Source organism: Geodermatophilus normandii, from assembly GCF_003182485.1.
Lineage (GTDB): Bacteria > Actinomycetota > Actinomycetes > Mycobacteriales > Geodermatophilaceae > Geodermatophilus > Geodermatophilus normandii.
The window spans coordinates 1,014,381-1,071,353 of sequence record NZ_QGTX01000001.1; the positions used below are offsets into that span (position 1 = coordinate 1,014,381).

Annotated in this window: 52 protein-coding genes and 1 pseudogene (2 of these 53 running past the window's edge); 30 read left to right on the top strand and 23 right to left on the bottom strand. The window is 76.3% G+C overall.

The genetic code is table 11. The features are described 5' to 3' along the window. The 3 genes in view from JD79_RS05100 to JD79_RS05110 are tightly spaced (at most 47 nt apart) and all read right to left on the bottom strand, a layout consistent with a single transcriptional unit that may run on beyond the window. On the bottom strand, positions 1-370 hold the start of the coding sequence (locus JD79_RS05100) for a MaoC family dehydratase (RefSeq protein ID WP_245899726.1). Its footprint begins 479 nt before the window's first position; the window shows 370 of its 849 coding nt (coding positions 1-370); it begins with the start codon at positions 368-370; the stop codon falls past the left edge of the window. 2 nt (positions 371-372) lie between these two features. Further along, positions 373-1,719, bottom strand: a complete 1,347-nt coding sequence (locus JD79_RS05105; RefSeq protein WP_110004642.1) for a 3-oxoacyl-ACP reductase — start codon at positions 1,717-1,719, stop codon at positions 373-375. A 47-nt stretch (positions 1,720-1,766) separates the two neighbouring features. Continuing rightward, positions 1,767-3,056, bottom strand: coding sequence for an acetyl-CoA C-acetyltransferase (locus tag JD79_RS05110; RefSeq protein ID WP_170149122.1), 1,290 nt, complete (start codon positions 3,054-3,056; stop codon positions 1,767-1,769). Between the two features lie 90 nt (positions 3,057-3,146). Here JD79_RS05110 and JD79_RS05115 point away from each other — a divergent pair, with 90 nt between their 5' ends. From JD79_RS05115 to JD79_RS05130, 4 genes are all read left to right on the top strand, one after another. Next, positions 3,147-3,815: a TetR/AcrR family transcriptional regulator gene (locus JD79_RS05115; RefSeq protein ID WP_110004644.1), complete on the top strand. Its 669-nt coding sequence runs from the start codon at positions 3,147-3,149 to the stop codon at positions 3,813-3,815. Next, positions 3,812-5,902 carry an acyl-CoA dehydrogenase family protein gene (locus JD79_RS05120; protein WP_110004645.1) on the top strand — a complete coding sequence of 697 codons (2,091 nt, stop codon included), beginning with the start codon at positions 3,812-3,814 and terminating at the stop codon, positions 5,900-5,902. The genes JD79_RS05115 and JD79_RS05120 overlap by 4 nt, the downstream gene beginning before the upstream one ends. 64 nt (positions 5,903-5,966) lie before the next feature. Continuing rightward, entirely contained in the window at positions 5,967-6,695 is a 729-nt protein-coding gene (locus tag JD79_RS05125) for a trimeric intracellular cation channel family protein (protein WP_110004646.1), read from the top strand. Positions 6,696-6,722: 27 nt separating this feature from the next. Continuing rightward, complete coding sequence (locus tag JD79_RS05130; protein ID WP_110004647.1) at positions 6,723-7,946, top strand: saccharopine dehydrogenase family protein; 1,224 nt, start codon at positions 6,723-6,725, stop codon at positions 7,944-7,946. Between the two features lie 111 nt (positions 7,947-8,057). Here the strand turns inward: JD79_RS05130 and JD79_RS05135 are convergent, their stop codons facing one another. Continuing rightward, a complete protein-coding gene (locus tag JD79_RS05135) occupies positions 8,058-10,799 on the bottom strand; it encodes a SpoIIE family protein phosphatase (RefSeq protein WP_245899729.1) in 2,742 nt (913 codons plus the stop codon). 155 nt (positions 10,800-10,954) lie between these two features. Between JD79_RS05135 and JD79_RS05140 the strand changes: the two genes are divergently transcribed. From JD79_RS05140 to JD79_RS05155, 4 genes and pseudogenes are all read left to right on the top strand, one after another. Next, positions 10,955-12,061 (top strand): EAL domain-containing protein, encoded by a 1,107-nt coding sequence (locus JD79_RS05140; protein WP_245899731.1) that lies wholly within the window; start codon positions 10,955-10,957, stop codon positions 12,059-12,061. Positions 12,062-12,139: 78 nt separating this feature from the next. Next, positions 12,140-12,283: pseudogene (locus JD79_RS23475) on the top strand (DUF1059 domain-containing protein); the annotation flags it as partial. A 117-nt stretch (positions 12,284-12,400) separates the two neighbouring features. Beyond that, positions 12,401-12,832, top strand: coding sequence for an HU family DNA-binding protein (locus tag JD79_RS05150; RefSeq protein WP_281270277.1), 432 nt, complete (start codon positions 12,401-12,403; stop codon positions 12,830-12,832). A gap of 146 nt (positions 12,833-12,978) precedes the next feature. Continuing rightward, positions 12,979-14,235, top strand: a complete 1,257-nt coding sequence (locus tag JD79_RS05155; protein WP_110007448.1) for a serine hydrolase domain-containing protein — start codon at positions 12,979-12,981, stop codon at positions 14,233-14,235. 52 nt (positions 14,236-14,287) lie between these two features. Here the strand turns inward: JD79_RS05155 and JD79_RS05160 are convergent, their stop codons facing one another. After that, positions 14,288-14,749: a MaoC family dehydratase gene (locus JD79_RS05160; RefSeq protein ID WP_110004651.1), complete on the bottom strand. Its 462-nt coding sequence runs from the start codon at positions 14,747-14,749 to the stop codon at positions 14,288-14,290. A gap of 26 nt (positions 14,750-14,775) precedes the next feature. Here JD79_RS05160 and folP point away from each other — a divergent pair, with 26 nt between their 5' ends. The 3 genes from folP (at position 14,776) to JD79_RS05175 (ending at position 17,908) form a co-directional block, all read left to right on the top strand. After that, the gene (folP, locus tag JD79_RS05165; protein ID WP_245899733.1) at positions 14,776-15,693 is read left to right on the top strand and encodes a dihydropteroate synthase; all 918 of its coding nucleotides are present in this window, start codon (positions 14,776-14,778) and stop codon (positions 15,691-15,693) included. Between the two features lie 116 nt (positions 15,694-15,809). Continuing rightward, entirely contained in the window at positions 15,810-16,232 is a 423-nt protein-coding gene (locus tag JD79_RS05170; protein WP_110004653.1) for a PaaI family thioesterase, read from the top strand. A gap of 77 nt (positions 16,233-16,309) precedes the next feature. Then, positions 16,310-17,908: an AMP-binding protein gene (locus JD79_RS05175; RefSeq protein ID WP_110004654.1), complete on the top strand. Its 1,599-nt coding sequence runs from the start codon at positions 16,310-16,312 to the stop codon at positions 17,906-17,908. 51 nt (positions 17,909-17,959) lie between these two features. Here the strand turns inward: JD79_RS05175 and JD79_RS05180 are convergent, their stop codons facing one another. Together JD79_RS05180 and JD79_RS05185 are read right to left on the bottom strand one after the other, a co-directional pair. Further along, positions 17,960-18,670: a hypothetical protein gene (locus JD79_RS05180; RefSeq protein ID WP_110004655.1), complete on the bottom strand. Its 711-nt coding sequence runs from the start codon at positions 18,668-18,670 to the stop codon at positions 17,960-17,962. Between the two features lie 74 nt (positions 18,671-18,744). Next, complete coding sequence (locus tag JD79_RS05185) at positions 18,745-19,740, bottom strand: AraC family transcriptional regulator (protein ID WP_110004656.1); 996 nt, start codon at positions 19,738-19,740, stop codon at positions 18,745-18,747. A 155-nt stretch (positions 19,741-19,895) separates the two neighbouring features. Between JD79_RS05185 and JD79_RS05190 the strand changes: the two genes are divergently transcribed. Further along, entirely contained in the window at positions 19,896-20,597 is a 702-nt protein-coding gene (locus JD79_RS05190) for an NAD(P)-dependent oxidoreductase (protein ID WP_110004657.1), read from the top strand. A 9-nt stretch (positions 20,598-20,606) separates the two neighbouring features. After that, positions 20,607-21,599 carry an NAD(P)H-quinone oxidoreductase gene (locus JD79_RS05195; RefSeq protein WP_110004658.1) on the top strand — a complete coding sequence of 331 codons (993 nt, stop codon included), beginning with the start codon at positions 20,607-20,609 and terminating at the stop codon, positions 21,597-21,599. Here the strand turns inward: JD79_RS05195 and JD79_RS05200 are convergent. Continuing rightward, positions 21,596-22,825, bottom strand: a complete 1,230-nt coding sequence (locus tag JD79_RS05200) for a cysteine desulfurase-like protein (RefSeq protein ID WP_110004659.1) — start codon at positions 22,823-22,825, stop codon at positions 21,596-21,598. The two genes, JD79_RS05195 and JD79_RS05200, sit on opposite strands and share 4 nt — an antisense overlap. A gap of 78 nt (positions 22,826-22,903) precedes the next feature. Here JD79_RS05200 and JD79_RS05205 point away from each other — a divergent pair, with 78 nt between their 5' ends. Continuing rightward, positions 22,904-23,449 carry a bacterial proteasome activator family protein gene (locus JD79_RS05205; protein WP_110004660.1) on the top strand — a complete coding sequence of 182 codons (546 nt, stop codon included), beginning with the start codon at positions 22,904-22,906 and terminating at the stop codon, positions 23,447-23,449. A 108-nt stretch (positions 23,450-23,557) separates the two neighbouring features. On the opposite strand, the gene JD79_RS05210 is transcribed toward JD79_RS05205, so the two are convergent. The 4 genes from JD79_RS05210 to serS form a co-directional block, all read right to left on the bottom strand. Beyond that, a complete protein-coding gene (locus JD79_RS05210) occupies positions 23,558-25,198 on the bottom strand; it encodes a methyl-accepting chemotaxis protein (RefSeq protein WP_110004661.1) in 1,641 nt (546 codons plus the stop codon). Positions 25,199-25,297: 99 nt separating this feature from the next. Further along, positions 25,298-26,101 (bottom strand): HAD family hydrolase, encoded by an 804-nt coding sequence (locus JD79_RS05215; RefSeq protein WP_110004662.1) that lies wholly within the window; start codon positions 26,099-26,101, stop codon positions 25,298-25,300. After that, positions 26,094-26,996 carry an HAD family hydrolase gene (locus JD79_RS05220; protein ID WP_110004663.1) on the bottom strand — a complete coding sequence of 301 codons (903 nt, stop codon included), beginning with the start codon at positions 26,994-26,996 and terminating at the stop codon, positions 26,094-26,096. Before JD79_RS05220 ends, JD79_RS05215 begins: the two co-directional genes overlap by 8 nt. Continuing rightward, entirely contained in the window at positions 26,993-28,294 is a 1,302-nt protein-coding gene (gene serS, locus JD79_RS05225; protein ID WP_110004664.1) for a serine--tRNA ligase, read from the bottom strand. Before serS ends, JD79_RS05220 begins: the two co-directional genes overlap by 4 nt. A gap of 62 nt (positions 28,295-28,356) precedes the next feature. Between serS and JD79_RS05230 the strand changes: the two genes are divergently transcribed. The 3 genes from JD79_RS05230 to JD79_RS05240 are packed head-to-tail and all read left to right on the top strand — an operon-like array spanning position 28,357 to position 30,504. Then, positions 28,357-29,790 carry a GuaB1 family IMP dehydrogenase-related protein gene (locus JD79_RS05230; RefSeq protein ID WP_110004665.1) on the top strand — a complete coding sequence of 478 codons (1,434 nt, stop codon included), beginning with the start codon at positions 28,357-28,359 and terminating at the stop codon, positions 29,788-29,790. Next, positions 29,787-30,134, top strand: a complete 348-nt coding sequence (locus JD79_RS05235) for a metallopeptidase family protein (RefSeq protein ID WP_110004666.1) — start codon at positions 29,787-29,789, stop codon at positions 30,132-30,134. Before JD79_RS05230 ends, JD79_RS05235 begins: the two co-directional genes overlap by 4 nt. Before the next feature lie 34 nt (positions 30,135-30,168). Beyond that, on the top strand, positions 30,169-30,504 hold the full coding sequence (locus JD79_RS05240; RefSeq protein WP_245899734.1) for a GroES family chaperonin: 336 nt from the start codon (positions 30,169-30,171) through the stop codon (positions 30,502-30,504). A 150-nt stretch (positions 30,505-30,654) separates the two neighbouring features. Here the strand turns inward: JD79_RS05240 and JD79_RS05245 are convergent, their stop codons facing one another. Next, a complete protein-coding gene (locus JD79_RS05245) occupies positions 30,655-31,134 on the bottom strand; it encodes a MarR family winged helix-turn-helix transcriptional regulator (protein WP_110004667.1) in 480 nt (159 codons plus the stop codon). A 31-nt stretch (positions 31,135-31,165) separates the two neighbouring features. Between JD79_RS05245 and JD79_RS05250 the strand changes: the two genes are divergently transcribed. Beyond that, on the top strand, positions 31,166-33,280 hold the full coding sequence (locus JD79_RS05250) for an MMPL family transporter (protein WP_110004668.1): 2,115 nt from the start codon (positions 31,166-31,168) through the stop codon (positions 33,278-33,280). Here JD79_RS05250 and pheA read toward each other — a convergent pair. Then, on the bottom strand, positions 33,271-34,110 hold the full coding sequence (gene pheA, locus JD79_RS05255; RefSeq protein WP_245899736.1) for a prephenate dehydratase: 840 nt from the start codon (positions 34,108-34,110) through the stop codon (positions 33,271-33,273). The genes JD79_RS05250 and pheA overlap by 10 nt on opposite strands. A gap of 201 nt (positions 34,111-34,311) precedes the next feature. Here pheA and JD79_RS05260 point away from each other — a divergent pair, with 201 nt between their 5' ends. The 3 genes from JD79_RS05260 to JD79_RS23480 all read left to right on the top strand — a co-directional run bounded on the left by JD79_RS05260 (position 34,312) and on the right by JD79_RS23480 (position 38,746). Then, positions 34,312-36,006 carry a GGDEF domain-containing protein gene (locus JD79_RS05260; RefSeq protein ID WP_110004669.1) on the top strand — a complete coding sequence of 565 codons (1,695 nt, stop codon included), beginning with the start codon at positions 34,312-34,314 and terminating at the stop codon, positions 36,004-36,006. Between the two features lie 113 nt (positions 36,007-36,119). Next, complete coding sequence (locus JD79_RS05265) at positions 36,120-38,423, top strand: diguanylate cyclase domain-containing protein (protein ID WP_245899738.1); 2,304 nt, start codon at positions 36,120-36,122, stop codon at positions 38,421-38,423. Next, positions 38,390-38,746 carry an AIR carboxylase family protein gene (locus tag JD79_RS23480; protein WP_245899740.1) on the top strand — a complete coding sequence of 119 codons (357 nt, stop codon included), beginning with the start codon at positions 38,390-38,392 and terminating at the stop codon, positions 38,744-38,746. The genes JD79_RS05265 and JD79_RS23480 overlap by 34 nt, the downstream gene beginning before the upstream one ends. 121 nt (positions 38,747-38,867) lie before the next feature. On the opposite strand, the gene JD79_RS05270 is transcribed toward JD79_RS23480, so the two are convergent. Then, positions 38,868-40,013, bottom strand: coding sequence for an MFS transporter (locus tag JD79_RS05270; protein ID WP_170149124.1), 1,146 nt, complete (start codon positions 40,011-40,013; stop codon positions 38,868-38,870). Positions 40,014-40,293: 280 nt separating this feature from the next. On the opposite strand from JD79_RS05270, the gene JD79_RS05275 reads away from it, so the two are divergent. Both JD79_RS05275 and JD79_RS05280 read left to right on the top strand, forming a co-directional pair. Then, positions 40,294-40,893 carry a TMEM165/GDT1 family protein gene (locus JD79_RS05275; protein ID WP_245899742.1) on the top strand — a complete coding sequence of 200 codons (600 nt, stop codon included), beginning with the start codon at positions 40,294-40,296 and terminating at the stop codon, positions 40,891-40,893. Between the two features lie 61 nt (positions 40,894-40,954). Continuing rightward, a complete protein-coding gene (locus JD79_RS05280; protein WP_110004671.1) occupies positions 40,955-42,412 on the top strand; it encodes a sensor domain-containing diguanylate cyclase in 1,458 nt (485 codons plus the stop codon). Here the strand turns inward: JD79_RS05280 and JD79_RS05285 are convergent. Beyond that, positions 42,375-42,932: a TetR/AcrR family transcriptional regulator gene (locus JD79_RS05285; RefSeq protein WP_170149125.1), complete on the bottom strand. Its 558-nt coding sequence runs from the start codon at positions 42,930-42,932 to the stop codon at positions 42,375-42,377. The genes JD79_RS05280 and JD79_RS05285 overlap by 38 nt on opposite strands. Positions 42,933-42,998: 66 nt before the next feature. On the opposite strand from JD79_RS05285, the gene JD79_RS05290 reads away from it, so the two are divergent. The 3 genes from JD79_RS05290 to JD79_RS05300 are packed head-to-tail and all read left to right on the top strand — an operon-like array spanning position 42,999 to position 45,205. Then, positions 42,999-43,385, top strand: coding sequence for a DUF4188 domain-containing protein (locus JD79_RS05290; RefSeq protein WP_110007451.1), 387 nt, complete (start codon positions 42,999-43,001; stop codon positions 43,383-43,385). A 42-nt stretch (positions 43,386-43,427) separates the two neighbouring features. Further along, the gene (locus tag JD79_RS05295) at positions 43,428-44,396 is read left to right on the top strand and encodes an ABC transporter ATP-binding protein (protein ID WP_110004673.1); all 969 of its coding nucleotides are present in this window, start codon (positions 43,428-43,430) and stop codon (positions 44,394-44,396) included. Next, positions 44,393-45,205: an ABC transporter permease gene (locus JD79_RS05300; RefSeq protein ID WP_110004674.1), complete on the top strand. Its 813-nt coding sequence runs from the start codon at positions 44,393-44,395 to the stop codon at positions 45,203-45,205. The genes JD79_RS05295 and JD79_RS05300 overlap by 4 nt, the downstream gene beginning before the upstream one ends. Positions 45,206-45,228: 23 nt before the next feature. On the opposite strand, the gene JD79_RS05305 is transcribed toward JD79_RS05300, so the two are convergent. After that, on the bottom strand, positions 45,229-45,708 hold the full coding sequence (locus tag JD79_RS05305) for a VOC family protein (RefSeq protein ID WP_110004675.1): 480 nt from the start codon (positions 45,706-45,708) through the stop codon (positions 45,229-45,231). Positions 45,709-45,735: 27 nt separating this feature from the next. Between JD79_RS05305 and JD79_RS05310 the strand changes: the two genes are divergently transcribed. Then, positions 45,736-46,608: a helix-turn-helix domain-containing protein gene (locus JD79_RS05310; protein ID WP_110004676.1), complete on the top strand. Its 873-nt coding sequence runs from the start codon at positions 45,736-45,738 to the stop codon at positions 46,606-46,608. On the opposite strand, the gene JD79_RS05315 is transcribed toward JD79_RS05310, so the two are convergent. Next, on the bottom strand, positions 46,605-47,492 hold the full coding sequence (locus JD79_RS05315; RefSeq protein WP_110004677.1) for a haloalkane dehalogenase: 888 nt from the start codon (positions 47,490-47,492) through the stop codon (positions 46,605-46,607). The genes JD79_RS05310 and JD79_RS05315 overlap by 4 nt on opposite strands. Before the next feature lie 107 nt (positions 47,493-47,599). Between JD79_RS05315 and JD79_RS05320 the strand changes: the two genes are divergently transcribed. Continuing rightward, positions 47,600-48,352, top strand: coding sequence for a MerR family transcriptional regulator (locus JD79_RS05320; protein WP_110004678.1), 753 nt, complete (start codon positions 47,600-47,602; stop codon positions 48,350-48,352). Positions 48,353-48,442: 90 nt separating this feature from the next. Here the strand turns inward: JD79_RS05320 and JD79_RS05325 are convergent, their stop codons facing one another. From JD79_RS05325 to JD79_RS05335, 4 genes are all read right to left on the bottom strand, one after another. Continuing rightward, complete coding sequence (locus JD79_RS05325) at positions 48,443-49,237, bottom strand: class I SAM-dependent methyltransferase (protein ID WP_110004679.1); 795 nt, start codon at positions 49,235-49,237, stop codon at positions 48,443-48,445. Between the two features lie 68 nt (positions 49,238-49,305). After that, positions 49,306-49,494, bottom strand: coding sequence for a hypothetical protein (locus JD79_RS23485; RefSeq protein ID WP_245899744.1), 189 nt, complete (start codon positions 49,492-49,494; stop codon positions 49,306-49,308). Next, positions 49,428-51,635, bottom strand: coding sequence for a glycoside hydrolase family 65 protein (locus JD79_RS05330; RefSeq protein WP_245899746.1), 2,208 nt, complete (start codon positions 51,633-51,635; stop codon positions 49,428-49,430). The genes JD79_RS23485 and JD79_RS05330 overlap by 67 nt, the downstream gene beginning before the upstream one ends. 61 nt (positions 51,636-51,696) lie before the next feature. Then, positions 51,697-53,241: a glycerol-3-phosphate dehydrogenase/oxidase gene (locus JD79_RS05335; protein ID WP_110004680.1), complete on the bottom strand. Its 1,545-nt coding sequence runs from the start codon at positions 53,239-53,241 to the stop codon at positions 51,697-51,699. Positions 53,242-53,279: 38 nt separating this feature from the next. Here JD79_RS05335 and JD79_RS05340 point away from each other — a divergent pair, with 38 nt between their 5' ends. Then, positions 53,280-54,977: an FAD-binding oxidoreductase gene (locus JD79_RS05340; protein ID WP_110004681.1), complete on the top strand. Its 1,698-nt coding sequence runs from the start codon at positions 53,280-53,282 to the stop codon at positions 54,975-54,977. Positions 54,978-55,172: 195 nt separating this feature from the next. On the opposite strand, the gene JD79_RS05345 is transcribed toward JD79_RS05340, so the two are convergent. Beyond that, the gene (locus JD79_RS05345; protein ID WP_110004682.1) at positions 55,173-56,621 is read right to left on the bottom strand and encodes an FAD-binding oxidoreductase; all 1,449 of its coding nucleotides are present in this window, start codon (positions 56,619-56,621) and stop codon (positions 55,173-55,175) included. A 130-nt stretch (positions 56,622-56,751) separates the two neighbouring features. Here JD79_RS05345 and JD79_RS05350 point away from each other — a divergent pair, with 130 nt between their 5' ends. Continuing rightward, positions 56,752-56,973 carry the beginning of an ATP-binding protein gene (locus tag JD79_RS05350; protein ID WP_170149126.1) on the top strand. Its footprint extends 3,207 nt past the window's final position, so the window shows 222 of its 3,429 coding nt (coding positions 1-222); it begins with the start codon at positions 56,752-56,754; its stop codon lies beyond the right edge, outside the window.

Below are 56,973 nucleotides of genomic sequence, written 5' to 3' on the forward strand. Positions count from 1 at the left end.
CGCCCCGCGGGTGGGCGGCGAACCGCTCGGCCCACACCTCCAGGTCGAGCGCCTCGCCCGGCCCGATCGGCCGCAGCGCGTCGATCCGGTTGCGCACGTGCACCAGCCCCGGCAGCGCCAGCGGGAAGGCGCGGTCGGCCATCAGCGCGACCTGCAGCGGGAAGCCGAGCAGGTGCGGGAACGTCACCGGCAGCGCGTTCCCCAGCGGGAACCGGCAGACGCGGGCGTAGGCGGCCACCTCGGCGAGGTCCACGGTCACGCCGCGGCGGGCCAGCCGGGTGTCGGGCAGGCTCCCGCCGCGGCCCCGGGCGGTGAGCGCGGCCCTCGCGAACAGCGGCGCCATCGACGGCGCCGCGTCCAGCACGGTCACCGTCAGGCGCCCAGCATCGACTGGCCGCACACCCGCACGACCTGGCCGTTCACCCCGGCGGCCGTGGGCTGCGACAGCCAGGCGATCGTCTCGGCGACGTCGACCGGCAGGCCGCCCTGCTGCAGCGAGTTGATGCGGGCGCCGACCTCGCGGGTGCCGAAGGGCATCCTCGCCGTCATCTCGGTGACGATGAACCCCGGCGCGACGGCGTTGACGGTCGCGCCGCGGCCGGCGAACTCCGGCGCCCACGCCCGCACCATGCCGATGACGCCGGCCTTCGAGGCCGCGTAGTTCGTCTGCCCGCGGTTGCCGGCGATGCCCGACTGGGAGCTCACGCAGACCACCCGCGCGCCGGGCCGCAGCACGCCGTCGGCGTCGAGCAGCGCCCGGGTGAGGTCGAGCTGGGCCTGCAGGTTGACCGCCATGACCGAGTTCCAGCGGGCGGCGTCCATGTTGACGAGCAGCTTGTCCCGGGTGATCCCGGCGTTGTGGACGACGACGTCGACCCCGCCGTGCCGCTCGCGCAGGTGGGTGACCAGCCGCCCCGCGGCGTCGGAGGCGGTGATGTCGAGCTGCACCGCGGTCCCGCCGACCTCGTTGGCGACCCGGGCGAGCGCCTCACCGGCCGCCGGGACGTCGACGGCGACGACGTGCGCGCCGTCGCGGGCCATCACCCGGGCGATCGCGGCACCGATGCCGCGCGCCGCTCCGGTGACGACGGCGACCTTCCCGGCCAGCGGGCGCAGCGCGTCCTCCTCGGCCGGGACCTCGGCGGCGCCCAGGGTGAGCACCTGGCCGTCGACGTAGGCCGAGCGCCCGGACAGGAAGAACCGCAGCGGGCTCGCGACCGAGGCCTCGGCACCCTCGGGGACGTACACGAGGTTCGCCGTCGAACCGGCGCGCAGTTCCTTGGCCAGTGAGCGCACCAGGCCCTCGAGCGCCTGCCGCGCCGCGGCCTGCGCCGGGGAGCCGGCGTCGGCGGGTGGGTCGGCGAGCACGAGCACGCGGCCGGTGGGGCGCAACCGCGTGACGGCCGGCGCCAGCAGGTCGTGCGCGACGGCGAGCTGCCCGGGGCCGGTCACGCCGGTGGCGTCGAGGACCACGGCGGCGGGGTGCTCGCCGTCGTCGCTGCCGTCGGGCGCCAGCACGGCGACGCCGGCGTCGCGGAGGACGGCGGTCAGCGTCTCCCGCAGCCGTCCCTCCCCCGCCGAGCCGACGAGGGCCGGGCCGGGCAGCAGCGGCTGCCCGGGCTCGTACCGGCGCAGCACGGCCGGGCGGGGCAGGCCGAGCTGCTCGGCGAGGGCCGACCCGACGCCGGAGTTGGCGAAGGTCGTGTACCAGTCGCTCACGGACGCACTCCTCTTCGGGGGCCTTCGTCGGGATGAAGGCCGCTGGGTCAGGACTCGAGGATCGCGACGACGCCCTGGCCGCCGGCCGCGCAGACGGAGATCAGCCCGCGCTTGCCGGGGCCGGCCTCGTGCAGCTGCTTGGCCAGCGAGGCGACGATGCGGCCGCCGGTCGCGGCGAACGGGTGCCCGGCCGCCAGCGAGGAGCCGTTGACGTTGAGCCTGTCCCGGTCGATGGCGCCGAGCGGGGCGTCGAGGCCGAGGCGCTCCTTGCAGAACGCCGGGTCCTCCCAGGCCCTGAGCGTGGCGAGGACCGTGGAGGCGAAGGCCTCGTGGATCTCGTAGAAGTCGAAGTCCTGCAGGCTCAGGCCGTTGCGGGCGAGCACCACCGGCATCGCGTAGGCCGGCGCCATGAGCAGGCCCTCGCCCCCGTGGACGTGGTCGACGGCGGCGGTCTGCGCGTCGACGAGGTGGGCGAGCACGGGCAGGCCGTGCTCGGCGGCCCACTCGTCGGAGGACAGGAGCACGGCCGAGGCGCCGTCGGACAGCGGCGTCGAGTTGCCGGCGGTCATCGTGGCGCCGGGGTGGTCCGTGCCGAAGACCGGCTTGAGCCGCGCCAGCTTCTCCACGGTCGTGTCCGGCCGCAGGTTCTGGTCGCGGGTCAGACCCAGGTAAGGCGTGACGAGGTCGTCGAGGAAGCCGCGGTCGTAGGCGGCGGCCAGGTTGCGGTGCGAGCGGACGGTGAGCTCGTCCTGCTCCTCCCGGCCGATCCCCCACTCCCGGGCGGTGATCGCCTGGTGCTCGCCCATGGCCAGACCGGTGCGCGGCTCGGCGTTGCGCGGGATCTCCGGCACCAGCTGGCCGGGGCGCAGGCCGCGCAGCGCCGCCAGCCGCTGGCCGAGCGTCTTCGCGGAGTTCAGCCGGATGAGCACGCGGCGCAGGTCCTCGTGGACGGCGAGCGGCGCGTCGGAGGTGGTGTCGACGCCGCCGGCGATGCCGGACTCGACCTGCCCGAGGGCGATCTTGTTGGCGACCAGGACGGCGGCCTCGAGGCCGGTGCCGCAGGCCTGCTGGACGTCGTAGGCCGGCGTCGCGGCCGACAGCCTGGACCCGAGCACCGACTCGCGGGTGAGGTTGAAGTCCCGGGAGTGCTTGAGGACGGCGCCGGCGACGACCTCGCCCACCTGCTGCCCCTGCAGGCCGAAGCGGGCGACCAGGCCGTCGAGCGTCGCGGTGAGCATGTCCTGGTTGGACGCCTGCGCGTAGGCGGAGCCCGACCGGGCGAACGGGATGCGGTTGCCGCCGAGGACGGCGGCCCGGCGGGGCTGGGGCGAGCTCATCGGTGGACCTCCGGGGTCACGGGACGCCATCGGCGCTACGAGGGCCGCACGTGGTGGCCGGTACCGACGGTACACGGTACTGTCGGTTACATGAAAGGCGAGACGGCGTCCCGGCGGCGCGACCGCCGGGACTCGAGGTGGGACGAGCACCGCCGTGCGCGCCGCGAGCAGCTGGTCGACGCCACCGTCGCCGCCGTCGGCAAGCACGGCGCGGGCGTGGGCATGGACGAGATCGCCGCGGAGGCGGGGACGAGCAAGACCGTCGTCTACCGCCACTTCGCCGACCGCAGCGAGCTCTACGTCGCCGTCTGCAACCGCGTGGCGGCCCAGCTCACCGAGAAGCTGCGCGCGGCGATGACCAGCACCGGCCACCCGCGCGGGATGGTCGCGGCCGCGGTCGAGACCTACCTGGCCTTCCTCGAGGCCGACCCCGAGCTCTACCGCTTCGTCGTCGCCCACCCGCTGCTGGACCGGCCGGTGGACGCCGACCCGGTCAGCACGCTGTCCGACCTGGTCGGCGCCGAGGCCGCGGCGCTCGTGGCCGTCGCCCTGCGGCAGGCCGGCCGCGACGACGCCGCCGCCGCGCCCTGGGGCCACGGCCTGGTCGGCCTGGTCCGCGCCGCCGCCGACTGGTGGCTGCGCGCCGAGCGTCCGATGCCCCGGGCCGACCTCGCCGCCCACCTCACCGAACTCGCCTGGGCCGGGCTGCGCGGCCTGGTCCCCGACGACACCGTCCACCCTCCCGAGGAGAACGAGTGACCTCCACCCTGCCCCGCACCGTGGACCCGGCCTGCCTGCAGGAGGTCCTCGACGGACGGTGGGCGCACGTGCGCCGCGACGCCCGGGAGCAGCTCGGCGACCCGGAGTACGCGCCGGTCTACGGCGAGTCGGTGCAGGAGGCGCGCGAGCGGGTCACCCGGCTGGCCGGGGAGCTGGCCGCCACCGGCCGCGTCGGCCTGGGCTTCCCGAAGGAGTACGGCGGCGAGGCCGACGCCGGCGGCTCGGTGACCTCGATCGAGATGCTGGCCTACGGCGACCTGTCGCTGATGGTCAAGGCCGGCGTCCAGTGGGGGCTGTTCGGCGGCGCCGTCCAGCTGCTCGGGACCAGGCGCCACCACGACGCGTACCTGCCCGACATCATGAGCTTCGCGCTGCCCGGCTGCTTCGCCATGACCGAGACCGGCCACGGCTCCGACGTCCAGCAGCTGCGCACCACGTGCACCTACGACCCCGACACGCGGACGTTCGACCTGCACACCCCGCACGAGGCCGCGCGCAAGGACTACATCGGCAACGCGGCGAAGGACGGGCGGATGGCGGTCGTCTTCGCCCAGCTGGTCACCCAGGGGGAACCGCGCGGCGTGCACGCCTGGCTGGTGCCGATCCGCGACGAGGACGGCAACCCGGTGCCCGGGGTCACCATCGGCGACGACGGCCCGAAGGCCGGCCTGCTCGGCGTCGACAACGGCCGGCTCACCTTCGACCACGTCCGCGTGCCGCGGGAGATGCTGCTCGACCGCTACGGCCAGGTCGCCGAGGACGGCACCTACACGTCGAGCATCGAGAACGAGACCCGCCGCTTCTTCACCATGCTCGGCACCCTGGTCCGCGGCCGGGTGAGCGTGGGCGGCTCGGCCGGCTCGGCGACCCGGATGGCCCTCGACATCGCCGTCCGCTACGGCGACGTCCGGCGCCAGTTCGCCGCCCCCGGCCGCGACCGGGAGATCGTGCTCAACGACTACCTGGTCCACCAGCGCAAGCTGCTCCCCGCCCTGGCCACCTCCTACGCGCTGGCGTTCGCGCAGGAGGAGCTGGTCGGCACGATGCACGACGTCCAGACGGCGGTGCACGAGCACGGCGAGGCGGTCGACGAGGCCGCCCAGCGCGAGCTGGAGTCCCGCGCCGCCGGGCTCAAGGTCGCCAACACCTGGCACGCCACCCGCACCATCCAGACGTGCCGCGAGGCCTGCGGTGGTGCCGGCTACCTGGCGGAGAACCGGCTGCCGCAGCTCAAGGCCGACACCGACGTGTTCACCACGTTCGAGGGCGACAACACCGTCCTCCTGCAGCTGGTCGCCAAGGGCCTGCTCACCGGCTACCGGGACGCCTTCGGCTCCCTCGACGGCTGGGGCCGGGTCGCCTTCGTCGCCGACCTGGTCCGCGAGGCCGTCCTCGAGCGGACGGCGGCCCGCGGCCTCATCGCCCGGCTGGTCGACGCCGTTCCCGGCCGCGACGACGACGTCCCGCTCCGGGACCGCGGCTGGCAGCTGCGGATGTTCGAGTTCCGCGAGAAGCACACGCTCGAGGGCGCCATCCGCCGGCTGCGCCGCAACGCCGCCACGGCGTCGTCGCCCACCCACCCGATGGAGCCGTTCGCGGTGTTCAACAGCGTCCAGGACCACGTGCTGCGCACCGCGCAGGCGCACGTCGACCGGATCGTGCTGGAGGCGTTCGTCGCCGGGATCGAGCGGGCCGCCGACCCGGGCGCGCGGGCGCTGCTCGACACGCTGTGCGACCTGTACGCGCTGTCGACGATCGAGGCGGACAAGGGCTGGTTCCTCGAGCACGGGCAGCTCACCGCGGCCCGGTCCAAGGCGCTGACCGGCACGGTGAACGCCCTGCTCGGCGAGCTGCGGCCGCACATGGTGACGCTCGTCGACGGCTTCGGGATCCCGCACGTGTGGAAGAACGCGGCGATCCTCGAGGAGGAGGCGGGCCGCCAGGAGGCGATGCACCGGGAGGACACGGCCGCCCAGGACGCCCGCCTGCGGGCCGCCGGTGACACGGCCCCCGGCGGCAGCCGCGACGACACCGCCACCTCCGTGGACGTGCCCCCGGGTCAGTGATCCGGAACGGACCGGGTGGGGCGACTGCCCGCCCGGTCCGGTCCTGGCGGGAGGATGGGCGTTCGTGAGCACCCTCGCCGCGGCCGCCGAGACGCTGCGGATCCCCGCCGCCGTCGACCTCGCCGCGATCGTCGTGGGCGCGCTCACCGGGGGCCTGCTCGCCGCGCGCGAGGGCTTCGCCGTCTCCGGTGTCCTGCTGCTCGCCGTGAGCGGCGGGCTCGGCGGCGGCCTGATCCGCGACGTCCTGCTCGCCTCGGGCCCGCCGGTGGCGCTGACCAACCGCGCCTACCTGCCCACGGTCGCCATCACCGCGATGGTCACCTTCTACTTCTCCGGCTGGCTGTCCCGGCTGACCCGCCTGCTCGTGGTGCTCGACGCGGTCACCCTGGGCCTGTTCACCGTGATCGGCGCGCAGAAGGCCCAGCTCGCCGGCCTGCCCAGCGCCTCGGTCGTCTTCATCGGGACCCTGACGGCGGTCGGCGGGGCGGTGATCCGCGACGTGCTGCTGGCCCGGCGCGCCGACATCGTGCAGCCGGGGCCCTACAACGCCGTCGCCGCGCTGCTGGGCGCCACGGCGCTCACCGTGCTCGCCGGCCCGCTCGGCCTCGCCCCGATCCCCGTGGCGCTGGTGGTGATCGTGCTGGTCGCGGTGCTGCGGGTGCTGTCGGTGTGGCGCGGCTGGGAGGCGCCGGTCGCCGTCGACCTGCCCGACCGGGCCCGCCAGCGGCTGAGCCGCGACCGGTCCGGGCGGCCGGACGGCAGACGCCGGGCGCTGCGCCGCCGGGTGCGCTGAGGGAGCGGCGCCAGCAGGATGGGCGGCATGCCCGAGCGCGAGCACGACGTCGTCCTCTTCGGGGCCACCGGCTTCGTCGGCCGCCTGGTCGCCGCCTACCTGGCCCAGGCCGCGCCGCCGGACCTGCGGATCGCACTGGCCGGCCGCTCGCGGGAGAAGCTGGTCGCGGTCGCCGGCGGCCTGCCCGCCTCGTCGCGGCACTGGCCCCTGGTCGAGGCCGACACCGGCGACCCGGCGTCGGTGACCCGCATGGCGGAGAGCACGCGCGTGCTCGTCACCACGGTCGGGCCCTACCAGCGCTACGGCCTGCCGGTCGTGGAGGCCTGCGCGCGGGCGGGCACGCACTACGCCGACCTCACCGGCGAGGTGCTGTTCGTGCGGGAGGCCATCGACCGCTGCGACGCGATCGCCCGGGAGACCGGCGCCCGGCTGGTGCACGCCGCCGGCTACGACTCCATCCCGTCGGACCTGTCGGTGTTCCTCCTGGCCGAGCGGGCCCGCCAGGACGGCGCCGGCGGGCTCACCGACGTCCGCCTCGTGGCCACTGTCCGCGGCGGGGTCAGCGGCGGCACCGTCGACTCGATGCGCGCGCAGGTCGAGTCCATGGCGACCGACCGCACGCTGCGGAAGGTCATCGGCGACCCCTACGCCCTCTCCCCCGACCGGGCCGCCGAGCCCGCCACCCGCCAGCCCCCGGACGCCATGCCCCCCGCGCTGGCCGCCGAGGGCCGGTGGACGGCGCCGTTCGTCATGGCGCCGTTCAACACCCGCATCGTGCGGCGCAGCAACGCGCTGCAGGAGTGGGCCTACGGGCGCGGCCTGCGCTACGGCGAGTCGATGAGCACCGGCCGTGGCATCCCCGGCGTCCTGACCGCCGCCGGCGTCACCACCGGCCTGGCGGCTGCCTTCGGCGCGATGGCGTTCGCGCCGACGCGCGCCCTGCTCGACCGCGTGCTGCCCGCGCCCGGCAGCGGGCCGAGCGAGTCGGCCCGGGAGAGGGGCTTCTTCCGGATGATCGTCGACGCCGACACCGAGAGCGGGCGGCGCTACCGCGCCACCGCGGCCGGGAAGGGCGACCCCGGTTACGCGGCGACGTCGGTCATGCTCGGCGAGGCCGCGCTCGCGCTGGCCCTCGACGAGGACCGGCTGCCGCGGCGGGCGGGGTCGCTGACCCCCTCGACGGCGCTGGGCAACGTGCTGGTGGAGCGGCTGCGCGCCGCCGGGCACACCTACGAGGTCACGGCCCTGTAGGGGCTGTCGCCGGGGAGTGGGGCCCGGAGGGTCCCGCGAGGAGGCGACGAAGGGGCTCAGCGACGCCGGGGACGGCTCCCGGCCGCGGTGCGGTCCGGGAGGACCGCAGTGTCACCGGACACGGACGGCGAGCAGCGCGACGTCGTCCTCGGCGCCGGGCAGGAACATCCGCCCGAGCACGCGGTCGCAGAGCTCGTCGAGCGGCAGGTCGCCGTACTCCTCCAGGGCGGCGACCAGCGCGGCGGTGCCGGCGTCGAGGTCGCGGTCGCGGCGCTCGACGAGGCCGTCGGTGAACAGCAGCACCGTGCTGCCGCGGGGCAGCCCGCAGGAGTGGTCGGTGCGCGGCCGGGCCGGGTCCACACCCAGCAGCAGGTCCGCCGTCCCCGGGTCGAGGACCCGCACGCTCTCGCCGGGCAGCACCAGCACCGGCGGCGGGTGGCCGGCGCTCGACCAGCGCAGCACCGCCTCGTCCCCCGTGCCGTCCCCCGCGCCCTGCTCGAGCCGGGCGACCACCGCGGTGGCCATCGCGTCCAGGGCCAGCCCGGCGGCCGCGCGGTCGAGCCCGGCCAGCACCTGCGCCGGTGAGCCGCCGCCGGCGTAGCCGATGCCCCGGAGCAGGCCGCGCAGCTGGCCCATCGCCGCCGCGGCGTAGCGGTCGTGCCCGACGACGTCGCCGATCGCGAGCACGACCGCCCCACCGGGCTCGACGAACGCGTCGTACCAGTCGCCGCCGATCTCGGCGCCCTCCGAGGCCGGCACGTACCGGACGACGATCTCGCAGCCCTCGGGCCGGGGCGGCGCGGTGAGCATGCTGTGCTGCAGGGCGTCGGCGAGGTCGCGCTGCTGCTCGTACAGCCGGGCGGCCTGCAGCGCCAGCCCGGCGCGGCGGCCGACCTCGACCGCCGTCTCGATCTCACCCGGCGTGTGCGGGCCGCGCTCGGCTCCGTTGGCGGTGCCCAGGGCGCCGATGACCCGTCCCGCCGCCACCAGCGGCACGATCAGCGCCGAGCGGGGCTCCAGCCGCAGCAGCGTCTCCCGGTCGGCGAGGTCGGGGAGGGAGCGCGCGATGCGGTCCGCGTCGAGCTCCGGCAGGACCAGCGGCCGCCCGGTGCGCGTGACCACCCGCGCGGCGTGCTCGTCGCTCATGCCCCGGGTCATCGCGTGCACGTAGTCGGCGACGTCGGCGCGGCGGGCCGGGTCGCGGTGCGCCCAGGCCACCTCCTGCAGCCGGCCCTGCTCCTCGGTGACGACGATCCAGCACCAGTCCGCGAGCGCGGGCACGACGATGTCGGCCAGCCGGTCGAGCTGCTCACCGATGTCGAGGCTGCCCGAGAGGACCCGGCCGGCGTCGGCCAGCAGCTGCAGCCGCTGGTTGGCCTCGGCCATCGCGGCGACGGCGGCGGCCCGCTCGTCCTCCGACCGCAGCCGGGAGACGCTCAGCGCGATCTGCGCGGTCAGGGCCTCGAGCAGCTCGACGTCGTCGGCGGCGAAGGCGTGGTCGGTGTCCCAGGTGACCACGAAGCTGCCCAGCGGCCGGCCCTCCACCTGCAGCGGCAGCGCGGCGATCGCCCGCAGGCCCAGCGCGGCACCGACCTCGGCCATCCGCGGGAAGCGGGCGACGGCCTCGTCGAGGTCGGCGAACAGGAGCCGCTCACCGTGCCGGGCGGCGTACTGGGTGGGCAGCTCGTCGTCGAGCTCGACGACCACCGCGTCGAGCGGCAGGTCCACCTGTGCCTCGGCGGCCGCGGCGGCGACGGTGTCGGCCAGTCCGCGGGCGAGGTGCACGCGCAGCAGCCCGGTGCCGTCGAGGACGGCCAGCGCGCTGGAGAAGGCCCCGAGGACCCGGGCGCCGCGCAGCGCGATCTCGGCCAGCTCCGCCGGCGCGGTGGCGTTGGCCAGCTGGGCGGCGACCTCCGCGACGGCGGCGGCCCGCTGCACGGCGGCCATCCGGCGGGCGGCCTCGGCCCGGGCATCGGTGACGTCCACGACCGTGCCCAGCACCCGCACCCGCTCACCGCGCACGTCGCGCACCACCCTGCCGCGGGACACGGTCCACCGCACCGTGCCGTCGGCGTGCAGGGCGCGCGCCTCGACGGCGTACTCCCCGGGACCGGCGAGCGCCTCGGCCATGGCGGTCCGCACGGCCTCGTGGTCGTCGGCGTGGATCCGCTCGGCGAGCATGCTGTCGAGGTCGGTGATCTCCAGGGGCCCCTCGATGCCGTGCACCGCCGCGCAGCGCTCGTCCCAGTGCAGCACGCCGTTGCGCAGGTCGTACTCCCAGATCCCGACCGCGCTGGCCTCCAGGGCGACGTCGAGCCGGGCGAGGGAGGCACCGATCGCCGAGCGCGCGGCGGCGAGCTCCAGCTCGGCGACCACGGCAGAGGCGAGGTGCTCGAGCAGCGCGACGTCGTCGTCCTGCCAGGTCCGCGGCGCGGGGTCGTAGACGGCGAGGGCGCCCACCACCCGGCCCGAGGCCGAGACCAGCGGCGCGCCGAGGTAGGCGACGACCTCGCCGGAGGTGACGGCGGACAGCCCGGCCAGCGTCTCGTCGGCCCGCGCGTCGGGCACGGCCAGCGCCCGGCCCTCGCGGACGATGCGCTCGGAGAAGGCGCCGGTGAGCAGCGCGCGGCCGCCGACGACGCCCGGCGGCAGGCCGTGCCCGCCGACGACGATGTCGCGGACGGTGAACAGCGTGACCTTCGCGTGGCCGGCACCGAGCAGCCGCGCCGCCAGCCCCGACAGCCTGTCGTAGGCCGCCGGGCCGGGCACCTCGACGAAGAGCCGGCGGGCGGCGGCGACGCGGTGCGGGTCCTGCAGGTCGTCGACGGCCGGGGACGGCTGGGGCACGGTCACGGCCCTCCTCGTCCGGACGCGGCCCGGACGGCCGCAGCCGACCATGCTGCCACGGGCGGCGGCCGGACGGACGGCGCCGTCCGCAGCCGCGCGGGTCGTCCCCGCCCGGGTGAGGCTCCCCGCCGGTGGGCTCGTGCCCGGGGAGCCGGGGGTCGATGGCCCGTCCCATGACGGGGATGCTGACGCGGCGGCTGCCGGACTGCCGCCCCCTGCTGTCCGACCCGGACGACCTCACGCTGGTGTTCCAGCCGATCGTCGACCTCGCGCGGGCCCGGGTGGCCGGCTACGAGGCGCTCTCGCGCTTCCCCGGCACCGCCGGCCCGGAGGTGTGGTTCGCCGCGGCCGCCGACGCCGGGCTCGCCGCCGAGCTCGAGGCGCTGGCCCTGCACAAGGCCCTGGCCGCCGTCCCCGACCTGCCGCCGGACACCTTCCTCACCGTCAACGTCGGCCCGCACCTGCTCGGCACCCGACCGGTGCAGGAGGCGCTCGCGACGCGGCCCGACCTGCGCCGCGTCGTCGTCGAGCTCACCGAGCACGCGCCCGTCTCCGACCTGTCCGCCCTGCGGGTGCAGGTCGCCGCGCTGCGCGCCCGCGGCGCGCTGGTCGCCCTCGACGACACCGGCTCCGGCTGGTCGGGTCTGCAGCAGCTGGCCGCCCTGCGCCCGCAGCTGGTCAAGCTCGACCGGTCCCTGGTGGCCGGCGTCGACAGCGACCCGGTGCGGATGGCCCTCGCCGAGATGGTCGGCGAGTTCGCCGGCCGCATCGACGCCTGGCTGCTCGCCGAGGGCATCGAGACCCGCGGCGAGCTGGCCGCGTTCTGCCGGATCGGCGTCCCGCTGGCGCAGGGCTGGCTGCTCGGCCGCCCCGGCCCGGGGTTCGCGCCGCTGGCCCCCGACGTCGCCGCGCTGGTCCGCGGGCACACCGCGCGCGCCCGGACGGCGTCGACCGTGGCGGGCCTGCTGCGCCCGGTCCGCCAGTCCGAGGTCACCGAGGCCTCCCCCGGCGTCCCCCCGGTCGTCCTCGTCGGGCCGCAGGGCGAGCCGCTGGCACTGCGGCTGGCCGACCCGCGCACCGGGCTGGCGCACACCGCCCCGGTCTCGCTGCGGGCGCACCCCACCGACGACGTCACCGCCACCCTGCACCGGGCGCTCACCCGCTCGCCGGCCCAGCGCTTCGACCCCGTGGTCTGCACCGACGCCTCCGGCGCCGTCCTCGGCCTGCTGCGCGTCGAGGACCTGGCCTCCGCGGCCGCCGCCCGATGACCCCGCCGCCGGTCCGGGGGAGCGGTCCGCACGACCCGGGAGCGACCGGTGGAGACCTCCGCCTGAAGGGACGTCGTCCCCCGCCGCACCGCCCGCTGCACCGCCGCTGACGACGGCGGGGTCCTCGGCCAGGTCGCCGGGCACGCCGCCGTCGACCACGGCCTCGCCGGGGTCGGTCCGGAGCCGGTCGCCGCCGGCTGCGCGCACATCCGCGCCGCCTGAGGCGCGGTCGCGCGGAGCGGCGATCCCCGAGCCGCCCCGCGGGAGCCTGGGACGGGTGGGACCGGGGTGTCGGCTGGGTGTGATCCGCCGCCTGGACTGGCCAGATGCGCCGTCGGCGTGTCACGGTGCCCCGGGCCGGCCCGTCCTGACGGGGACCGGTCCGTCCCGGGCGCCCGTCCGGGACGGCCGCCGCACCCCGCGGTCGGCACTCCCACACGGCGGCCCGCCGAGACCGCGCGGCCGCGACGTCCCGAGAGGAAACCCGTGAACAAGGCCGAACTCGTCTCCGCCATCGCCAAGCGCGCCGACGTCCCCAGCGCCACCGTGGACGCCGTCCTGAGCGGCCTGCAGGAGGAGCTCGTCGAGGCGATCACCCGCGGCGAGAAGGTCGCCGTCTCCGGCCTCATCACCGTCGAGCGCACCCAGCGGTCCGCCCGCACCGGCCGCAACCCGCAGACCGGCGAGTCGATCGACATCCCCGCGGCCAACACCGTCAAGGTGACCGCCGGCTCCAACCTCAAGAAGGCCGCCTCCAACGTCCCGGTCTGACCGGCGGGGACGCACCGACGTCCGGTCCGATCCGCGGTCGCCCCGCCGGGGCGGCGCCTGACCCGTGTGACCTCGCCCACGCAGCGTGGGTCAGGATGCGCGGGCAGGCGCCGCCCGAGGGCGACGGCGCCGGGACGGAGGAGCACGTGGCGAGCGGACTGACCCTGGACACCGACCCGGCCGAGGTCGGTCTCGACGCCGGCCGGCTGGACCGCCTGGACCGGCGGCTGACCCGCTGGGTCGACGACGGCCAGCTACCCGGCTTCCTCGTCACGGTGTCGCGGCACGGCCGGCTGGCGCACGTGGGGCGGTACGGCTCCCGCGACGTCGAGAACGGCCTGCCGGTCGAGGAGGACACCCGCTGGCGGATCTTCTCGATGACCAAGCCGGTGACCTCGGTGGCGGCGATGATGCTGTACGAGGAGGGGGCCTTCGAGCTCAGCGACCCGATCACCAAGTGGCTGCCGGAGTTCGCCGGGACCCGCGTCTACGTCGCCGGGTCGGCGCAGAAGCCGGTCACCCAGCCCCAGGTCGAGCCCATCCGCGTGTGGCACCTGCTCACCCACACGTCCGGGCTCACCTACGGCTTCCACCACGCCCACCCGGTCGACGCGATGTACCGCGCCATGGGGCACGAGTGGGGCACCCCGCCCGGCGTCGACTCGGCGGAGGCGTGCCGCCAGTGGGCCTCGGTGCCGCTGGTCTTCCAGCCCGGCTCGGAGTGGAACTACGGCGTCTCCACCGACGTCCTCGGCCGGCTCGTGGAGGTCGTGTCCGGGCAGACGCTCGACGTCTTCTTCCAGGAGCGGGTCTTCCGCCCGCTGGGCATGACCGAGACGTCCTTCGGCCTGCGGGAGGACGACGACGTCGCCTCGCTGGCCCGCCTGTACGCCGCCGTCCCGGGGGCGCCCGGCGGCCCGGCCACCGCGTTCGCGCCGATCGACGCGATGGGCGAGGCGGCGCACCGCAAGCCGACGTTCCTGTCCGGTGGCGGCGGGCTGGTGTCGACGGCGGGTGACTACCTGCGCTTCTGCGAGATGCTGCGCCGCGGGGGCTCGTTCGACGGCGGGCGGCTCCTGGGCCCGCGCACGCTGGCGCACATGGTCCGCAACCACCTGCCCGGCAACGCCGACCTGGAGACCTTCGGCCGGCCGCTGTTCGCCGAGACGCCGCTGCGCGGGGTGGGCTTCGGGCTGGGCTTCTCGATGGTGCTCGACCCCGCGCGCTACGGCGGCGTCGCCAGTGCCGGCGACTACAGCTGGGGCGGGGCGGCGTCGACGGCGTTCTACGTGGACCCGGTCGAGGACGTCGTCGTCAGCTTCTACACGCAGCTGCTCCCCTCGAGCACGCTGCCGATCCGCGCCTACCTGCGCGCCCTGGTCAACCAGGCGATCGTCACCTGAGGGCGCGCACTCCCGCGGACGTGCACCGTGCACGTCCGCGGGAGCGCCCGCCTCAGAGGTAGCGGCGGTAGACGACGGTGGCGACCATCGCCGGCTTCGTCTGGCCCTCGACCTCGACGGTGACGTCCATGTTCATCGCGATGCCGCCGTCGAAGGGCGTCGCGGACGCGAGCGCCGCGCCGGCGCGGACCCGGCTGCCCACCGGAACCGGCGAGGGGAAGCGCACCTTCTCGGTGCCGTAGTTGACGCCCATGCGGAAGCCGTTGATCTCCACGATCTCCGGCAGCAGCGACGGGATGAGCGACAGCGTCAGGTAGCCGTGCGCGACCGGGCCGCCGAAGGGGCTCTCCCTCGTCGCGCGCTCGACGTCGACGTGGATCCACTGGTGGTCCCCGGTCGCCTCGGCGAACTGGTCCACCTGCTCCTGGGTCACCTCGACCCAGCCGCTGTACCCGAGGTGCTGCCCGACGAGCCCCTGCACGCCCTCGACGCCCTCCACGGTGGTCTGCGCCATCGCCTGTCCTCCTGTGTCCTCGGTCCGTGTCGCTGGTGGTCTGGTTGGCTGACTCCACCACATCGGCGGGAACGGGGGCGACGGTGCTGCGACTGGGCCGGCTGGACGTGCCCGACGGCGGTCTGGTGGTCATGGCCATCGTGAACCGCACGCCGGACTCCTTCTACGACCGCGGCGCGACCTACGAGCTGGCCGCCGCGGTCGAGCGGGTGGACCGGGTGGTGGCCGAGGGGGCGGACGTCGTCGACGTCGGCGGGGTGAAGGCCGCGCCGGGCGCCGAGGTGTCCCCCGCCGAGGAGATCCGCCGCACCGTGGACCTCGTCGCGGCCGTCCGCGCGGCCCACCCGGACCTGCCGATCTCCATCGACACCTGGCGCGCCGAGGTCGCGCGCGAGGTCCTGGCCGCCGGGGCCGACGTCGTCAACGACGCGTGGGGCGGCGTCGACCCGGAGCTGGCGCACGTCGCCGCGGAGGCGGGTGCCGGCATCGTGTGCACCCACGCCGGCGGGCTGCCGCCCCGCACCCGGCCGCACCGGGTCGCCTACGACGACGTGGTCGCCGACGTCGTCGCGCGGACGACGGCGCTGGCCGAGGCCGCCGTCGCCGCCGGCGTGGACCGCGAGCGGGTGCTCGTCGACCCCGGGCACGACTTCGGCAAGAACACCCGGCACTCGCTGGAGGCCACCCGCCGCCTCGACGAGCTGGTCGCCACCGGCTGGCCGGTGCTGGTGGCGCTGTCCAACAAGGACTTCGTCGGCGAGACCCTCGACGTCCCCCTCGAGCAGCGGCTCACCGGCACGCTCGCGGCGACGGCGGTCAGCGCGTGGCTCGGCGCCCGGGTGTTCCGCGCCCACGACGTCGCCGCCACCCGCCAGACGCTGGACATGGTGGCCTCGATCCGCGGCGACCGTCCGCCCGCACGCACCACCCGCGGCCTGGCGTAGCGGCCGTCCGCGCACGATCAGCTGAGCTCGGCGTGGAGCGTCCTGGCTCACCGTCGGCAGTGAGCCAGGACGCGGCACGACCAGGTCACCTGATCGTGCCGCGTTACCGTCCGCGCATGGCCGCCACCGGGTTCCTCCCCGCCGACGAGCTCAACGCCCTGCTGCCGGGCACCCTCCCCGGGCTGCTCGGGCTGGCGGTCACCGCGCACGAGCCCGGCCGGCTCGAGGCCGCCCTCGAGGTCCGCCCCGACCTGCTCGCGCCCAACGGCTACCTGCACGCCGCGACCGTCGTCGCGCTCGCCGACACCGCCTGCGGCCTGGCCACCCGGGCGCTGCTGCCCGAGGGCGCGGCCGGCTTCACCACCATCGAGCTCAAGAGCAACTTCCTCGGCACCGCCCGCGAGGGGCGGGTGGAGACGGTCGCCACCAACGTCCACGCCGGGCGCTCCACGCAGGTGTGGGACGCCGTCGTCCGGTCCGGCGCCGGGAGGACGCTGGCGCTGTTCCGCTGCACCCAGTCGGTGCTGTGGCCGAGGTGACCCGCCAGTAACCCGCGAGTCGCGCGACACACGGCGGGTGTGAGACTGGCGCCACCCCGAACCCGAGGAGGAGCACAGTGGCTCTGGCCAGTCGTTATCCCGACGTCGCGATCCCCGACCAGTCGGTCCCCGAGTTCGTCCTCGCGGGCGGTGCCTCGCGTCCGGACGCGCCCGCCCTGGTCGACGGCCTGACCGGCGACTCGATCACCCACGGCCAGCTGGCCACCTACGTCGACCGCGTCGCGGCCGCGCTCGCCGCCCGCGGCCTGCGCAAGGGCGACGTCGTCGCGGTGCTGTGCCCGAACACCATGTGGTACCCGGTAGTGTTCCACGGCATCGCCCGCGCCGGCTGCGTGATGAGCCCGATCAACTCGCTCTACACCGCCCACGAGGTCGCCTTCCAGCTGAAGGACTCCGGCGCGAAGGTGCTCATCACCGTCTCGCCGTTCCTCGACCGGGCGCTGGAGGCCACCGAGCAGACGCCGGTCGACGAGGTGGTCGTCATGGACGGCGCCGAGGGCCACGCCTCGCTGCTCGACCTGATCAGCAGCGACGCCCCGTCGGTCGACGTCGACATCGACCCCGCCGAGGACCTGGTCACGCTGCCCTACTCCAGCGGCACCACCGGCCTGCCCAAGGGCGTCATGCTCACCCACCGCAACCTGGTGGCCAACGTCAGCCAGTCCCGCCCGCTGGTGGAGCTGCACGAGGGCGACGAGCGGATCATCGCCGTCCTGCCGTTCTTCCACATCTACGGCCTGACCGTGCTGATGAACCAGGGCCTGCAGTGGGGCGGCACCGTCGTCACCCTGCCGCGCTTCGACCTCGAGCAGTTCCTGCGCACCATCCAGGACCAGAAGATCACCCGTGCCTTCGTGGCGCCGCCCATCGTGCTCGCGCTGGCCAAGCACCCGATGGTCGACCAGTTCGACCTCTCCTCGCTGCGCAGCATCACCTCCGGGGCCGCGCCGCTGGACGAGGCGCTGGCCCAGGCCGCCCAGGACCGGCTGCGCAAGGGCGCGGCCGACGGCGTCGTCGTCGCGCAGGGCTACGGGATGACGGAGCTGTCGCCGGTCTCGCACACCACGCCCGACGCCACGCGGCTGCCCGAGGGTGTCACCGCCGTGCCGAAGGGGTCGGTCGGCCTGGCGCTGCCCAACACCGAGTGCCGGCTGGTCGACCCGTCGACGGGCGAGGACGCCGCGGCCGGAGAGCGCGGTGAGCTGTGGGTGCGCGGCCCGCAGGTGATGAAGGGCTACCTCAACAACCCGACCGCGACGGCCGACACCCTCGACGCCGAGGGCTGGCTGCACACCGGCGACGTCGCCATCGTCGACGAGAACGGTTGCTTCACCGTCGTCGACCGGGTCAAGGAGCTGATCAAGTACAAGGGGTACCAGGTGGCCCCGGCCGAGCTCGAGGCCGTGTTGCTCAACAACCCGGCCATCGCCGACGCCGCCGTGATCGGCGTCAAGGACGAGGAGAGCGGCGAGGAGCTGCCCAAGGCGTTCGTCGTCCGGGCGCCCGGCGCGGAGATCTCCGAGCAGGAGGTCATGGACTACGCGGGCAGCCGGCTCGCGCCGCACAAGAAGATCCGTGCGGTGGAGTTCATCGAGCAGGTGCCGAAGTCCGCGGCCGGCAAGATCCTCCGCAAGGACCTCAAGGCGCGCGCGTAGCGCCGCGGCGGGCCGGTCCCCTCGGGGGCCGGCCCGCTGTCGTCCCCGGCCTCACCACGGCAGGCCGAGGACGGCGTCGCGGGTGCGGGCGTGCCGCGCGCCCGCGAAGCGCAGGACCGTCCGGGCCGGCCGGGACGCGGTGCGCAGCACCCGGACCCGCTCGGCGGGGTGGCAGGCGTCGAGCAGCCACGGCAGCGTGAACAGCGCCTGACCGGCCGGCAGGGAGCGGCGGGCGGCCCGCACGAGCCGCTCCCGCTCGGCCGCGGGCACGTGCTCGTCGACCAGCGGGAGCACGCCGTCCTCCTCGGCGTCGAGGCGCGCGGCGACCAGGTCGGCGAGGTCGGTGAGCGCCACGGCCAGCGCCGGGGCGCCGGCGCTGACGTCGCGGGCGAACAGCGGCAGCGCCTGCCGGGCCCGCGCGAGCGCGGAGTCGAGGGCGGCGTCGCCGCCGGCGCGGCGCGGGTCCGGGGAGCCCCCGGGCAGCACGACCCGGGACAGCGCGGCCTCCAGCCCGCGGCGCAGCGCCGCGTGGGCCCGCACCTCGGCCAGCACCCGCGTGGTCCAGCGGACCAGCTCGCGCTGGCGGACAGGGCAGCACGGCTCGTCGAGGGCGACGCCGCTGAGGGCGTCGGCGACGACCCGCGTGCCGGAGCGCAGGGCCCGGTGCAGCAGGGCGTGGTCGGTCAGGTCGGTCACCGCGCCGCGGCCGGCGGGGGCGGGCGCGCGGCGGACGGGCGCGGGGGACGTCGTCGTCGTGGTCATGGCGGGAACGGTGCCGCCGGGCCCCTGCACGGCGCTTGTGGCCTGCTTGGAGCCGGGCGTGACGGCCGGCCCGGTCAGTGGCCGCCCGGCGGTCGCGCCGCCTCTCCGGCCGCGGTCGGCGGGACGCCGACGATCCGCTTGTACGCACGCGAGAAGGCGGCCTCGGACTCGTAGCCCAGGCGTCCGGCCAGCTCCCCCACCCGCGCGCCCTGCCCGAGGGCGACCGTGGCCAGGTGCATGCGCCAGCGGGCCAGGTGGTGCATGACCGGCTCCCCGGCCAGCTCGGTGAACCGGGCGGCGAACGACGAGCGCGACATCCGGGCCTCCCTCGCCAGCCGGGTCAACGTCCAGGCCGTCCCGGGCTCCCGGTGCAGCAGGGCCACCGCCTGCCCGACCTGGGGGTCGCGCAGGGCCCGCAGCCAGCCCGGACCGGTGGCGGCGGTGTCCAGCCACGTGCGGACGGCCTGGAGGACGACGACGTCGGCGAGCCGGGTGACCACCGCCTCGGCGCCCGGGCGGTCCTCGGCGGCCTCGTCCGTGAGGACCTGCAGCAGCAGCGGCAACCACCCGGTCCGGCGGGGGTCGCGCCCGTCGACGACCAGGACCGGCGGGAGCAGGTCGAGCAGGGGGGCCGCACCGGGCCGGGCGGGCTCGACCACCCCGCACACCATCGCCGCCGGGGCGCCGCCGCCGTCCAGCCGCAGGACCGAGTAGTGCTCGCCCAGCTGCTGCTGCGGCAGCAGGTCGGCCCGACCGGCGACCGGTGCCCCCGGTGCGCTGCGCAGCAGGTGCCCGCGACCGTGCGGGACCAGGGCGAGGTCACCCACCCCGAGCGTCCGCTGCTCGCCGTCGACCTCGAGCACGACGCTGCCGCGGGTGACGACGTGGAAGGCCATGCACCCGGCGAGGGCGGGCATCTCGACGCCCCAGGGCGCGGTCGCCTCCGACCGGCAGTAGAAGGTGCCGTGGACGCGGAGGTCGGCGAGCAGGTCGCCGACCGGGTCGACCGGCGTCCAGGGCCGGGCCGCGTCCCCGCCGCCGTCCTCCCCGCCGTGCCCGCCTGCGCCCACGGCACCAGCCTGCTGGCCCCTCCCACCGGGCGTCCAGGCATCCCGGACGAACGGGCACGGACGTCGGACGCACGGTCATGGGCCGGCGCGCTCCGGCCCGCCAGTCTCGGCAGCGACCGGCCACGTCGGCCGGCGGGACCGGGAGGAGCAGGGACGTGCGCGTGCTGGTGGTGGGGGCGACGGGTGGTTCGGGACGGGCGGCGGTCGAGGCGCTGACCTCGCGGGGACACGAGGTGACCGCGTTCGCGCGGCGGGCGGGCGCCGCGTACGCGGAGCGCGCCGGCATCCGGGCGGTGGACGGCGACGCGACGGTGCCGGAGGACGTCGACCGCGCCGTCCGGGGACAGGACGCGGTGGTGGTGACCCTGGGCATCAGCGAGCACCCGCTCCGGGTGCGGCTGCGCGGGAGCCGCGGCACCCCGATGGACGTGCGCTCGCGCGGCACGGCCGCGGTGGCCGCCGCCATGCGGGCCCACGGGGTCCCGCGCCTGGTCGTGCAGTCGTCCTACGGCGTCGGGACGACGCGGGAGTGGCTGCCGCTGTCCTCGCGGCTGGTGTTCGCGCTCCTCCTGCGTCCGCAGATCGCCGACCACGAGCGGCAGGAGCGGGTGGTGCGGGACAGCGGCCTGGACTGGACGATCGTCCAGCCGGTCTACCTCACCGACGGCGACGATCCGGCCGCGACCTCGCCGGACGGGGACGTCGCGGGCATGCGCGTCTCCCGCCGGGCGGTGGGCGGGGTGCTCGCCGACCTGGTGGCCACGGGAGGGGACGGCCGCTGCCTGGCGGTGTCCGGCGCCGCGGTCCCCTCGACCGGACCCGGTCTGCCGACGGTGGGGAGCGCGCGGGCCTCCTAGGGTCGGGGCATGCGTGCGGTGATCGCGAGCGGACCCGGCGGACCCGAGGTGCTCGGCTGGGGCGAGGTGCCCGACCCGGAGGCCGGCCCCGGCGAGGTCGTCGTCGACGTCGCCGCCACCGCGGTCAACCGGGCCGACCTCCTGCAGCGCGCCGGCAACTACCCGCCGCCGCGCGGCGCCAGCGAGGTCCTCGGCCTGGAGTGCAGCGGGATCGTCAGCGAGGTCGGCGAGGGCGTGACCGGCTGGAGGGTCGGGGACGAGGTGTGCGCGCTGCTCGCCGGCGGCGGGTACGCCGAGCGGGTCGCCGTCCCGGCCGGGCAGCTGCTCCCCCGCCCCGCCGGCGTGGAGCTGGCCACCGCGGCCGCGCTGCCGGAGGTCACCTGCACCGTCTGGTCGAACGTCTTCCAGCTCGCCGGCCTGCGCCGGGGTGAGGCGTTCCTCGTGCACGGCGGGTCCAGCGGCATCGGCACGATGGCCATCCAGCTCGCCGTGCGTGCCGGGGCGCGGGTGTTCACCACCGCCGGGAGCGCCGCCAAGCTCGAGTTCTGCCGCGAGCTCGGCGCCGAGGTCGGCATCGACTACCGCGACGAGGACTTCGTCGAGCGGGTGCGCGAGGAGACCGACGGCGCCGGCGTCGACGTCGTGCTGGACAACATGGGCGCGAGGTACCTGGCCCGCAACGTCGACGCGCTCGCCGTCGGCGGCCGGCTGGTCGTCATCGGCATGCAGGGCGGCACGCGGGCGGAGCTGGACCTCGGGAAGCTGCTGGCCAAGCGGGCGTCGGTGGCGGCCACGGCGCTGCGCTCGCGGCCGCCCGCGGGACCCGGGGGCAAGGCCGGGATCGTCGCGGCGGTCCGGGCTGAGGTGTGGCCCGACGTCGAGCGCGGGGTGGTGCGGCCGATCGTGGACCGGCGGCTGCCGATGTCGCGGGCGGCCGAGGCGCACCGCGTCGTCGAGGCCAGCGAGCACATCGGGAAGGTGCTGCTGCTGCCCGACTCCTAGAGCAGCGCGCCCCGCAGCGCCGCCACCGAGTCGATCACGTAACCGACCTCCTCGGCGGTGTTGTAGTGCGCCAGCCCGAGGCGGACGGCGCCGCCGAGCTCGTTGACCCCGAGCGCGTCGAACAGCTCGCGGGCGTAGAAGTCACCGTCCCAGGCGCAGATGCCCCGGCGGGACAGCTCGGCGGCCACCTGGCGCGGGCGCATGCCGGGCACGGTGAACGACAGGGTGGGCGTCGTGTGCTCGGGGAAGCCGACCACCTGCACGTGCCGCATCGCGCGCAGCGCCTGGTCCAGCCAGTCGAACAGCCCGCCCTCGTAGGCCGCGACCGCCGCCATCGACGTGCGCAGCCGGTCGCGGCGGCTGCCGGCGGCGTCCTCGCAGAGGCCGGCGAGGTGGTCGACGGCGGCGGTGACGCCGGCGTACAGCTCGAAGGGCGGGGTGCCGGTCTCGAAGCGGTCGGGCACCCGGTCGGGGGCGGGCGCCAGCCGGTCGGGCACCAGCTCGGCGAGCAGCGCGGGGTCGGCCACCACCGCGCCCACGTGCGGCCCGCACCACGTGTAGGCCGAGACGGCGACGAAGTCCGCCCCTAGCGCGGCCCGGTCGAGGAACACGTGCGGAGCCGCCTGGACGGCGTCGACGAAGACCAGCGCCCCGACGGCGTGGGCCCGGGCGGCGATCGAGGCGACGTCGGGCCGCGTGCCGATGGCGTTGCTGGCCGCGGTCACCGCCACCAGGCGGGTGCGCGGCGTGACGAGCTCGTCGTACTGCCACGTGGGCAGCTCGCCGGTCTCGATGTCGACCTCGGCCCACCGCACGACGGCGCCCACCTGCTCGGCCAGCTGCAGCCAGGGCCGGATGTTGGCGTCGTGGTCGAGGCGGCTGACCACCACCTCGTCGCCGTGGCGCCAGGTGCGCGACAGGGCGCGCGCCATCGCGTAGACCAGCGTGGTCGTGTTCGGGCCGAGGACGACGCCGGTGGACACCCCGCCGACGAGGTCGGCCACGGCGGAGCGCGCGGCGGCCACCAGGCCCTCGGTGCGCGACGACGACGGGAACACCCCGCCCCGGTTGGCCACCGGCACCCGCATGGCCGAGGAGACGGCGTGCGCGACGCTCTCCGGCACCAGCGTGCCGGCGGGCGCGTCGGTGTGCACGAACCCGTCGGAGAGGCCGGGGAACAGGCCGCGGACGCGCGCGACGTCCAGCCGTGGTTCCCCCGGGTGCATGCGGGCGACCCTAGTTGGCACGGTCACCGGCCTGCTCCGCGCGTTCGGCGGCCGGACGCGCGGGGCAGGATGGAGGGCATGACGGCACCCGGGAACGGCATGGAGCGTCCGCAGCAGGTCGTCGTCGTCGGTCCCGACGGGCGGCCGGTCGGCACGATGCCCGTGCCCGCCGGAGGCCCCGACGGCGACGGTGACGGCCCCCCTGGCATCGGCGAGATGGTCGAGCAGCCGGCCAAGGTCATGCGGATCGGCACGATGATCAAGCAGCTGCTCGAGGAGGTCCGGGCCGCGCCCCTCGACGACGCCAGCCGCAGCCGCCTGCGCGACATCCACGCCTCGTCGATCCGCGAGCTGGAGCAGGGCCTGGCCCCCGAGCTCTCCGACGAGCTGCGCCGGATCACCTCGCCGTTCAGCGACTCCGAGACCCCGTCGGACGCCGAGCTGCGGATCGCCCAGGCCCAGCTCGTCGGCTGGCTCGAGGGCGTCTTCCAGGGCATCCAGACGGCGCTGTTCGCCCAGCAGATGGCCGCCCGCGCGCAGCTGGAGGAGATCCGCCGCGGCCGGGCGCTGCCCGGTGGCACCGGCACCCCCGACGTCCGTCCCGGCGGCGGCCAGTACCTCTGACACCGCCGTCCCCCGGCCGCGGTGCGCCCGGGGGGACCACCAGCGCCACGGAGGCCACGACGACGGCGGCGCCGCCCCGGTGGGGACGGCGCCGCCGTGGTGCCGGGGTCAGACGGCGAAGCGGGCGACGGCGTCCTGCAGCTCACCGCTCATGCGGGCGAGCTCGGCCGCGGCGCGCTGGGCGTCGGCGACCCGGGCACCGGTCTGCTGCGTGCCGGCGGCCAGCCCGCCGATCGCGGTGGCGATGTGCCGCGAGCCGCCCGCGGCCTCGGCCACGTTGCGGTTCATCTCGTTGGTGGTCGCCGTCTGCTCCTCGACCGCCGCGGCGATGGTGGCCTGGAAGTCGTTGATCTCGCCGATGACGGCGCTGATCCGGCTGATCGCCTCGACGGCGCCGGCGGTGTCGGCCTGGATGGCCTCGACCCGGCGGGAGATGTCCTCGGTCGCGCGGGCGGTCTCCTGCGCGAGCTCCTTGACCTCGCTGGCCACGACGGCGAAGCCCTTGCCGGCCTCCCCGGCGCGCGCGGCCTCGATGGTCGCGTTGAGCGCCAGCAGGTTGGTCTGCTCGGCGATGCCGTTGATCAGCTTCACGACCGTGGCGATCTCCTGCGAGGAGTCGCCGAGCTTGCCGACCGTGCGGGTCGTCGTCTCGGCGACGTCCACGGCCTGACCGGCGACGCGGGCGGCCTCGGCGGCGTTGTGCGCGATCTCGCGGATCGCCGTCTCCATCTGCGAGGAGCCGGTGGCGACGGTGTCGACGCTGGCGGCCACCTCACCGGCGGAGGCGACGACGGCGTCGGTCTGGTCGGAGGCCGCACGGGAGAACTGGGCGATGCCGCTGGCGGCGGTGTCGAGCTGGGTGGAGGCGCCCTGCAGCCGGCCGGCGGAGTCGCGGACGAGCACGAGCACGCCGCCGAGGGCGTCCAGCGTCCGGTCCAGCGAGCGGGCGACCTCGGCGAGCTCGCCGCCGCCGGTCTCCCCGGCGCGCACGCGCAGGTCGCCGCCGGCGACCTTGCCGAGCACCTCGCGGATCCGCTCGACCGGCCGGGTCACGCTGCGGGCCACCAGGACGGCGAGCACCAGCGCGACGAGCAGGCCCAGGACCATGATCACGACGGTGAGCGTGCGGGCGGAGGAGTAGGCGTCCGCGGCCGCGGTGGCGGTGGCCTCGGCGTCCACGCGGGCGGTCTCCCCGGCGGCCGCGAGGGAGTCGGTGATGACCGCCTCGTTGGCGTTGAGACGGGTGATGATCGCCTGCTGCTCGGCCAGGGGGAGGGTGCTGCCGGTCGGGGTCGCGCTGGCCACCAGCAGCTGCAGGTCGGTCAGGTAGCCCTGCGACGCGTCGACGAACTCCCCGTAGGAGGCGCGGGTCTCCGGCGACATGGGCAGCTCACCCACCGAGGCGGTGTCCTCGGTGAGGACCTGCGCCGCGTCGCCGGCCTTCTGCTGGGCCGAGGCGCGGGCGTCGGCCGGCAGGGTGACGATGTTGGCCCGGGCGGTGTGCGCCATGAGCTGCCACCAGTCGGTCTGCAGCTCCTGCAGACCGGCCACGGGCAGCGCACCGTCGGTGTAGACCCGGTCGGCCCGGTCGCTGAGGCTCGCCATCCGGACGATGCCGAACGCACCCACCCCGATGGTCGTCAGGGCGACCACGAGGATGGCGCCGAGCAGCCGGGTGCGCAGCCCCCAGCCTGCCGCCGCGGAGTCGTCGGCGCGCGCGAGGGGGACGCGAGGGGTGCTCTGGCTCATGGTCGCCTTCCGTGGCCTCGTACAGGTCGGCACTGGTGCCGGTCGGTGCACACATCGGCAGGAGGCGGCTCACCTTGAGCCGGAGCGGGGCGCGCGGGTTCAGAGCGAGGCGAGGAACGCGGCGACGCCGTCGTCGTCGTTGGTGCCGGTGACGTCGGTGGCCGCGGCGAGCAGGTCCGGGTGGGCGTGCGCCATGGCCACGGCCCGGCCGCCGCCCTCGCGCACCCAGTCGAAGGCGGCGATGTCGTTGGGCATGTCGCCGAAGACGACGACCTCGCCCGGGCCCACGCCGAACCGGTCGGCCACCCGGGCGATGCCCGTGGCCTTGGTGACCCCGCGGGCGGAGATCTCGGCCAGCGCGTCGGAGGAGGAGTTGGTGACGGTCGCGCGGTCCCCGACCACGCGCTCGACCAGGACCATGAACTCGTCGCGGCCGAGGTCCTCGTGACGCGCCAGCAGCTTGGCCGCGGGCGCCGCCACCATCTCCTCCAGCGACGCCTCGGCGACGCCGGGCGCGTCGACGTCCCACCGCGGCCGGTACACCGGCTCGTGCCGGAACTCCAGGCCGTACTCGACGGCGAACCAGGTGCCCGGCTGCTCGGCGCGCAGGCCCGCGGTGATCTCGGCGAGGACCGCCGGGGGCAGCGCCTCCTCGTCGACGATCTCGAAGCGGCCGAGGTCGAGCAGCACCGCGCCGTTGCAGCAGACGGCGGTGCCCGACCGCACGACCTCCCGGATCCGGCGCATCCAGCGCGGCGGCCGGCCGGTGGCCAGGACGAGGGGGACGCCGTCGTCCGCCCAGCGCTCCAGCTCGGCGACGGTGGCGTCGCTGACGGTGTCGTCGGACCGCAGCAGCGTGCCGTCCATGTCGCTGGCGATCAGCCGGGGGCGCCAGTCAGACACCGGCGAGCACCGCCTCGAGGTAGCGGGCCACGCCGTCGGCGTCGTGGCCACTGGTGAGCCCGCCGGCGGCCGCGCGGACCGCTGGGTGGGCGTTGGCGACCGCGACGGCGCGCCCGCCGGCGGCGGTGACCGCGCCGATCATCGGCAGGTCGTTGGGCATGTCGCCGAAGACGAGGACGTCACCGAAGCCGACGTCGTGGTGGTCGAGCGCGATCGCCAGGCCGGTGGCCTTGGTGACCCCCGGCGGCAGGACCTCGATGAAGCCGAGGCCCGCGTGGGTCACCTCGGCCTCGGCCGGGTCGACCACCGACCGGGCGCGGGCGAGCAGCTCGTCCTGGCCGAGGCCGGGTGAGCGGAGGAACACCTTGAGCACCGCGCCGGTGGGCAGCACCTGGTGCCGCGGCAGCAGGTGCGCGGGCTCGGGATAGGGCCAGTCGAAGCCGTGCTGCACCCGCAGCGGCGCGTGCGCCTCGGCCTGCTCGGCGGCGTCCTCCACGGCCAGGACCAGGTCGCCGGTCACGGACTCGATCCGCTCGATCACCGCGGTCGCCTGCTCCCGCGGGAGGCCCACCGTGCGCAGCACCTCGTCGCGCTCCAGGTCGACGACGAAACCGCCCTGGGCGAGGACGGCGATGCCCCGCCCGCCGAGCGCGGCACGCACGCTGTCGAGCAGCCGCGGTCCCCGGCCGGTGACGCCGACGACGGGGATGCCGGCGTCCCAGCACGCCTCCAGGGCCGCACGCGTGCGGGGCGTGACCTCACCGGCCGAGGACAGCAGCGTGCCGTCGAGGTCGCTGGCGACCAGCCGCGGCCGCCAGCCGTCGAGGTCGCCGAGGTCCACCACCCGCTCGGCGTCCGGGGAGGGGACGTGACCGGAGAGGACGGTCCGGCTCATGCGGCTGCCGGCGGCACGGGGGCGGCGAGCGTCATGCCGGGGGTGAGCACCTCGTGCCCGCCGAGCCACGGCCGCAGCGCCGCCGGGACGTGCACCGAGCCGTCGGCGCGCTGGTGCACCTCGAGCAGGCAGGCGATGGTGCGGGCGATGGCGCACAGCGTGCCGTTGAGGGTGGCCGCCGTCTGCGGCTTCCCGCCCTCGTCGCGGTAGCGGATGGCCAGCCGGCGGGCCTGGAAGGTGGTGCAGTCCGAGGTGCTCGTCAGCTCGCGGTAGGTGCCCTGGCTGGGGAACCAGGCCTCGATGTCGTACTTGCGCGCGGCGCTGGTGCCCAGGTCACCGGCGGCGATGTCGACGACCCGGTAGGGCAGCTCGAGCGCCTGGAGGAACTCCTCCTCCCAGGCGAGCAGCCGCCGGTGCTCGGCGGCGGCCTCCTCGGGCCGGCAGAAGCTGAACATCTCGACCTTGTCGAACCAGTGCACGCGGATGATGCCGCGGGTGTCCTTGCCGTAGGAGCCGGCCTCGCGGCGGAAGCAGGACGACCAGCCGGCGTAGCGGCGCGGGCCGGCGGAGAGGTCGAGCACCTCGTCGGCGTGCATGCCGGCCAGGGCCACCTCGGAGGTGCCCACGAGGTAGAGGTCGTCGCGCTCGACCCGGTAGACCTCCTCGTCGTGCTCGCCGAGGAAACCGGTGCCCTCCATCGCCTCGGGCTTGACCAGCGCGGGCGCGACCACCGGGGTGAACCCGGCGGCCACCGCGCGGGTGACCGCCAGCTGCGCCAGCGCGAACTCCAGCAGCGCGCCCGGGCCGGTGAGGAAGTAGAAGCGGGCGCCGGAGACCTTCGCGCCGCGCTCCATGTCGATGGCGCCGAGCGCCTCACCGATCTGCAGGTGGTCGCGCACCTCGAAGTCGTAGGCGGGGACCTCGCCCACCGTGCGCAGGGTCACGGCGTCGTCCTCACCGCCGGGCGGGACGTCGTCGTGGACGACGTTGGCCAGGCCCAGGTGCGCCTGGCGCAGCGCGGCGTCGGCGGCGCGCTGCGCCTCCTCGGCCTCCTTGACCTGCGCGGCCAGTGCCCTGGCCCGCTCGAGCACGGCCGGGCGCTCCTCCTTCGACGCGCCGCGCACCGCCTGCGAGGCCGCCTTCTGCTCCGCGCGCAGGTCGTCGGCGCGCTTGACGGCGGCGCGGCGGGCCTCGTCGGCGGCCAGGAGCGCGTCGACCCGGGACTCGTCGGCGCCGCGGGCACGCTGGCTGGCACGGACGACGTCGGGGTGCTCGCGCACCAGGCGCAGGTCGATCACACAGCGATCGTAGGCAGGCGCGGCCGTCGTCCCCGGGCGGCCGAGGCTGGGACACTCGGGGCATGCGCTTCCTCGGCGGCAACCGCCCGGCCACCGACCTCACCTACGCCGACGTCTTCATGGTGCCCAACTCCAGCACCGTCGGCTCCCGGCTCGAGGTCGACCTGACGACGCCGGACCGGGTGGGCACCACCATCCCGGTCGTCGTCGCCAACATGACGGCGATCAGCGGCCGCCGGATGGCCGAGACCGTCGCCCGCCGCGGCGGCCTCGCGGTGCTGCCGCAGGACATCCCGGTCGACGTCGTCGGCGAGGTCGTCTCCTGGGTGCACGCCCGGCACCCGGTCTACGACACCGCGATCACCCTCTCCCCCCACTCGACCGTGGGCGAGGCGCTGTCGCTGATGACCAAGCGCGCGCACGGCATCGTCGTGGTCGTCGACGGGGAGGTGCCGGTGGGCGTGGTGACCGACGGCGCCTGCCAGGGCGTGGACCGCTTCAGCCAGCTCTCCCAGGTCATGGCCGCCCACCCGCTGACCATCCCGGCCGGCACCGAGCTGCCGAAGGTCTTCGACGTGCTCGCCGAGGAGCGGGTCAGCGCCGCCCCGGTGGTCGAGGGGGAGCGGCTGGTCGGCGTCGTCACCCGCAAGGGCGCCCTGCGCTCGACCGTCTACACGCCCGCGGTGAACGCCGAGGGGCAGCTGCTCACCGCGGCCGCCGTCGGCATCAACGGCGACGTCGCCGGCAAGGCGGGGGCACTGCTGGCCGCCGGGGTCGACGTGCTCGTCGTCGACACCGCGCACGGTCACCAGGAGAAGGCGGCCGAGGCCGTCCGCGCGGCCCGCTCGGTGGCCGGGCGGGTGCCGGTGGTGGCCGGCAACGTGGTCACCGCCGAGGGCACCCGCGACCTCATCGAGGCCGGCGCCGACGTCGTCAAGGTCGGCGTGGGCCCCGGCGCCATGTGCACCACCCGGATGATGACCGGCGTCGGGCGGCCGCAGTTCTCCGCCGTGGAGGAGTGCGCCGCCGAGGCGCGCCGGCTGGGCAGGCACGTGTGGGCCGACGGCGGGGTGCGCCACCCCCGCGACGTCGCGCTGGCGCTGGCCGCGGGTGCGGCCAACGTGATGGTCGGCTCCTGGTTCGCCGGCACCTACGAGAGCGCCGGTGACATCCACGACGACGGCAACGGCCGGCTCTACAAGGAGTCCTTCGGCATGGCCTCGGCCCGCGCGGTCAAGGCGCGGACGGCGCAGCAGAGCGGCTTCGAGCGTGCCCGCGCGGGGCTGTTCGAGGAGGGCATCTCGTCGTCGCGGATGTACCTCGACCCGGCCCGCCCGGGGGTGGAGGACCTGGTCGACGGCATCGTCGCCGGGGTCCGCTCCTCGTGCACCTACGCCGGGGCCCGCACCATCGACGAGTTCCACGAGCGCGCGGTCGTGGGGGTGCAGAGCGCGGCCGGCTACGAGGAGGGCCGTCCGCAGCCCACCAGCTGGTGAGGCCGCTCCCGCGCGAGGTCTTCGAGTCGCTGGTCGCCGACGCCCTCGACGCGGTCCCGGCCGACCTCATGGCGCTGCTGGACAACGTCGTCGTGCTGGTCGAGGACCGCAACGAGGACGAGCCGGAGCTCCTGGGTCTCTACGAGGGGTACGCGCTGACCGAGCGCGGCTGGCAGTACGGCGGCGCGCTGCCCGACCGGATCATGGTCTACCGCGAGGCCATCTGCGACATCTGCTCGACCGCCGAGGAGGTGGTCGAGGAGGTGACGGTGACCGTGGTGCACGAGATCGCCCACCACTTCGGCATCGACGACGAGCGCCTGCACGAGCTCGGCTGGGGCTGACGGACCCGGACGTCCTCCCGCGTACCGTGACCGCGTGCCATCCGACGTCGCCAGGAACAGCGGGCTGCCGATCAAGATGCTGCACGACCGGATCCTCGTGTCCCTCCGCAGGGAGGACGGCGAGCGGCGGTCGACCGGCGGGATCCTCATCCCAGCGACCGCGCAGGTGGCCAAGCGGCTGGTCTGGGGCGAGGCGCGCGGCGTGGGCGCGAGCGTCCGGCAGGTGAAGGTCGGCGACCAGGTGCTGTTCTCCCCCGAGGACCAGCACGAGGTCGAGGTGCACGGCGAGGAGCTGGTCATCCTGCGCGAGCGCGACGTGCACGCCGTCGCCGCCGAGCGGATCGAGGAGTCCACCGGCCTCTACCTCTAGCGGCCCGTGCACGCGGCGCCGTCCTCGGGCAGGCTGCGCAGCGCTCCCGGCACACGGGAGGACGGCGGGTGGACGACGCGGCACTGCGGGCGGAGCTCGAGGCGACGCTCGACGAGCAGTGGGGAGGGCTCCCGACACCCGCCGCGTCCGTCAGCTGTGGGCGACGACGACCTCGGTCATCGCGGTCAGCCACCGGCGGACGACGTCGAGGTCGTCGCCGGAGAACCCGTCCATGGCGGCGACGAGCTCGCGCTGCAGCCCGCCGAAGAAGGCCGCCCCCGCCGCCATCGACGCCTCCGACATCTGCAGCACCACGCGTCGGCGGTCGGCCGGGTCACGGACGCGGTGCACGTGCCCGGCGCGCTCCAGCCGGTCGACCAGCGCCGTCACCGACGCCGAGCTCAGCCCCACCGCGGTGCCCAGCCCCCCGGCGGTGAGCGGCTCCCCGCGCCGGGTGGCGTCCATGATCGCGATGACCGCCCGCACGTCCGTGCGGCCGAGCCCGTGCGGCCGGGCGAAGCGCTCACCGACCGCGTCGAGCTCCACGGTGAGCCGCCGCAGCAGCAGCGCGAGCTCGGTCCGCTCCCCGTCGTTGCGCGCCACCGTCCCCACCCCTAACCTCTCGGTCATCGAGATATTCGGCCGTCGAGAGGATCACATCATGGCGCGCCGGGCCCGCTGGCTGCTCCCCCTGCTCGTCCTGCTGCTGTGGGTGGGTGCCGCAGGCCCGCTGGGCGCGCTCAGCGGGAAGCTGACCGGCCTGCAGGAGAACGACACCGCCGCCTTCCTCCCCGACAGCGCGGAGTCCACCCGGGTGGCCGAGCTGCAGCGGGACTTCTCCCCCACCGAGGCCATCCCCGCGATCCTGCTGTGGGAGTCCGACGCCCCCCTCGACGAGGCCACGCTCGGCGAGATCGGGCAGCGCCTGGAGGAGGCCACGGCCGTCGCCGAGGACGCCGGCTTCCTCGCCGGCCGGGCCTCACCGCCCATCCCCTCCGACGACGGGCTGGCCGTCGAGGCCGTCCTGCCGCTGTCCCCGGACGTCGGTGACGAGCTCGTGCCCGTGGTGGAAGACGTCCGGGAGGTCATCGCCGTCGACGGGACCTCGTCGTTCGTGACGGGCCCGGGCGGCATCTTCGCCGACTTCGCCAACGGCTTCGCGGGCATCGACGGCCTGCTCCTGCTGGCCGCCTTCGGCGTCGTCCTGCTCATCCTGCTGGTCGTCTACCGCAGCCCGATCCTGCCGTTCCTGGTGATCGCCACCGCCGGGCTGGCGCTCACCGCCGGCACCGCGGTCGCCTACCTGCTGGCCGACGCCGGGCTGATCACCGTCAACGGCCAGAGCCAGGGCATCGCGTCGATCCTGGTGGTGGGGGCGGCCACCGACTACGGCCTGCTGCTGGTCTCCCGCTTCCGCGAGGAACTGCGCACGGAGTCCTCGCGCCACGCCGCGATGCGCACCGCGCTGCGCCGCTCGTGGGAGCCGATCGTCGCCTCCGGCGCGACCGTGGTCCTCGGCGTGCTCTGCCTGCTCTTCTCCGACCTGGCCTCCAACCGCGGCCTGGGCCCGATCTCGGCGGTCAGCGTCACCCTCGCCGTCGTCGCCGCGCTGACCTTCCTGCCCGCCGCGCTGACCCTGCTCGGCCGCGCCGCGTTCTGGCCGTTCCGCCCGCACGTCGGCGACGAGGTGCGCGAGGGGCGCGGCTGGCCGCGGGTGGCCGCGCTGGTCGGCCGGCGGCCGCGCCGCGTGCTGGCGGTCAGCACCCTGGCGCTGGTCGCGGCGGCCGTGTTCGCGCCGACCTACCAGGCCGAGGGCATCACCTTCACCGACGCGATCCGCGGCGAGTCCGACGCGGTGGACGGCCAGGAGGCGCTGGCCCGCCACTTCGACGCCGGCGCGGGTGCCCCGGCCGTCGTCGTCACCCCGGAGGCCACCTGGCCCGCGGTCGCCGAGGCGGCGGCGGCCACCGACGGCATCGCCTCGGCCGTGCCGTTCACCGGCGCCGACGGCCCACCGCAGCCGGGCGCGGACCCGGTGGTCGTGGACGGCCTGGTCCGCCTCGACGTCACGCTCGCCGTCGCGCCCGACAGCACCGAGGCGATCGACGTCGTCCAGGACCTGCGCACCCGGCTCGACGCCGCCGACCCCGGGGCCCTGGTCGGCGGCGACACCGCCAGCAACCTCGACGCCCGCGAGACCGCTGCCCGCGACCTGCGCGTGATCGTGCCGAGCGTGCTGGTGGTGATCACCGTGGTCCTGGCCCTGCTGCTGCGGGCGCTGGTGGCCCCGCTGCTGCTGGTGGCCACGGTGGTGCTCAGCGTCGGCGCGACGGTCGGGGTGGCGGCGCTGCTGTTCGAGGACGTGTTCGGCTTCCCCGGCAGCGACCCCGGCATCCTGCTCATCGGGTTCGTGTTCCTCGTCGCCCTGGGGATCGACTACAACATCTTCCTCATGACCCGGGCCCGCGAGGAGTCGCAGCGGCACGGCACCCGCGACGGCGTCCTGCGGGCGCTGGCGGTCACCGGCGGGGTCATCACCAGCGCCGGGCTCGTGCTCGCCGCGACCTTCGGGGCGCTCTCCGTGCTGCCGCTGCTGTTCCTGACCCAGCTGGCGTTCCTCGTGGGCTTCGGCGTCCTGCTCGACACCTTCGTCGTCCGGTCGCTGGTGGTGCCCGCGGCGGTGGCCCTGCTCGGGGACCGCACCTGGTGGCCGAGCCGCCTGGCCCGCCGGGCGTCCCCGGAGCCGGAGCGCGAGCTGGAGCCCGCTCAGACCTGACCGGCGCGCAGCCGGGCCAGCCACTCCTGCGCGTCGGCGAAGGCGGCGTCGGCGGCCTCGTCGGGCACCGGCCGGCTGGTGCGGCCGTCGGCGCGCGGGTAGGAGCCGAGGAAGCGCACGTCCTCGCACACCCGGTGCAGCGCGGCCAGCGCCTCGCCCACCCGCGCCTCGGCCACGTGCCCCTCGCAGTCCAGCGAGAAGGAGTAGACCCACAGCCGGTCGCGGGTGGGCCGGGACTCGATGCGGGTCAGGCTGATCCCGCGGACGGCGAACTCGCGCAGGACGTCGAGCAGCGCGCCGGTGCGGTCGGCGACGACGGCGACCAGCGAGGTCTTGTCGTCACCGGTCGGCGCGGGCAGCTCCCCGGGACGGGACACCAGCACGAAGCGGGTCACCGCGCCGGGGTGGTCGGCGACGTCCTCGGCCAGCGGGACCAGGCCGTAGCGCTCGGCGGCGATCGGGGCGCACACCGCGGCGTCGTGCTCGCCGTCGGCCACCGCGCGGGCCGCCGCCGCGGTCGAGGAGGCGGGCAGTGCCGGGACGCCGGGCAGCCGGTCGGCCACCGTGCGGGCCGTCTGGGCGAGCGCGTGCGGGTGGCTCACCACGTCGCGCACGTCCTCGGGCCGCGTGCCGGGGCGGGTGGCGAGGACGAAGGACACGGGCAGGAAGACCTCGCGGGTGATGACCAGCGGATCGCCGTCGGCCAGCCCGTCCATCGTCGCGGGGACCGAGCCCTCGACCGAGTTCTCCAGGGGCACCAGGGCGGCGTCGACCTCGCCGGCGCGGACCGCCGCCAGCGCGGCGGGGACGCTGGCCGCGGGCCGGCGCACCCCTCCCCGGGGGGAACGGCGCTGCCGAGCGCCGCCTCGGCGAAGGTACCCTCGGGCCCGAGATAGGCGAACCGCGTCGGAGGCGTCTGGGGCACCCGACGAGGGTAGTGCGGTCGGACAGGGGTGCAGTCCCCGTCCGGGGGGAGCTGCCTCGCCGCCGGCCCGTGCGGCCGGACGCCCGGCGTCGAGGAGGAGGGATGCGTGACCCCCGGCCCCTCACCCGTCACTGACGGTGACCTCGACGCTGCACTGTGGCGCCTGCTGGCCGCGAGCGGCCGGGACGACGCGGCCGCCTTCCGCGCCGGGCTCGACGAGGTCGAGGCCGGTCTCGACGCCCGGCTCGACACGGCCGGCGACCCCTGCTGGGCGGCCTGGCGGCACGCGCTGGCCGCCCGGCGCGGCCTCCTCGACGGCGACCGGGACGCCACCGCGGCGGGGGTGGCCGCCGCCCGCGAGACCCTCGGCGACTGCCCGCCGTCGGCCTCGACGGCACTCGTCCTGGCCTACCTGGCCCACGTCGAGGCCACCGCCGACCACCCCGACTCCGCGATGCTGCTCGCCGTCGACGCGAGCCTGCTGACCGAACAGCTCGACCCGCCCGCGCCGGCCACCGGTGAGCCGTCCCGCGCCCTCGCCCAGGCGCACCTGTGGCTCTCGCTGACCCTGACCGCCCTCGACCTCGAGGAGCTCGCCGTCGCCTCGGCCGACCGCGGGCACCGCGTGGCCGCCGGGCTGCCCGACCCGGCCGACCACTGGCTGATGCTGCGGCTGTGCGCGCAGCAGAACACCGAGCTGGCCCAGACGCTGCGCCGCCGGGGCCAGGCCGGGCGGGCGCGTGAGCTGGCCGGGACCGCGCTGGCCTGCGCCACCGACGCCCGCGCCCTGGACGTCGAGCCCGACCCCGACGACCTCGACCTGCTCGACGTCGTCCAGGCGTGGGCCCTGGCCTGCCACGACGACCTCGACGACGCCCTCGGTCCGCTGCGCAGCGTGCAGCGGCGGGTGCACCGCAGCGGCAGCACGTGGCTGCGTGGCTACGCCGACCTGGCCCTGTCCCGGCTGCTCACCCGCCTCTCGCAGGTGCACGCCGGCGGCGGCCACGGCGAGGAGGCCGCCGACCTGCTCGTCGACGCCGCCGGGGCCTTCGCCGCCACCGCCGACCGGCGCCGCTACCGGCAGTGCCTGCTCGAGCTCGGTCAGGCCACCGCCGCCATGGGCCGGCCGGCCGAGGCGCTGCACTGGCTGGACGCCTACCGCGCCGAGACCGGCCGGGCGCACGCCCGCAGCCGGGAGCTGTGGGCCGAGATGTTCGTCCGCCGGAGCCGGCTGCGCGAGGTCGAGCGGCAGGCCGCCGTGCTGCGCCGGCACGCGCTGGAGGACCCGCTCACCGGGCTGGGCAACCGGCGCAGCGCCGAGCGGCGCCTGGCCGGGCTGCGGCCGGGCGCCGAGCCGCTGTCGCTGGCCGTCGTCGACGTCGACCGGTTCAAGGAGGTCAACGACGACACCTCGCACTCCCACGGCGACGAGGTGCTGCGCCGGGTGGCCACGCTGCTGCGCGAGCACAGCCGGGTCGGCGACGAGGTGTACCGCTGGGCGGGGGACGAGTTCCTCGTCGTCCTCCCCACGGCCACCCCGGCCCAGGCGCTGGCCGCCGCCGAGCGGCTGCGCGCGGCGGTGGCCGACGCCGACTGGGGCGACCTGTCCCTGAGCGAGCCGATCACGGTCAGCATCGGGGTGGCCACCGCCCCGGCCACCGACGACGACGCCGCTCCGGTCGGCTGGCGCTCGCTGTTCGACACCGCCGACCTGCACCTGTTCTCCGCCAAGCGGGGCGGGCGCAACCGGGTGCGCGCACCGGGGGTCGTGGACGGGCCCGCCGAGGGGACCCCGTCGTGAGCGCCGGCCGCAGCTGGGACGCCAGTGACGCGACGGACGACGGGACCGGCGCCACACGGCGTGCCCGCGGCCGGGTGCTCGCATCCCCGGCCGGCGGCGTGCACAGTGCGCTGGTGCCACCGGGAGCCCTGCACCACCGGGTGACCGCCGCCCTCGCCAACTGGCAGCTCGACGACGCCGAGCGGCTGCTGTCGGTCGTCGACCCGTCCTCTCCCTACGAGGCCGGCGCCGCTGCCGCGGAGGCCGCGCGGGATCCCGAGCCCGCCCTCGGCCGCGCCTGGGCCGACACCCTGCGCGCCGAGCTGCTGGTCCGCAGGCTGCGTGTCGCCGGGTTCACCCTCGTCGGCGAGCCGCTGGACGCGCCGGAGACGACCGAGTCCCTCGACCTGCACGCCGGCGTCGCCGACCTCCTCGACCGCGCCGACGGCGCCCGGGCCGACCTCGACCGCGCCGACGGCGACCCGCGCTCGGAGTCGGCCTCCCACGCCGCGCTCGCCATCGCCCTGGTGCGCTCGGCCAAGGCCGCCTTCGACGCCGCCGACGACGACCTGCAGCGCGCCGCCGGCCTCGCCCGGCACGCCCGCATCGAGCTGCTCTCGCGCCGGATCGACGCGGCCATGGACGAGGCGGTCGAGGCGGCCAGCCTGCTCGACCCCGGCCTGCCGCCGGACGCGCTGCTCGTCGACACGCTGGGCACGCTGGCCGGCGTCCTCGCCGACCTCGAGCTCATGCCGCTGGCCCTGGACTACCAGCGCCGCGCGCTGGAGGCGGCCACCGCCGCCGGCGAGCAGGGCACGCTCGGCCCCGACGACGGCGACCCGGACGTGCTCGCCGCCGGCGCCGCCACCTGCCTCGGTGCGCTGTGCGCGGAGCTGGGCGAGGCCCTGCTCGACGACGGCGAGCCCGGGGCCGCCGTCCCGCACTTCGCCGAGGGCCGCCGGCTGGCCGAGCAGGCCCTGGCCCAGCTGCCGCCCGACGCCGACGGCATCGTGGCCGCGCAGGTGGTCCACGGCTGGGCGCTGGTCGGGCTGGGCGAGCACGCCGCCGCCACCGGCCCGCTGCGCGCGGCCGTGCGGACCACCAGCGCCACCGGCGACCGCGCCCAGCTGGCCTCGGCGCTGCTCGCGCTCGGCCGGGCGCTGCGCCGCCAGGGCGACGGCCGCGGCGCCGACGAGCACCTGGCCAGAGCGCTGTCACTGGCCTCCGAGCACGGTCTGCCGCGGCTGCGCCGCTCCGCGCTGCGCGAGCTGTGCACGCTGCACGCGGAGCTCGACGACGCCGGCCGCGCGCTCCCCTACCTGCAGGCCTACCTCGCCGACGAGCTCGACCGGGTCGACGAGCGGCGCACCCGCTGGGTGGAGCTGTTCGGCCGGCGCAAGAGCCTGCTGGAGAACGAGCGCGCCGCCGGGCAGCTGCGCCGCCAGGCCTACGAGGACCCGCTCACGCACCTGCCCAACCGCCGCTACGCCGAGGCACGGCTCGACGGCCTGCTCAGCGCGGGCACCACGCCGGCGCTGGCCGTCGTCGACGTCGACCGGTTCAAGTCCATCAACGACGCCGTCGGGCACCCCGGCGGGGACACGGTGCTGCGCGCCGTCGCCGAGCTGCTGCTCGCCGGGTGCCGCGACACCGACGAGGTGTGCCGGTGGGCCGGGGACGAGTTCGTCGTCCTGCTGCCCGACACGACCGCCGAGCAGGCCGAGCGGGCGCTCGAGCGGATCCGCCGCGCCGTCGCCGCGCACGACTGGGCGGCGCTCGGGGTGACCGTGCCGGTGACGATCAGCGTCGGCATCGCCTCGGCCACCCGCGGTGACGACCGGCGCACGCTGTTCGCCGCCGCCGACGGCGTCCTCTACGACGCCAAGCGCAGCGGCCGTGACCGCGTCGTCCGGCTCTCGGCGGTCACCCAGACCCGGGCGCCCGACGCCCCGGCGGACCCGGCGCCGGGCGCGCCCGCCCGGCCGGCGACCGTCCGGGTCGGTCCCGTGCGGTCCTCCGCGCTGGACCCCGTGGGCGGCTTCGCGCCGCTGCTGGCCGACCCGCCGCTGTCCCTGGGCAGCCCGGGCCGGCCCGCGCTGGCCCCGCGCCCGACCCGGCGCCGCCGGCCGCCCCGGCCCGACCCGTGCCGGCCGGGCCGGACGTCGTCTGGGGCGTGGGCCGCACCACCGAGCAGGTGCTCGCCCTGGTCCGCGAGACCCGCGCCGCGCACCCCGACCGGCCCGCGCTCGTGGTGCGGGCCAGCGCCGACACGCTGGTCGCGCTCGCCGGCGCGTACGACGGGTCCACCACGGTCGACGCCGCGGCGATGTCGGCCGCCGTCGGCCCCGTCCCCGAGCCGCGCGGGCGGGTGGGCGTCCTGTGCGCCGGCACCGCCGACGCGTCGGTGGCCGCCGAGGCCGCGTTCGTCGCGCGGGTGACCGGCACCGAGGTCGTGCGGGTCGACGACGTCGGGGGCCGGCTGCGGCCGCTGCTCACCGACCGCACCCTGCTCGACGACGTCGACTGCCTCGTCGTGGTCGCGGGCCTCGACGCCACGCTGGCGGCGACCGTGGGCGCGATGACCGACGTCCCGATCGTCGCGGTGCCCACCTCGACCGGGCAGCCGGGGTCCTTCGGCGGGTTCGGCGCGCTGCTGACGATGCTCAACTCGGCGTCCCCGGGCGTCGTCGTCAGCAACATCGACAACGGCCACGCCGCCGGCCTGTTCGCCGCCCGCATCGCCCGCCGCACCGCGCGATGACATCGTCGGCCTCCCGGCCGACACCGCGGCCAGGTGCCGTCCCCGGCTGCGCTGAGCCCCTCCCGGCGCTCGATCGCGGGACCCTCCGGGCCCCACTCCTCCCGCCGCCCCGCAGGGCGGCTCACCTCGTCTGCCGGGCGCGCAGCCCGAGGGCGACGACGGGGGCGACGGCGAGGAAGAGCACCGCGACGGCCGGCGCCGAACCGAGCGCCCACGCGGCGAAGACCAGCAGCGACGCCAGCTCGGTCCCCAGGCCCGCGACCGACGTCACCGTGGCCCGCGCCGCGCCCGGCACCTGCTCCTGCAGCCGCGCCTCCCCCACCACCAGCACGGCGAGGTACAGGCCGTAGGACAGTGCGACGGCGGCCGGCGCCACGGCGGCCCCTGCCAGCGCCCCGACGGCGAGCAGTCCCGCGGAGGCCGTCAGCAGCGCCGGCAGCGCCCGCGACGGCAGCCGCGCCAGCCGGCCGGCCAGCGCGGCGCCCGCCGCCCCCGCCAGCGCGACGACGAGGACGGCGGTGGGCACGAGCGCGGTCGGCACGCCGCGGTCGCGCGCCATGACCGGGAAGTACTCCTCCAGCGCGTCGAGCCCGCCCAGCAGCGCGACGGCGACGACGGTCAGCCGCAGCGACGGCCGGCGCAGCGCGTCGGTCACGGCCGACCGCAGACCGCCCCCGCCGTCGTCCCCACCGTCGGTCGGCGCGGTCTCGGGGAACCGGGTGGCGAGGGCAGCGGCGGCGAGGCAGGTCCCCACGCTGGCCCAGCCCACCAGCGCGTGGCCGCCGGCCTCGACCAGGACCCCGGCCAGCAGCGCGGTGGGCACCTGCACGAGCAGCTCGGTCGCCGTCGTCGCGCCCTGGACCCGGACGAAGGAGTCCTCCGCGCCGGCGGCGGCCAGTCCCTCGTAGACCACCGCCTCGGCGGCGCCGGACACCAGCGCGCCCCCGACGCCCCAGACGACGAACCCGGCGGCGAAGCCGGGGAGGCCAGGAGCGACCGTCCACAGCACGAAGCCGGCGGCCTCGAGCACCCCGGCCAGGACCAGCGAGCCCCGGCGCGACCAGCGGTCGGCCAGCACCCCGGTGGGCACCTCGGCGAGCAGGCCGGTGACCGACCACAGGGCGAACAGGCCCGACACCTGCGCCGCCGACAGCCCGGTGTCGAGGAACAGCAGCGCGTACAGCGGGTAGACGGGGGCCAGCCCGGACAGCGCGGTCCAGACCACGGCCAGGCGGGCCAGTGGCCGCGCGGCCGGCGGCAGGGGCATCCGGTCAGGGCGTCAACGGAACGGCACGGGGCGACGGTAACCAGGCGCACACCCGCGCGCACGGGGTTTCCCGGTCCCCGTCGTCTAGGGTTGACCCCCGAGAAGGGGAGTAGCCCCCCGTCCGCTGGTCGACATGCTGGCGCGCTCCCGCGGGAGCCGCCCGGTCAGCGGGCCCGCGCCCCGCGCGGGTGGGCGAGACCTTCGGCCGGAGCAGTCGTCGCGCTGCCGGTCGGAGGCGCGCGCCCCCGCCCGGCCGTGCCGAGCGGAAGAGAGAACCCCCGTGATCGTCCTGTCCGTCGTGGCGACGGCGTTCGCCCTCGTCCTGCCGGTCGAGCTGCCGGACAAGACGCTGTTCGCCAGCCTGGTCCTGGCCACCCGGTTCGCGCCGCTGCCGGTGTTCGTCGGCGTCGGCACCGCCTTCGGCGTGCAGGTCGCCATCGCCGTCACCGCCGGCTCCCTGCTGTCCCTGCTGCCCCCGGCGCTGGTGAGCGGTGTCGTGGCGGTGCTCTTCCTGGTCGGTGCGGTGCTGCTCTGGCGCAGCGCCTCGGAGGGACCCGAGGACGGCGGGGACGCCGCCGAGACCCGGGAGCGGACGTCGTTCCTGCGCGCGGCCGCCGTCTCCTTCGGCGTGCTGTTCGCCGCGGAGTGGGGCGACCTGTCCCAGCTGGCCACCGCGGGCCTGGCCGCGCGCTTCGACGCGCCGGTGTCGGTGTTCGTCGGCGCCTGGGCGGCCCTGCTCACGGTGTCGGGGCTCGCGGTGTTCCTCGGCAAGGCGCTGGCCGACCGGCTGCCGGTGGCCCTCATCCGCCGGGTGGCCGCGGTGCTGTTCGTCGTCTTCGCCGTGTTCGCCGTCGTGGAGACCGTCCGGGCCCTCACCTGATCGGGGGAACGCACCCGCCGCGGCGCTGCAGCCGGGTCGCGCCCCGCCCGTTGACTCCTCCATGACCGTCTCCCCGGCCGCCGTCGAGACCACGGCGGCGCCGACCGAGCCCGACCTCCGGGACCTCGACCGGGACGTCGAGCTCGCCGCCGTCGTGCGGGTCGCCGCGGCCGTGGCCGGGGTGCGGTGCGCGACCGTGAACCTGCTCGACGCGTCCGAGCAGCACCAGGTGGTGCCGCACGGCTTCCCCGGGTCCTCCTCCCCCCGCGAGGAGTCGCTCTGCGCGGCGATGAACACCGGGGGCCCGCAGGTCCAGGTGCACGACGACCTCGCGGCCGACCCGCGCTACGCGGGCAACCCCTGGGTGGACGGGCGCCGCGCGAGGGTCCGCGCGTACGCGAGCGCACCGCTCGTCGTCGACGGGGAGACCGTGGGGACGATCTGCGTCTTCGACGAGGCGCCGCACGCCTTCGCCCCCGACGCCGGGGAGCGGCTGGCCGACCTCGCGTCGGTCGTCGTCGCCCTCTTCCAGCGGCGTCGCCAGGCCCGCCAGCTCGCCGCCCTCGCCACCGCCAGCGCGGCCGCGCGGGACCAGGCCCGGGCCGCGGCGGGGCACGCCGCCCGCTCGGAGGCGTTCACCCGCGCCCTCCTGGACTCCCTCCCGGTCGGGGTGGTGGCCGCCGACGCCGAGGGCCGGCTCACCCTGTTCAACCGGCTCGGCCGCGAGTGGCACGGCCTTCCCGAGCGGTACGCCGAGCAGGTCGGGAGGGCGCGGTCGACCGAGGACGTCGTCGAGACCTTCGGCCTGTGCGCCCCGGACGGCCGCCGGCTGCGACCGGAGGAGGTCCCGCTGGCCCGGGTCTACGCCGAGGGGCGGGTCCGCGACGCCGACATGGCCATCGACCGGCCCGGCCACCCCCTCCGGGTGCTGCGCGCCTCGGGCACCCCGGTGCTCGACGCGCGGGGCCGGCTCACCGGCGCCGTCGTCGCGATGATGGACGTGACCGCGCAGCGCGAGCTCGAGGCCCGCCTGCGCGAGGCCGCCCTCCACGACGCCCTCACCGGCCTGCCCAACCGAGCGCTGCTGCTCGACCGGGTGGGACAGGCGCTGCAGGTCCAGGCGCGCGACGGGCTGCCCGCCGCGCTGCTGTACTGCGACCTCGACGGCTTCAAGGCCGTCAACGACACCCTCGGCCACGCCGCCGGTGACGCCGCCCTGCTGCGGATGGCCGCGGCCCTGCGCTCGGTGGTGCGCCCGGGGGACACCGTGGCGCGCATCGGCGGCGACGAGTTCGTCGTCCTGTGCCCCGGCAGCGCCACGGAGGACGCCGCCCGGCGCCTGGTCGACCGCATCACCGCGACCCTCGCGACGCCGACCGACGGCGGGCCGCCGCTGCGCTGCAGCACCGGCGTGGCCCTCTCCCGGCGCGGTGACGACGCCGACAGCCTGCTCTGCCGCGCCGACGCGGCGATGTACGAGGTCAAGCGCTCCCGTCGCCGACCAGCGCCAGGCGCCTGACCAGCGCATCGACCTGCGCGTCGAGGTCGGGCCCGGGCCGGTCCACCCCGCCGGCCCGGAGCATGACCAGGCCGTGCAGCGCCGTCCAGACCAGCGTCGCGTCGGCCCGGGGGTCGCGGCTGGCCGACCGGCCGGCGCGCACGCACGCGTCGACGGCGCCGACCAGGGAGCCGAACGCGACCTCGCCGGCGGGCACCCGACGCCTGCCGAACATCGCCCGGTAGCGCCCGGGGGCCGACAGCCCGCAGCGCACGTAGGCCCGGCAGCCGGCCAGTAAGCGGTCGACCGGGTCGGGCACGCCCTCGGCGGCCGCGGTCACCGCCTCCACCAGGTCGGTGAACGCCCGCTCCAGCACGGCGTCGAGCAGCGCCCCGAGGTCGGCGAAGTGCCCGTAGACGGCGGGCGCGCTGACCCCGGCCTCCCGGGCGACCCCGCGCAGCGAGACGGCACCGGCCGACCCGGTCCGCTCGAGCAGGGTGCCCGCGGCGGTGAGCAGGTCGCTGCGCAGGTCCCGGGCCACGCCATCGACTTTACAGGTGTTAACCAGGCGGCGTACGGTCGCTTTACACCTGTAAAGGAGGCTGCCGTGCCCGTCGTCCCCGACCTGCCGTGGACCGCCCGCCGCCCGTTCGACGGCCCCGGCGTCGTCCTGCTCACCGAGCTGCGGCTGCGCCACCTGCGCGACGTCCCCGCCTTCATGGCCACCTCGCTGCGGATCCTGCGGCAGGTCTCGCGCTCCCCCGGTGCGCGCTCGGCGCTGCTGCGCGCCGAGCCGCTCGCCCGGTCCTTCGCCACCGTCTCGTGGTGGGACGACGAGACGGCGATGCGTGCCTTCGCGCGCACCGATCCGCACCGGACGGCGATGCGCCGCTGGGCGCCGCGGCTGTCCTCCTTCGCCAACCGGGCGCTGCCGTCCACCGGCGCGATGCCGACCGTCGACGAGGCGCTGGCCGCGGTTGCGCCGACGGCGTAGCCGCGGCGGCGGGGCGGCCGGGGAGTGGCACCATGGCCGGCGATGGACGCCGCCGTGGAGGTCGCCGACCTGGTCAAGCGCTATCCCGGCCGCCCGGTCGACGCCGTCGCCGGGGTCAGCTTCACGGTGCGGCGCGGTGAGGTCTTCGGCCTGCTCGGCCCCAACGGCGCCGGCAAGACCACGACGATCGGCATCCTCACCACCCGGGTGCTGCCCACCGGCGGCACGGCCCGCGTGGCCGGGGTCGACGTCGCGGCCGACCCGGTCACGGCGCGCAGCCGGCTGTCGGTGGTGCCGCAGCGCTCCAACCTCGACCGCTCGCTGACCGCTCGGCAGAACCTGGTGTTCCACGCCGCCTACCACGGCATGGGCCGCGCCGAGCGCAACCGCCGGGCCGACGAGCTGCTCGACCGCCTCGGCCTCGGCGACCGCGGCGGCGACAAGGTGGACGACTACTCCGGCGGCATGGCGCAGCGGCTGCTCATCGCCCGGGCGCTCATGCACGCCCCGCAGGTGGTGTTCCTCGACGAGCCGAGCACCGGCTTGGACCCGCAGGCGCGGCTGTTCGTCTGGGAGCGGGTGCGCGAGCTGCGCGACGGCGGGGTGACCGTGGTGATCACCACGCACGACATGGACGAGGCGGCGGCGCTGGCAGACCGGGTCGGGATCATGGACCACGGCCGGCTGCTCGCGCTGGACACCCCGGCCGCGCTCACCCGGTCGCTGCCCGGCAGCGCGACCCTCGACGTCGACGTCGAGCGCGCCCCCGGGGACAGCGACGAGGCGGTGCTCGCCGCGCTCGGGGCGCTGCCGCAGGCCGAGCGCGTGGAGCCGGTCGCCGACGCCGCGGGGCTGCGGGCGCGGCTGTACCTCTCCTCCGACGCCGCGGGGACGGTCGGCCCGGTGTCGGAGGTGCTCGCCGCCCGTGGCGCCCGGCTCACCGGCGTGCGGATCGGCGAGCCCAGCCTCGAGGACGTCTTCCTCAGCCTGACCGGACGGGAGCTGCGATGACCGCCGTCGAGACGCCGACGACGTCGGCCGCCGCCCGTCCGAGCGTCGGGCGCGCGTTCACCGCACTGCTGTGGCGCGACGTCTTCGTCACCGGCCGCGAGTTCGTGCCGTTCCTCCTGCAGGTCGTGCTGCAGCCGGTCTTCCTGCTCTTCGTCTTCGGCAAGGTGCTCGTCGAGCTCGGCTTCACCTCCAGCGCCTACGCCGACGTGCTGCTGCCCGGCGTCGTGTCGCTGGCCGCGTTCCTCACCGCACTGCAGAACACCGCGTTCCCCCTGGTCATCGACTTCTCGTTCACCAAGGAGATCGAGGACCGGCTGCTGGCACCGCTGCCCACCGCGCTGGTCGCCGTCGAGAAGGTGGTCTTCGCGACCCTGCGGGCGCTCGTGGCGGCGGCGGTGATGTTCCCGATCGGCCTGTGGGTGCTCGGCTCGCTCCCGGTGACCTGGTCCGACGTCCCCGTGCTGGTGTTCTTCCTGGTGCTCGGGTCGCTGGTGGGCGCCGCGATCGGGATGACGCTGGGCACCTTCGTGAAGCCGAACCGGATCAACGTCGTCTTCGCCGTCGTCCTCACGCCGCTGCTGTTCACCGGCTCCACGCAGTTCCCCTGGCCGGCGCTCGACCAGCTCCGCTGGTTCCAGGTGGTGTGCGCGCTCAACCCGCTGACCTACGTCAGCGAGGCGCTGCGCGCGGAGATGGCGCCGGAGGTGCCGCACCTGTCGCTGACGGTGTGCGCCCTGGCGCTGACCGGCTTCCTGGCGGTGTTCGGCGTGCTCAGCCTGGTCGGCTTCCGCCGCCGTGCCCTGGACTAGTCGACGGACGTCTCCGACGCAGCTCACAGCCCGCCGGAGGAGGCCCACTCCGACAGCCGGCGCTCGGCCTCCTCGGGGCTGACGTCCTCCACGCGGGTCATGACCGCCCAGCGGTGCCCGAACGGGTCGTAGACGGAGGCGAACCGGTCGCCGGTGACGAAGGTGGCCGGCTCCTCGCGGACGGTGGCGCCGCGCTCGACGGCCGCGGCGAACACGGCGTCGACGTCGGGCACGTAGATGCAGGTCGACCCGCTGACCCGGTCCTCGGCCTGCCCGGTGGGGGCGACCAGGCCGTACTGCGGGTTCGGGTCGCCGAGCTGCAGGCGGCCGGCGGGGAACTGCAGCTCCGCGTGCAGCACGGTGCCGTCGCGGGCGTCCATCCGGCTGACGGTGGTGGCGCCGAAGACCTCCTCGTAGAAGCGGATCGCCTCGGCGGCGGGTGAACAGACGAGGAAGGGGGTGAGGGTCGTGTAGCCGTCGGGGCGGCCGTCGGTGATCGCCATGTCCCCCACCCTGCCTACGCTGCGGCCGTGGCGTCTTGGAGGAACGCGACAGCCTCCCCCGCGACGACCTCCCCCGCGACGGTGCGCGGCCTGCTCCGCCCCGAGGAGACCGCCCGGGTGGCCGGTCTGCGCCGCGACGCCGCGGTCTCCCCCGTCCTCCAGCCGTTCGTGGAGCGGTACTGGTCGGTGTCGTGGGACCGCAGGGGCCTGCCGCCGTACCGGTCGGAGGTGCTCAGCCACCCGAGCGTGAACCTGTCGGTCGAGACCGGCAGCGAGCCCCGGTTCGGCGCCGTCCTGCCGGCGGTCCTGCTGCACGACGTCGTCCCGCGGCGGTTCGTCGTGGACCTGACCGGCACGGGGCGGGTGACGGCGGCGAAGTTCCGGCCCGGCGGCTGGGTCGCGATGGGCGGCCGCGCTCCGGGCCGCGGAGCCGTCGTCCCGCTGGAGGGACACCTCCCCGGCCTCGACGCCGCCGCGCTGCTGCCCGCCGTGCTCGCCGGGGAGGACGACGACGCGCGGGCCGCCGTCCTCGACGCCGCGCTGGCGCCCCTGGCCCCCGACCCCTCCCCCGCCTACCGAGACCTGCAGGCACTGCTCGAGCGGATGGCCGCGGACCGGGAGCTGGTGCGGGTCGACCAGGTCGCCGCGCTGGCCGGCGTGGGCGTGCGGTCCCTGCAGCGGCTGTTCGCCGGCGTCGTCGGCCTCTCCCCCAAGGCCGTGCTGGCGCGCTACCGGCTGATGGACGCCGCGGCCGCCATCGACGGCGGCGAGGTGAGCGACCTGGCCGGGCTCGCGGTCTCGCTCGGCTGGTTCGACCAGGCGCACTTCAGCCGCGACTTCCGGTCGGTCGTCGGGGTGACGCCGTCGGCCTACCTGGCCCGCGCCCGGGCCGGCCGCTAGGGCAGCGTCGGGATCCAGTCGGCCAGCGCCCGGCCGATCGCGTGCGGTGAGTCCTCGGGGACGAAGTGCGAGCCTGGCACGGTCACCTCGGTGACCGACGGCCACTTGCGGACCAGTGCGCGTGCCCGCCCGGTCAGCAGCCACCCGGGCTCGGCGTTGACGAACAGCTTCGGGACGGCGCTGGTGCGCAGCCAGGAGCCGTACCGCCCGACGACGTCGTGCACCGCCGGCGGGACGTTGTTGATCGGGATCTGCCGGGGCCACTCCAGCGTCGGCCAGCGGTCCTCGCGCTCGCGGAACGGCTGCCGGTAGCGCTCGTGCACCTCCGGGGGGAGCCCGCGCAGCGTGGACGCCGGGAGGATCCGCTCGACGAAGACGTTCTTGTCCAGGACCACGGCCTCGCCGTCGTCGCCGCGCATGGTCTGGAAGATCTTCCGGCCGTCCGCCGGCCAGTCGGCCCAGGTCATCGGGGTGACGATCGCCTCGGTGAAGGCCAGGCCGCGCACCGCCTCGGGGTGGCGGTGCGCCCAGGAGAAGCCCAGCGCCGAGCCCCAGTCGTGCAGCACGAAGGTGACCCGCCGCTCCACCCCGAGCGCCTCGAGGAGCCCGTCCAGGTGCGCGGCGTGCGTGGCGAAGGAGTAGGTGCCCCGCTGCGGGTCGGGCAGCTTCCCGGACTCCCCCATGCCGACCAGGTCCGGCGCGATGCAGCGGCCGAGGTGCTGCACGTGCGGGATGACGTTGCGCCACAGGTAGGACGACGTCGGGTTGCCGTGGAGGAAGACGATCGGGTCGCCCTCGCCCACGTCGACGTAGGCCATCTCGGTGCCGCGGACGGTGACCCGCTGCCGCGGGAAGGGGTCCTCGGGGGAGACGTCGTCGTCCATGCCGCGATCCTCGCCCAGCCGCCGGTGCCCCGCCGTCCGGGGATCGCGCTTGACCCTGACGCGACGTCAGGCTGTGCACTCGTCGTCGTCAGGGAGGGGGGACCCGCGTGAACGTGGGAGAGGTGGCCGAGCTGGCCGGCGTCACGGTGCGCACGCTGCACCACTACGACCGGATCGGCCTGCTGTCGCCGTCGGGCCGCACCGCGGCCGGGTACCGCCGCTACTCGGCGGCGGACCTGGACCGGCTGCACCAGGTGCTGCTCTACCGCGAGCTCGGGTTCCCCCTCGAGGAGGTCGCGACCCTGCTGGACGACCCGTCCGCCGACCCCGCCGAGCACCTGCGCCGGCAGCACCGGCTGCTGCGGGACCGGCTGGAGCGCACGCAGGCGATGGTCGCGGCCGTCGAGAAGGAGATGGAGGCGAGACAGATGGGGATCTCTCTGACCCCGCAGGAGCGGTTCGAGGTGTTCGGCGAGCACGACCCGGAGCAGTACGAGGCCGAGGTGCAGGAGCGCTGGGGCGACACCGACGCCTACCGCGAGTCCTCGCGGCGCAGCGCGGCCTACACCAAGGAGGACTGGCTCCGGATCAAGGCCGAGGGCGAGGACCTCATGCGGCGGATGGCCGAGGCGCTGCGGGCCGGCGTCGCACCCGACTCGGCGCAGGCGATGGACCTCGCCGAGGAGCACCGGCAGCAGATCACGGCCGACTTCTACGACTGCCCGCCGGAGATGCACGCGGCGCTGGGCCGGATGTACGTCGAGGACGAGCGCTTCACCGCCACGTACGAGAACGTGGCGCCCGGCCTCGCGCAGTGGGTGAGCACCGCGGTCCAGGCGAACGCCGCCCGCCGGGGCTGACCGGCCCGTTCCGTCGAGATCGGCGATCTCGCACCGATCCGGGGCTCCGGACGGGCGAGATCGGCGATCTCGACGGAGGGAGTGTGGGGGTCAGACGCGGACGAGGAGCTCGCCGTGCAGCATGGCGAGCCAGCCGTCGTCCGCCGCGGCCCAGCGCAGCCACGCGGCGGCGAGCTCCTCCAGCTCGTCCCGCGTGGCCAGCCCGTAGGACAGGGCCTGCTCGGCGAAGGCGGACGCCGTCGCGCGGCCGGCCCAGGAGCGGCCCCACCACTCCCGCTCGGCCGCCGACGCGTAGCACCACGACGACGCCGACGCGCTGACCTCGCGCAGGCCCGCGGCGTGCGCCCAGGCGAGCAGCCGGCGGCCGGCGTCGGGCTCGGCGTCGTTGGCCCGGGCCACCCGGCCGTACAGCTCGAGCCACCGGTCCAGGCCCCGGTCGGCGGGGAACCAGGTCGTGGCGGCGTAGTCGACGTCGCGGACGGCGAGCAGCCCGCCGGGGCGGCACACCCGCGCCATCTCGCGCAGCGCGGCGACCGGGTCGGTCAGGTGCTGCAGCACCTGGTGGGCGTGCACGACGTCGACCGAGTCGTCGGGCAGGTCGAGGGCGTACACGTCGCCGACGGCGAAGGTCACCGCGACGCCCTCCCGTGCGGCGAGGTCCCGGGCCTCGTCGAGCGGGTCGGCCGAGACGTCCAGGCCCAGCACGCGCCCCGGGGCCACCCGCCGGGCGAGGTCGACGGTGATCGTCCCCGGCCCGCAGCCGACGTCGAGCAGGTCGAGGCCGGGCCGCAGGTGCGGCAGGAGGTACCCGGCGGAGTTCTCGGCGGTCCGCCAGCGGTGCGACTGCAGGACCGGCTCGGCGTGCCCGTGCGTGTAGGTGTCCACGTGGGCATCCTGGCCCGTCGTCCCACACATCGGAACGAGCCGTCCCACCAAGTGGGACGACCCGGCCGTCAGGTCCGTGGTTCGCGGCCGGCCGGCTGCCTCGGTTCGCCGAGCAGCGGCGTCGGTGCGCGGAGCGGCACGTGCACCGGCGAGCCGGTGACCGACTGCGCGGCACCGTCCACGACGACGGTCACCGGCCCCTCGCCGCGCACCAGCGTGAGCGTGGTGCCCTCCTGGGTCGTCTCGATGCGCAGCACCGCACCGCGCCAGGTGACGTGGTAGGCGGTGCGGGAGAGCGACGACGGGAGCAGGGCGCGATCTCGAGGTCCTCGTGGTCCTCCCGCAGGCCGCCGAGACCGGCGGCCAGCGCCAGCCAGGCCCCGGCCACCGAGGCCATGTGCAGCCCCTGGGCGGTCCCCTCCTGGACGTCCCGGAGGTCCACGAGCGCGCACTCGCGCAGGTAGCGCAGGGCGAGGTCGGGGTGCTGCGCCTGCGCGCACACCACCGCCTGGACGGCGGCCGACAGCGAGGAGTCCCGGACGGTGCGCGCCTCGTAGTACTCGAGGTCGCGCGCCACCTCCTCGTCGGTGAACTCGTCCCGGCACCACCACAGCGCCTGGACGAGGTCGGCCTGCTTGAGCACCTGCCGCCGGTAGAACGTGGCGTAGTGCTGGTGCTCCTGGACCGGGTAGGCGTCCCGCTGCTCCTCGAAGGGCCACTCCTCGTAGGCGGTGAAGTTGGCGTTCATCGGGTGCACGCGCAGGCCCTCGTCCCACGGCACGTGGACGGCGGCGGCCGCGGACCGCCAGGCGGCGGTCTCGGTGTGGTCCACGCCCAGGTCCGCGGCGCGCGCCTCGTGCCTCCGGCAGGCGTCGGCGGCGCGCCGCAGGTTGGCCCGCGCCATGAGGTTGGTGAAGACGTTGTCGTCGACGACGCCGGTGTACTCGTCCGGCCCGGTCATGCCGAACAGGTGCCAGGCGCCGGCCGCGTCCTCGTGGCCCAGCGACATCCACAGCCGCGCCGTCTCCACGAGCACCGGCAGGCCGCCGACGTCGTCGAGGTCCTCGCCCGTCGCGTTCTGGTACAGCCAGAAGGCGCGGGCGATGTCGGCGTTGACGTGCATCGCCGCCGTGCTCGCGGGCCAGTACGCCGAGACCTCGGGCCCGCTGATGGTGCGCCACGCGAAGGCCGCGCCCGCCCGGCCCAGCGTCCGGGCCCGCTCCCGGGCGGAGCCGATCGTCTCCGCCCGCCACCGCAGCAGCCGGGCCGCCGTGTCCGGGCGCAGCAGGGTCAGGGCGGGCAGCACGAACCCCTCGACGTCCCAGAAGGTGTGGCCGCTGTAGCCCATCCCGGTGAGCCCCTTGGCCCCGACGGGCGCGCCGGAGATGCAGGCGGCGGAGCAGAACAGCTGGAAGACGCTGTAGCGCAGCGCCTGCTGCAGCTCGGGGTCCCCGTCGACCTCGACGTCGGCCGTCGCCCAGAACTCGTCGAGCACGTCGCGCTGCGCCGCGAGCAGCCCCTCCCACCCCAGGTCGAGGGCGGAGGCCACCGCGGCCGAGGCCTGGCCGACGAGGGACCCCGCCCACGCGTCGAGCGACCAGGTGTGGGCGACGACCTTGGTGATCCCGAGGGCACCACCGGCGGCCAGGTCGGCGGCGACGACGGTGACGACGCGGTGCTCGTCGGCGTCGGAGCTGACGCGCCCGCCGTCGACCACGTGGTCGACCGCGGCGGCGACGGTGATGCCCGAGCGCCGCGTCCGGGACGCGAGCGTGCCGCCGGTCGGCGCGCAGGCGTGCACCATCGGCTCGAAGGCGTTGTCGAGGACGTCCTTGACGCGCGGGTCGTCGTTGTCGACGCCCGTGGGCGTGACCGCCCCGCTGGCCACCTCGGACCGCACGACGACGTGCGCGGGGCCGTCCAGCGCACGCACCTCGTACCGCACGGCGCAGATCGACCGCTCCGCCAGCGAGACCAGCCGCCGCGAGGACACCTCCACCGTCGTGCCCCTCGGCGTCGTCCAGCGCACGCGCCGGTCGAGCGTGCCGGCCCGCAGGTCCAGCGTGCGCTCGTGGACCTCCGGCCGGACCTCGCGCACGTCGAGCGGGATCCCGTCGACCAGGAGGCGCAGCGGCGTGCCGTCGGTGACGGTGAGCAGCGCCTGTCCCTCGCCGGGCTGCCCGTAGCCACCCTCCGGGTAGGACAGCGGGTGGGTCTCGTAGACGCCCGACAGGTAGGTGCCGCGCATGCCGAAGGGCTCGACCTCGTCGAGCGTCCCGCGGATGCCGAGGTAGCCGTTCGAGAGGCTGAAGAGGGACTCGGCGACGTCGAGCGTGCCGGTGTCCACGTGCGGCTCGCGGACGTGCCAGGGGTCGACGTCGAGGGTCGGGGCGCTCACAGGGGGTCCTCGCGGTCTCGGAGGGAGGATCGGGGCACCCGGCCGGCGTCCCGGTCCCGTCCTACCGCCCGGTGCACCCCCGCGCGATCCGGGTCGGGACCTGCGTGGCCAGCGCGGCCTCGGCAGCAGGCAGCGCACGCTCGCGGTCGGCCGGGACCAGGCCGAGGCGCACCCGCCGGTCGAGCAGGTCGGCGACGGTCCGCGCACCCTCCGCCAGCGCCCCGAAGCGCAGCTCCCCCACCGTCTCCGGCCGGCCCGCGACCACCGGGTCGGGCCCGAGAGCGGCCACCCGCGGCGCCTCGGTGCCGTACCGGGCGACCAGCCGGGCGGGCGCCGCGACGGCGGCCAGCTCCTCCGGTGGCGCCGCCCCGACCAGCGGGAGCCGCGCCGTGGGCGACCGCCGCGCGCCCCGCCCCAGCCGCGTCACCACGGCGTCGACGGCGTCGGCCGCCATGGCCCGGTAGGTGGTCAGCTTCCCGCCGACGACGGACAGGACCGGTCCGTCCCACCGCAGCAGGTGCCTCCGGGACAGGTCCGCGGTGGCGTCGCCCGGCCCCGTCCCCGCCGACCCGGGCAGCACCAGCGGCCGCAGCCCCGCGTAGGCGCCGACGACGTCGTCGCCGGTCAGGGGCACGGCCAGCACCCGGTTCACCGTGTCGAGCAGTTGCCGCACCTCGGCGTCCGACGGGACGGGGTCGTCGTCGGGCACCGGCCCGGGCACCGGCTCGTCGGTGACTCCGAGGTACACCAGCCCACCCGGCTGCGGCAGCGCGAAGACGTAGCGCGACCGCGAGCCGGGCAGCGGCACGGTCAGGGCGGCGAGCGGGTCGCCGAGCCGCTCCGCGCGGACGACGAGGTGCGAGCCGCGCGAGGGCACCAGCCGGATCCCGGGCGCCAGCGCCTGGGCCCACACGCCGCTGGCGTTGACCACCGCGCCGGCCCGCAGCGTCAGCGCCTCGCCGTCGACGTCCACCGCCACCTCGGACCCGTCCACGCCGACCACCCGCGCCCCGGTCAGCACCCGGGCGCCGTGCGCGGCCGCCGTGCGGGCCAGCGCGACGACGAGCCGAACGTCGTCGGCGAGCTGGCCGTCCCAGAACACCGCGCCGCCGCGGCCGGGGCGCACCGCCGGGGTCAGCCGGGCGACCTCCGCGGGAGGCACGCGGCGGGTGCCGGGCAGCGAGCCGCGCCCGCCGCGCACCGAGACGCGCACCGCGTCGCCGAGGCGCCCGCCGAGCGCGCCGACGGCACTGACGTCGCGGCCCGCGGCGTCGGGCACGAGGAAGGGCAGTGCCCGGACCAGGTGCGGCGCGGTGGTGCGCATGAGGACCGCGCGCTCGCGGGCGCTCTCCCGGGCCAGGCCGATCTCGCCGTGCGCCAGGTAGCGCAGTCCACCGTGCACGAGCTTGCTCGACCAGCGGCTGGTCCCGGCGGCGAGGTCGGCGCGCTCCAGCAGCGCCACGGACAGGCCGCGGGCGGCGGCGTCGAGGGCCACGCCGGCGCCGGTCACTCCCCCGCCGACCACCACGACGTCGACGTCGCCGCTGGTCAGCGCCTCGACGTCGGCCGCGCGGCGCTCCGGCGTGAGGTCGGGGTCTCCGGTCACGTGCGGGGTCCCGGTCGGAGCACCGGCAGACTGTAGCCGTGCCCGAGCAGCCGGAACTGACCATCCAGGGATGGGGGCCCGGCGGCTCCCGCGGGGCCACCGCGACCCGGCCGGAGGACGCCCCCGAGAAGCCACCGGAGCCTCCCCGCGACCCGGAACCGCCGCTCCCGAAGGCCGCCCGCCGCCACCTGGCGAAGGAGCTGGGCTGGGAGCCGCGGCCGACCCCGCCGGTCGCCGTGGGCGAGATCCGGCTGGCCCCCTCCCGGCTGCCCGCGGGGGTGCACGACGCGCTGGTCGCGCTGCTCGGCGAGGAGCACGTGCGCACCGACCGGGAGGCGCGGCTGCGCCGGGCCGGCGGCAAGAGCTACCTCGACCTGTTGCGCCGGCGGGGTGGCGACGCCTCCGACGCCCCCGACGCCGTCGTCCTGCCGGGCAGCACCGGGGACGTCGCGGCGCTGCTGGCGCTGTGCGCGGAGCACGGGGTCGTCGTCGTGCCGTTCGGCGGCGGCACCAGCGTGGTCGGCGGCCTGTCCGGGATGGACCCCGACGACCGGCCGTCGCTGTCGGTCGACCTGTCGCGGATGGCGTCGCTGACCGACGTCGACGTCGCGTCGTCGCTGGTCACCGTGGGTCCGGGGATGCGCGGCCCGGCGCTGGAGGAGGCGCTGGGCGCGCGCGGTCTGACGCTCGGGCACCTGCCGCAGAGCTGGGAGTACGCGACGCTCGGCGGCTACGCGGCCACCCGGTCGGCCGGCCAGTCCTCCACCGGGGTGGGGCGGTTCGAGGAGCTGGTGGCCGGGCTGACGCTCGCCACGCCGTCCGGGGTGCTCGAGCTCGGCTCCCCGCCGGCGACGGCCGCGGGGCCCGACCTGCTGGGCCTGGCGCTGGGCTCGGAGGGGGCGCTCGGGGTCATCACCGAGCTCCGGCTGCGGGTCCGCCCGGCGCCGCGGACCCGCGTGTACGAGGGCTGGTCGTTCCGCACGTGGGCCGACGGGCTGGCCGGCCTGCAGCGGCTGGCGCGCCACGACCTGCTGCCCGACGTCGTCCGGCTCTCCGACCCCGAGGAGACCCGCGCCACCCTGCTCAACGCCGGCGGCACCGGCGCGCGGCTGCTGCGTGGCGCCCTGCGCGCCCGCGGGCGCGCCGACGGCTGCCTGCTCGTCGTCGGCTGGGAGGGACTGCCGCACGTGGTCCGGGCGCGCCGCCGTGCCGCGGTGCCGGTGCTGCGGGAGCACGGCGCGGCGCGCGTGGGCCGCCGGGCGGGCGAGTCCTGGCGGGAGCACCGGTTCGCCGCCCCCTACCTGCGCGACCGGCTCATGGACGCCGGCCTGCTGGTCGAGACGCTGGAGACGGCGGCCACCTGGACGGCGCTGCCGGCGGTGTACGACGCCGTCCGCGCGGCGCTGCGGTCGTCGCTGGGCCGGCCCGGCCGGCAGCCGCTGCTGATGACGCACGTGTCGCACGGCTACGCCACCGGCGCCTCCCTCTACGTCACCGTGCTCGCCGACCGCGACGACGCCCTGCCGCTGCAGCAGTGGCTCGGCGCCAAGCGGGCGGCGACCGAGGCGCTGCTGGCCGCCGGCGGCACGCTCACCCACCACCACGCCGTCGGCGCCGACCACCGCCCCTGGCTGGAGCGCGAGGTCGGCCCGCTCGGCGTGGAGGTGCTGCGCGCGGTCAAGCAGCGGCTGGACCCGCAGGGCATCTGCAACCCCGGGGTCCTGCTGCCCGACTAGTCGCGCGGATGATCAGCTGAGCTGAGCGTCGTGCGTCCTGGCTCACCGTCGGCGGTGAGCCAGGACGCAGCACGATCAGCTCACCTGATCGTGCTCGACGGGGCCGTCCAGCCCGGCGGGGGCAGGGCCGGCGGGATGCCCATCCGGCGGCGCAGCCACGCCGGCGGACGGGGCGGGCGGACGGCGGTCGCGGGCTCAGCCACGGCGGGCCCGCAGCGCGTAGCCGGTGGAGAACACGTCGCCGGGGTCGACCGCGCGCTTGACCGCGAGCAGCCGCTCGGCGGCCTCGGGGCTCCACGCCGCCAGCACCTCGTCCGGGCCGGAGACGTCGCCGAGGAAGTTGACCATCCCCCCGGGCGCGGCCCACGGCGCCAGCGCGGCCAGCACGCCGCGGCCGACAGCGGGCACCACCTCGGCCAGCTCCGGCACCATCGGGCCGATCACGAACACCGACCAGGCGGCGTCGCGGCCGGGGACGGCGTCGGGCACCCGCGCGGGGCGGGCCAGAGCTCCGCCCATCTGGCGGATCTCGGCCATCACCAGCGGGACCTGCACGTCCGGTCCCGCGGCGGCGAGGAACGCGTCCACGGCCTCCGCGGGGAGATCGGCGAGCAGCATCCCCTTCTCCCAGGCGGGCATCGGGTCGGTCGGGTCCATGTGCACCGCGTCGAGGGCCGTCGGCGGCACGGGCCCGACGCCGCCGAGCAGCACCTCGCCGGCGGACTCCATCGGCGCGACCAGCGCGGCTCCGAGCGCGGGGTCCTCGCCGGCGTACACGTAGCGCAGGTGAACCACGGTCTGCCCGCGCAGCGGCGGCGGCAGCTCCTCCAGCGGCGGGAGCCGCAGCACCGCGATCGACGTGCCGACCTCCTCGGGCAGCGTCGGCGCCCAGGTGCGGTAGGCGTGCAGCACGGCGGCGGCGTCGCGGCCGGCGAAGAACAGCCCGCCGGCCACCAGCGCCGGCACCGGGAACAGCTCGAACTCCAGCGCGGTGACCACGCCGAAGTTGCCCTTGCCGCCGCGCACCGCCCAGAACAGCTCCGGCTCGGTGTCGGCGCGGACGGTGCGCAGCACGCCGTCGGCGGTGACCATCTCCACGCTCACGACGGCGTCGGCGGCGAAGCCGTGCCTGCGGCCGAGCGAGCCCATCCCGCCGCCGAGGGTGTAACCGACCACGCCGACGTCGGACGAGGAGCCGCACAGCCCGATCAGCCCGTGCTCGGCGGCGGCCGCCACGACCTTCTGCCACTTGACGCCCGCCTCGACCCGCGCGGTGCGCCGGACCGGGTCGACGCCGACGCCCTGCATGCGGCGGGTGGTGACCACGAGCGCGCCGTCGGCGTTGCGCACCGGGCCGTGGCCGGTGGCCTGGACGGCGACCGGCAGGCCCTGCGCGGTGGCGAAGGAGACGGCCGCGGCGACGTCGGCGGCGCAGGTGGCGCCGACCGCCACGGCGGGCGTGTGCGTGACGGCGAGGTTCCAGGCGGCGACCTCGGCGGCCAGGCCCTCGTCGCCGGCGACGTAGACCGGCCCGTGGACGCGGCCGCGCAGGTCCGCGACCGCCGCGGGGTCCAGGAGGACGGGGGCGTCGTCGAGCGGCGTGCGCGGGCGGGGGGCCGGGGCGGGGGTCCGGGTCAGGCTCATGGTGGGTTCCTCGGGGCAGGGAGAAGGTCGAGGCTGACCGTGGCCCCGCCGTCTTGACGGCGACTTGCGCCCGACTTGGGCCGCACGGACCCCTCCCGCTGCGAGGTTCGACCTGCGAGGATGCGCCCTCGTGCGGTACCGCGTCCTCGGCCCCCTCGAGGTCACCGGTCCCGACGACCGCCCCGTCGACGTCGGAGGGGCCAAGCCCCGCGCGCTGCTGACGCTGCTGCTGGCCGAGGCCGGCCGGGTCGTCCCGATCGACCGGATCGTCAGCACGCTGTGGGGCGACGAGCCGCCGCCCACCGTGACCGGCACGCTGCAGGCCTACGTCTCCCACCTGCGCCGGGTGCTC

Bases quoted from the DNA above. Each gene is read 5' to 3' on its own strand.
- JD79_RS05245 (WP_110004667.1), bottom strand. From the start codon at position 31,134: ATGACCGAGAGGTTAGGGGTGGGGACGGTGGCGCGCAACGACGGGGAG.
- JD79_RS05295 (WP_110004673.1), top strand. From the start codon at position 43,428: ATGGACGCCGCCGTGGAGGTCGCCGACCTGGTCAAGCGCTATCCCGGC.
- JD79_RS05140 (WP_245899731.1), top strand. From the start codon at position 10,955: ATGGCCCGTCCCATGACGGGGATGCTGACGCGGCGGCTGCCGGACTGC.
- JD79_RS05205 (WP_110004660.1), top strand. From the start codon at position 22,904: ATGACGGCACCCGGGAACGGCATGGAGCGTCCGCAGCAGGTCGTCGTC.
- JD79_RS05200 (WP_110004659.1), bottom strand. From the start codon at position 22,825: ATGCACCCGGGGGAACCACGGCTGGACGTCGCGCGCGTCCGCGGCCTG.
- JD79_RS05250 (WP_110004668.1), top strand. From the start codon at position 31,166: ATGGCGCGCCGGGCCCGCTGGCTGCTCCCCCTGCTCGTCCTGCTGCTG.
- JD79_RS05115 (WP_110004644.1), top strand. From the start codon at position 3,147: ATGAAAGGCGAGACGGCGTCCCGGCGGCGCGACCGCCGGGACTCGAGG.
- JD79_RS05160 (WP_110004651.1), bottom strand. From the start codon at position 14,749: ATGGCGCAGACCACCGTGGAGGGCGTCGAGGGCGTGCAGGGGCTCGTC.
- JD79_RS05230 (WP_110004665.1), top strand. From the start codon at position 28,357: ATGCGCTTCCTCGGCGGCAACCGCCCGGCCACCGACCTCACCTACGCC.
- JD79_RS05315 (WP_110004677.1), bottom strand. From the start codon at position 47,492: ATGGACGACGACGTCTCCCCCGAGGACCCCTTCCCGCGGCAGCGGGTC.
- JD79_RS05170 (WP_110004653.1), top strand. From the start codon at position 15,810: ATGGCCGCCACCGGGTTCCTCCCCGCCGACGAGCTCAACGCCCTGCTG.
- JD79_RS05180 (WP_110004655.1), bottom strand. From the start codon at position 18,670: ATGACCACGACGACGACGTCCCCCGCGCCCGTCCGCCGCGCGCCCGCC.
- JD79_RS05110 (WP_170149122.1), bottom strand. From the start codon at position 3,056: ATGAGCTCGCCCCAGCCCCGCCGGGCCGCCGTCCTCGGCGGCAACCGC.
- JD79_RS05210 (WP_110004661.1), bottom strand. From the start codon at position 25,198: ATGAGCCAGAGCACCCCTCGCGTCCCCCTCGCGCGCGCCGACGACTCC.
- JD79_RS05300 (WP_110004674.1), top strand. From the start codon at position 44,393: ATGACCGCCGTCGAGACGCCGACGACGTCGGCCGCCGCCCGTCCGAGC.
- JD79_RS05270 (WP_170149124.1), bottom strand. From the start codon at position 40,013: ATGCCCCTGCCGCCGGCCGCGCGGCCACTGGCCCGCCTGGCCGTGGTC.
- JD79_RS05305 (WP_110004675.1), bottom strand. From the start codon at position 45,708: ATGGCGATCACCGACGGCCGCCCCGACGGCTACACGACCCTCACCCCC.
- JD79_RS05220 (WP_110004663.1), bottom strand. From the start codon at position 26,996: ATGAGCCGGACCGTCCTCTCCGGTCACGTCCCCTCCCCGGACGCCGAG.
- JD79_RS05130 (WP_110004647.1), top strand. From the start codon at position 6,723: ATGCCCGAGCGCGAGCACGACGTCGTCCTCTTCGGGGCCACCGGCTTC.
- JD79_RS05195 (WP_110004658.1), top strand. From the start codon at position 20,607: ATGCGTGCGGTGATCGCGAGCGGACCCGGCGGACCCGAGGTGCTCGGC.
- JD79_RS05280 (WP_110004671.1), top strand. From the start codon at position 40,955: ATGACCGTCTCCCCGGCCGCCGTCGAGACCACGGCGGCGCCGACCGAG.
- JD79_RS05345 (WP_110004682.1), bottom strand. From the start codon at position 56,621: ATGAGCCTGACCCGGACCCCCGCCCCGGCCCCCCGCCCGCGCACGCCG.